Origin of the sequence: Rhizobium sp. AG855 (assembly GCF_003610655.1) — a bacterium.
In the GTDB taxonomy this organism is placed as follows: Bacteria; Pseudomonadota; Alphaproteobacteria; order Rhizobiales; family Rhizobiaceae; genus Allorhizobium; species Allorhizobium wuzhouense.
Genome location: NZ_RAQG01000009.1, coordinates 1 through 55676, shown reverse-complemented (window position 1 = coordinate 55676; position 55676 = coordinate 1). Strand labels below are relative to the sequence as shown.

Below are 55676 nucleotides of genomic sequence, written 5' to 3'. Positions count from 1 at the left end.
CCCTTTAGCGCCCGCAGCCTGCGAATGGCTGCGAACCGTGGTGCTGTCGATCATGTGCTGCCAGTCATCCGTCAGCCCCAGTTCAACGAGGGTCTCAAGCAGAGCGTCCCAAACGCCTTGTTCAGCCCAACGGCGGAAGCGTACATAGACCGAGTTCCTCTTTCCGTAGCGCTCATGCATATCCCGCCAGGGGCAACCGACCCGAAGAACATGCAGCATACCGTTCAGGTATCGTCGATTATCGTGCGAGGGCCGGGACTTCCTACCGCGTTCGGTGGGCAACAGCCCCTCAATGATCCGCCACTCCATATCCGTCAGGTCGCCACGAGCCAAAGCTGCCTCCTAAAAAGCAGTCTTGAATCATCGTTCCGCTGATTTGGGAATCCACTTTGTCAACAGGACCTAGTGACGATCTCTTCTGCATTATGTCTTTTCGCTGCCATTTCAATGTCCTTCTGAGGCTCTCAAGCCATACTTCATGAAGGATCACTTTTCAGGGGGCAGACCAGCGCCCGGTTAACTGCGAAACGACACCGTGGAATTTCCACGCTCCGTTCGGCCTTAGCGCTCCTGCGCGAACAGATATTACTCCGGCTCTTTGTCATGGGCAGCGACGATGTGGACTGGACCTCGTTGACAAAACAAACATCCTCATTCAACATGCGAATATTAATTCGTCTAACGAATTAATTGCTGACCGGCGGAGGAGGCCGTGGGGCAGAGTAAAGCCAGAGCTTGCGGGATTTGAAACTATCAGGGAGGAGAGAATGAACGCGGTAGCACCGTCCGTGGAAGCGCGGAGAGAGCCGAACTATCTGGAGGAACACCCCTTCGACTTGGTGACGTATCCCCTTCCAGGCGACATTACACTGGAAGAGGTGCTGATTCCGATGCGCGATGGCATTCGCCTCGCAGCAAACGTTTTTCGGCGGCCAGGAGCGGCGGCTGCGCCAGTGATCGTCACGTCGACGCCGTATGGCAAAGACAATTATGATCAATGGAACAATTTCAGGGATGCCCCTGTCGGCAATGTTCCGGGCGGCGGATTTTACCTTGGCAGCGTTCGCATTTCCGACCATACGGCGTTCGAAGCACCGGACCCAGGCTACTGGGTGCCGCATGGCTATGTGGTTGTACTCGTCGATCACCCCGGAATGGGACGATCTGAGTCCAATCCTACGCTTGATCCGCCGCTGGAGGAGCGCTGGCATGACATCATCTCGTGGCTCGTCAAGCAGCCATGGTGCAGCGGCAGCATTGGCATGTCCGGGGTCTCGGCATTGTGTGCCACCCAATGGATCGCGGCGAAAGACCCCGCGCCAAGCGCTCTCAAGGCAATCATTCCCTGGGAAGGGATCAACGAATCGGGCCCGGCGGGCGGATATGGCGGCATTCCCGAGATCGCGTTCCCCGGCTGGCTCAAGAGCCAATGGATTGGTCCTAACGTCAATCATGCGGCACACGGACCCGAGCGGCTGTTGTTCGATTGGAAATATGACACGACGAAGATCAGCATTCCGGCCTTGATCTGCGCGAGCTTTTCAGATCAGGAGCTGCATACCTGGGATACATTCGACGCATTCACCCGCATCGCATCCAAGGACAAGTGGCTCTATGGCCATCGTCGGCAGAAGTGGGGTGCGTTCTATGGAAAGAACGAGCTTGAATATCAGCGGGCGTTTCTCGATCGCTTCCTGAAAGGCGATGCCTCCGCATTCCAAAATCAACCTATTGTCCGGCTGGAGATCAACGACAGTCGCTTCGACTATGAGGTTGTCACCGCTGACAACTGGCCGCTCCCTGCCACGTCCTACGACACTTTGTATCTTGATGCGGAGAGAGCCGCTTTAAGCTCTGTTCACGGGGCATCGTCCGTCACGAAACCTATTACAGCGACAAATGCTGGCGATCCGCAAAACTCGCTTTCGTTCGATCTGAAGTTCGAAAGGCCGACGACACTTGTCGGGCACATGGCGCTGAAGCTGTTTATCGAGGCTCAGGACAGCGATGACGCCGACATTTTCGTCGGCATCGAGAAAATCGATGCCAATGGAAACAAGGTCTATTTCTTCAGTGCTTCCGGCGGCAATGCAAACGGCCCGGTCACGCGCGGCTGGCTCCGAGCCTCCAAGCGCAGGCTAAACAGTGCGCGCTCCACTGAATGGCGCCCCGTTCTCGACTTGTCCTCCTCTTCTCCACTGGTGCCAGGGCAAGTGACGGAAGTGAATGTCCCGTTGATGCCATCAGGCACGAAGTTCCAGGTCGGAGAGACGTTGCGTCTCGTTGTCCAGTCCTGGTCCATTCCTGGACAATGGGAAGGCGGGGAGACACGCCAGTGGGACACGCTCAAAAAGGGTAGTTGCCGTGTCCATACGGGACCGGAGTTTCCGTCAAGGTTGCTCGTGCCTGTCATCCCTTGACGATCTGCCGTTAACCCGACCTGCAGGGAACGTTGTGACCTGACTCGAATGTCAGGTGGTAACGCCTGTGGCTGAAACAGCATCAGGCTGTGCGGCTTCGAAAGTTTGCAGGGTCTCCGACCGTCATGCCTTGAGGATCGATGGTCAAGAATTTGAGAAGCTCCCCGCGGTCAGCGGGTGGGAGGAGTTTGAAGACATGCGAAATGACACTTTCGACGTCGCCATTGTGGGCTATGGCCCTGTCGGCAAGGGGTTGGCCCTGATGCTGTCCAGACGGGGATACTCGGTCTCCATCGTTGAACGATGGGACGAACCTTATCCCTTCCCGCGTGCAGTCTGTATGGATCACGAGATACGAAGGGTTATGAATTCCCTTGGTCTTGCCGACGAACTCGCAAAGGTGTCTGCGCCTTCACCGAGATACCAGTGGTTCGGTGCGCAAGGCCAGATGCTGCTCGACATCGATTGGACCGTTGAATCGGTTTCGGGAGGGCCGGAGGCCTATTTCTTCCATCAGCCCTCGCTTGAAGCGATGATGGATCGCGAGCTTCGCCGCATATCGGACGTCCAGATCAATTCCGGCTGGGAGATGATCGACTTCGATCAGGACGGCGCTGGCATCAAGCTTCGCATATGCCAGCGCGTCAATCCCGAGCAGACGAAAACGATTTCAGCAAAGTTTCTCATTGGCGCAGACGGAGCCAACAGCCAGGTTCGCGAACAGAGTGGGATCGAATGGCAGGACCTGGGTTTTCAAGCTGACTGGTTGGTCGTCGACGTGTTGCCGAACGAAGGTGTCGAACTGCGGATTCCCGAGGCAGGTCAGAGTTGCAAACCTTCCCGTCCGACCACCTTTGTTCCAGGCGGAATTGAAAACGGCCGTCGACATCGGCGTTGGGAGTTCATGCGGCTGCCGAGCGAGACAATGGAGGAACTGCAACAGCCGGAAAAGGTCTGGTCATTGTTGTCTCCCTGGATCGGTCCTCACGAGGCGCAGCTCATCAGGCACGCCCTCTATACATTTCGTTCGCGGGTCGCGGCGAACTGGAGGAATGGTCGGGTTCTTCTTGCTGGGGACGCTGCTCATTTGATGCCTCCATTTATGGGACAGGGCATGTGCTCAGGTTTGAGGGATGCCTGGAACCTGACTTGGAGGCTCGATCTCGTCCTGTCGGGCAAAGCCGATGCAGCCATCCTCGACAGTTACAGCGAGGAGCGGAAAGACCATGTGACGGAAGTGATCAACCTCTCTGTTCAACTTGGAAAGATCATCTGCGTCGCCGACGAGGCAGAAGCAGCGGCAAGAGATCAAATATTCCTCTCGGGGCTCGCACCGCCGCCCCCGAAATTCCCGGACCTCAAGACCGGCCTTCTGTACCAGCCACGGGGATATCTGTCGCCCTTTGCTGGACAGCTTGGTGTTCATGGCCAGGTCTCTGCAGAGTCCAGAAGCGGCCCTTATGACGCGGTCGTCGGCGACGGTTTCTCCATTCTGGGCTGGGAACACGATCCGCGTGAAACGTTGCCTCAAGAGATGGTTGATCAATTGGAAGGCCTCGGTGCGAATTTCGTGGCGGTTCATGCGCAGCGTCCTGCCAGCGCCTCTTCGAACACGATTCAGGACATCACCGGGAAGTACGAAGCATTCTTCAGGTCGAACGGCTTGAGCAGCCTTGTCGCGCGCCCCGACTACTACCTTTACGGGGTCGCACGGGATGCGAGCCGTCTACGGGACATTCTCCAGCAGTTGCTGAGAGATCTCGGCATACACAAGGCTTCGGACGTTGCTCCTGGGAGAGAAGCACCAAGCCCGGCGCGTCATCGTGCCATCTGAACCCATTCGGGCAATTCGGGAGGTCTGATTGCCCATAGCTGATATTCGGAGGAGGGAAAATGTTAAACGAGAGCGGGCGTGTCCCAGATACACGGTATGAATGGAAGGCAGTTACGCTGTTGTCCTTGGGATTTGGGCTGGTGGGACTGGATCGCTTTATGGTCATCCCGATGTTTCCGGCCCTGGTGAAGGACCTCGGCCTGAACTATCAGGACCTCGGCCACATCACCGGCGCGTTGGCGATCACCTGGGGTGTTTCAGCGATCCTGATGGGTCGTATCACCGACAAGATTGGGCCCAGGAAGGTTGTTGCCGGGGCTCTGGTGATCTTCTCGTTGCTGGCTGGCTTTCATGGCTTGGCGGCTGGTATCGGCAGTCTCATTCTCATTCGTGCGTTGATGGGCGTATTCGAGGGTGCCTATACTCCGGCCGCCATCGTGGCGACCCTTGAGGCCTCTGCGCCTCAACGGCATGGGCGCAATCTGGGGATACAGCAAGCCGCCTTGCCGCTGTTCGGGTTGGCTGTCGCGCCGATCTTGATTACGCAGCTGCTCCAGATCATCGAATGGCGAACAATCTTCTTTCTGCTCGCCATTCCAGGCCTGATCATCGCCTTCCTTCTTTTCCGCGTTTTGCGCGATCCGGTCGTATCCGAGATCAAGGTCCATACCTCGGTCGAGCCGGTGGGAAGCGGTCGATGGCAGGAAATCTTCAGGTACCGCAATATTCCCCTGAACATCGCGAATATGTTTTGCTGGCTTACCTGCCTGATCGTCACGAGCGCGATGTTCCCCAGCTATCTGATCGACTATATCCACCTCGACATGCTTCAGATGGGGTTCGTACTTTCGGCGATTGGCTTTGGCGCTGCTGCCGGAACGATCGTCATGCCAACGCTCTCCGACCGACTTGGACGCAAACCCGTGATGCTCGTCAGCGTCATCGGAGCCATCGTCTTTCTGATCGGGCTGATCAACGTCGGCGCAGATCCGACACTGCTGTTCGTGATGCTTTTCGGCACATGCTTCTTCAATTTCAGCATGATCTGCCTCACCGTCGGCCCGTTGAGCGCGGAGTCGGTTCCTCCCCAGTTGATGACGACCGCATCCGGTATGGTGGTTGGCATCGGCGAAATCTTCGGCGGTGGTATCGCCCCGATCGTTGCCGGTTACGTGGCCCAGCATTTCGGGATTCAGTACACCCTGTATCTCGCACTCGGCGGGCTTGCGCTTGGCTTCTTCGTCATTTTGGCGCTGAAGGAAACCGCTCCTCGGAAACTGGCTCCTGTCGTGACGCCCGCTGAGGCTCAGGAGGCCCGACAGGGCATGAGCCGAAACTCAATCTAGAGCAAGACCAGCAAAAAGTGCGAAGTGGGTTTGCGTCTGGAGTGATTTGAAAACAAAGGGATAGAGTATTGACGGCGACTTCGGTTTTGCCGGCAGTGCATTCGTGGACGCAATCTTGCCTCAGCCAGACTGAAAAGCCCAGTGTTCGTTGCCGGCGTCATTTTAAACGCTTGACAACAGGTCCAATTGCAACAAGCATAAATACGAATATAAATTCGTCTAACGAATTTATCGGCCTTTTGGAGGGGAGGCACGGAGAGCGGCTAGAGGGGAGCCACTTTTACGAACAGATGCTGCATCGGAATGGGGGAGCCGCATGAGGATGCGGATGGTCTGCCCAAGATGCCGCCTTAGCGGCTTTTCGCGAGCGAAATAGATTCCGACCGGCCGCAACGAAAACGTATCGATCCTAAATAGATCAGAAAATATCGAATATCGACGATGAAAATCGGGAGGTAAAACCATGATAAATTCAAGATGTGCTGCGTATATCGTGACGCTATCAGCGATGCTGGTGAACGATTTTCCAGCGATGGCGACTGAAAACGGGACTACAGCCTATCCGGTGGGCGTTAATACCATAGTGAATGGCCTCGTTCCGGCGCCTGGTGAAACGTGGATCCAAAATTATACGGTATACTACGGCGCTTCAGATTTTTCGGATGGTTCCGGAGACAGCTTGGTGCCGGGATTTGACTCGGATGCGTTCCTAAACGCCACGCGCATTTTTCACACCTGGGACGGCACCTTTGGTCCCTTCACGTTAAGTTCTGCGGTTGTCGTGCCGTTTGTCGACCTCGATATCAGGACGGATTTCAGTCACTCAAGCGAATTTGCCGTGGGTGATATTACACTGCAGCCTTTGTATTTGGGTTGGAGCAACGCCCAGAAAAACTTCTTTGCCTATGGCGGGGTTGATCTCTTCATTCCGACGAAGACAGATGTTTCAAACAACTTTTACAGCTTTGCTCCAAATCTGAATTTGACATGGTTCCCCAGCAGCAAGCTGGAGCTTTCAGCTTCGTTTGGCGCCGAGTTCCATACGAAGAACCATTCGACGGACTATCAATCAGGAACAGTTTTTTTCCTCGATTGGGGCGCAAACTACCGGGCATTCGACTCGCTGCCAAATTTGGGAATCGGGTTGCAAGGTTATGCCATCAAGCAGATTAGCGATGACACGGTCGCTGGTGCGACTGTCGGGGATGGCTTCCGTCAGCAGGGTTTTGCGATCGGGCCTCAGATTAGCTACGCCGTTGGCGGCGGCGGCGTGGCGCTGAAATGGCAACACGAATTCGATACTGAGTACAGGCCAAACGGCGATCGAGTATGGCTTCAGTTCAATATGCCACTTGGTAAATAAGTTTCCTTCGATTCTGGTGAAGTAATCAAGTTTTACACCAGCGGGTGTGAGACTATACAAAATTTAGAAATGGAGAAGGAAATGACCAATCATCTTGTAACCGAGCAAGACATCCGGATCTCGTATAGCCCCTTGCGGGACGATATCGTGTTTGAGCAGGGCGTCAGAGTGAAGATGCGCGATGGCGTGCATCTCAGCGTCAACGTGTTTCGACCGCGCGGCGAAGGCCGGTTCCCCGTTATCATGGCGGTATCGCCATACGGCAAGGACCAGTTTCTGCAAAACGAAGTGTTCCGACAAGTGCCGGGTGTGCATCTGGGGCAGATCAGTATTTCGGATCATACGGCCTTTGAAGCCCCTGATCCCAATTACTGGGTATCTCTCGGCTACGTTGTCGTTCAGGGCGATGTCAGAGGTCAAGGCCAATCCGAGGGCGATACCGGTCCATTCCACCTTCAAGATCGGCTGGATTATTACGACCTGATCGAATGGGCCGCAGTTCAGCCCTGGTCGAGCGGTCGTGTCGGTTTGAATGGCGTTTCTTATCTCTGCATTTCACAGTGGGGGGTGGCGGCAATGCAGCCGCCCCACCTGTCGGCCGTCGTGCTGTGGGAGGGTTGGAACGACTTTTACCGGAGGTTTTACAAGGGTGGCATCCCGGAAACTACCTTTATGTGGTGGCTCTGGGACGCCTGGATCAAAGCAAATCACAATCCTGCATCCGGTTACATCGAGCCGGATTATCTCGTGAATGCTGCCGCCCATCCGCTCCTTGACGAGTATTGGAAGTCGTTTGAGACGAATCTCGCAGACATCAAGGCGCCAGCTCTCGTTTGCGCAAGCTTTTCAGATCAGGGGCTGCATACGCGAGATACGTTTGAAGGGTTCAAAAAAATTGGCTCTTCAGAGAAATGGCTGGTCAATCATCGGCGGCCAAAATGGGACGCCTACTACGCCCCGGAAGGACTGGAGCTTCAACGGCGGTTTCTCGATTACTATCTTAAAGGCGAAGGTACGGGCCTCGCCGACCTGGCACCCGTAACCTTGGAGGTGAACAAGACTCGAACTGACTTCGAGGTGATAACGCGCAAAGCCTGGCCTCCGGAAGATACCGTGGCGACCACGCTTTACCTGGATCTGGAAGCGGCGGAGCTTGTCGCCGAACGTCCGAAGGCTGCCGCCAAGCGATCTTACGACTCGCAGGCTGGCGTCGGACTTCAGTTGGACTACAAGATCGACAAGCGTCTGATGATCGTCGGCGGTGCGAAGGTTCGCCTGTGGGTTTCTCCTGAGGCTACGGACGACCTGGACCTTTTTGTCGCCCTGCAGAAAATCGATGCAGATGGCGACCAGGTCTTCTTCTATGGATTTGGCGGGACGAACCCGAATGATGTCGTCGCCCGAGGCTGGCTGCGGGCGTCACACCGGGAGTTGGATCAGAACGCTTCGACAGAACTGCAGCCTGTGCATAAGCACGAGCGTCAGTTAAAACTGACGCCATCGGAGACGGTGCCAGTCGATATCGAAATCCTGCCGAGCGGAACGATTTTCGAACCGGGAGAGACCCTTCGTCTCATCATTCAGGGTAGGCCGATAGAACCCGATGCAGGTTTGTTGGGCTACAGAAACCTGATCAACAGCGGACAACATCATGTGCATGGCGGCGGGACGTTCGATTCATGTCTTGTCCTCCCTGTCCTGAAGTTATCCTAGTCCTTGGGGATGAAAGCTCGGAGTGCATGATGCGTCCGTCGCAGAAACCTGTGATCGGATTGCTGAGATGTTCTCAAAAGGTTGGGCGGCGTCGCTGAATTTGACGGTCGTTATGCGATCCGAGGCTTGCCGCCTGACTTGCTTTGCAAATCCCTGAATACTGCCTGCAACTTGAGCGGATCGGTCTCGCGTTTGGCAAGCTTGCAGCAAAAAAGATCGGACGATTGGTCCAATGCTCTCGTTGCGTCGGTTTGTCTCCATCCGTCAAATTGCGCGAGAGTGGTCGGGGCTGCCACCTGGAAATGAGTTGCTGTCGTTGGTGTGGTAATCTGGAGGTCCGATCGCCCAGTTTTGTCCCCGCTCTCCCTCAGATTTAAATTCGCTAGGCAAACATAAAGTTCTTAGCGAGGCGTGTTGTGATCTTGTCCTTGTCAATTCCTTATGCGAACCAAAAAGGAGATGAGGAGTCGATTGTCATGATAGATCGCAGTTCGCCGGAATTTGTGGAGGCTCTGGCCCGGGGTATTTCGGTTCTTGAGGCTTTTGACGCGGCTGATCCGGAAATGACACTCGCGGATCTCTCGCGAAAGCTGGACATGCCGATCGCTACCGTTCGCCGCAATGTTCTGACATTAGAGGCTCTCGGCTTCATTCGGCGGCACAACAAACATTTCCTGCTCGCTCCCCGCATTCTCTCCCTTGGCTCGTCTTATCTGAACGCGTTCGGCGTCGAGGAAGCTGTCATGCCGGAACTCCAGCGCTTGACGTCACTGTTTGGCGATGCAGCCAACATGGCGGTGTTGGACGGCATGAATGTGCTCTACGTCGCCCATATTTCCGAAAGCCGCGGCGTGCGCCGGACGGCGAGTCTGGGCGTGACTTACCCCGCCTTCGCCACCTCCATGGGCAGGGTGCTCCTCGCGTCGCTACCGGCGGATGATGTCGATGGCTATTTCCGGGAATTCAGCCCTGTCAAATTGACGGACTATACTGTGACCGAGGAGGCCGGGCTTCGAGATATTCTCGCCGAGGTCCGGGTAAAGGGCTATTCAATCACCGTCGACCAATTGGATTACGGTATTACGGCGATTGCTGTGCCGGTGAAGGATGCCACGGGGCGGACCGTCTGTGCCATCAACAGTTCCGGCTATACACCGCGCCTGACTTCGGACGAGCTTCTGGAGCAGCGATTGCCCGAATTGAGGCTTGCCGCAAACCGGATTTCCCAGCTTTTCAGCCGCATGCCTGCGCTTCTGCACTCGCTGACCCCTGCGATTGGAGCGCTAAAATAGCCGATGCAATCGATATTCAGAGCTGAGCGTTAAGTTTTGCCGAAGCGGGACTTGACATCTCAATGCCTGGCAATTCAATATACGAATATAAATTCGCTGAGCGAATAAATGAAATGGGAGGAAGCAACGCGGATCGCGCCAGTTTTGGTGCGGCGAAGCGCAAGGAGGAGGGCGGGACACCCGGCATCCCCATATGGCGCGCGATCCGCGATGCGGCCTCATCTATCTTGAGGATGCAGCATGAAGATCGGCAAGCAATCGGCCCCCTATCAATCGATATGCACATCGAACCCGGAAACAATCATCGTGCGCGGGCACGATCTGGTGGACGGTCTGATCGGCTCAGTTTCGTTCACGGAATATACATGGCTGCTGGTTGCCGGTTCTCTTCCCGATGCGAAGCAGCGGCGTATCCTTGATGCGACCTTGGTCGCCATCGCCGAGCACGGTCTCGTACCGTCGGTGCAGGCCGCGCGGATGACGCTTGCGGCATCGCCGGAGGCTATGCAGGGCGCGGTCGCTGCGGGGCTTTTGGGTTGCGGATCGGTCATTCTCGGCGCTTCCGAGGCCGCCGGCCGTTTCTTCCATGAGATCGTCGTGGAAAGTGAGGAGAAGTCCGTTTCTCTGACCGACGCTGCGGAATTCGTTGTCCGCGCCTACCGGGCAGAGCGGCGCGCCATTCCCGGTTACGGTCATCCTCTGCACAAGGGGCGCGACCCTCGTGCCGAACGGCTTCTGGCGCTTGCCGAGGAGACTGAGGTTTCCAGCACTTATTGTCAGATTGCCAAGGCCGTCGAGGCTGTTCTTCCCGACGTTGTCGGCAAGGCGCTGATGATGAACGTGTCGAGCGCTATTCCCTGCGTCCTTCTGGATGCTGGCTATCCGCTGCTGGCTCTCAAGGGCGTTCCCCTGCTGGCGCGAACGGCAGGTCTTATCGGGCATCTGCTTGAGGAACAGACCCGCCCGATCGGGTTCATCATGTCGCATGCCGCGGCGGCTGCTATCGAATATGACGGCCTGGCTCCGGACGGCTTCGTCGCCAACGAAAATTGAGGAGGGCCGAATGCTGAAAATCCTGAACGATGTTCGCATTGTCGAGCAAGGTACCTTCATCACCGGTCCCTGCTGCGGCATGATGCTGGCCGATCTCGGCGCCGACGTCATCAAGGTCGAAAGCGCGGGCAATGGCGATCCCTATCGCAGCTTCAAGAGCGGCTATTACAGCGCCCACTTCCAGGCCTATAACCGCAACAAGCGGGCCATCGGTTTGGACCTGAAATGCGATGAAGACCGCGAGGTCTTCTACGACCTGATCCGCAATGCAGACGTCTATATCCAGAACTTCCGGCCGGGCGTGGCGTCGCGCATCGGTGCAGATTACGATACGCTCAAACAGATCAATCCTGGCCTGATCTACTGCTCGATCAGCGGTTTTGGACCAGACGGGCCTTATTCGCACCGTCCGGTCTATGATTCTGTCGCCCAGGCGGTATCGGGCTTTCTCAGTGTCATCATTGACCCGCAGGACCCACGATTCATGGGGCCAGCGCTGGCCGATGCGATCACCGGCCTTTACGCCGCGCTCGGGATTGCCGCAGCACTGGTGGAAAAGGCGCGCACCGGTAAGGGGAGGCTCGTGGAAATCTCCATGCTGGAGGCCATGATGCATTTCGCCGTCGAGCCGTTCATGGGCTATTTTGCCCTTGGTGAGGTTCCCGTTTCCAGCGATCGGCCGCGTTTGGCCCAGGCCTTCATGGTGCCGTGCCGCGACGGCAAGCTCGTTGCTTTCCACCTGTCTTCGCTCGATAAATTTTGGGACGCTTTGGTGGAAGCGGCCGGTTGCAGCCATCTCGCCAGCGACCCGCGGTTCGACATTCGGACCAAGCGCATTGACAATTATGAGGAACTGCGTGGCGAACTCGCAGTCGTTTTTCGTAGTCGCGACCGGGCGGAGTGGCTGGAGCGCTTCGCCGGCTTCGACGTACCCCTCGCACCAGTCAACACCATCCCAGACGTCGTGGAAGACCCGCAGGCCAAGCATCTTGGCATGATCGTGCCGGTGACGGGACGTCGCGAGGGCGCCGAGTTCTCCGTGCGCCCTCCGCATCGCTTCGACGGCGAATGCCAGAATGAGGTCAAGGCGGCGCCACGTATCGACGAGGACGGCGAAACCATCCGCAGCGCGCTTCGCACGAAGCCAGGCGCGTGGCCGCCGGCTCAACAGGACGTGGAGGCCATCGGTCAGCAAAGGCTTGCGTACCCGGCCGAATAGAATTCAATTTCGCATTTCTCCGGCGGAGGGCCGGGCAGGGAGGAGAAAATATGGCAAAACTGGTGGCTACACTGGCGTCGACCCATCATCCGTTTTACCTGAGGGCGACGACAGCGCCGAAGGAAGAACAGATTCCGCAGGCTTCGGAATGGAAGCGCAAGGTCGAGGCTTATCGGGAGACGCTGACGGCGGCGAAGCCGGACATTCTGGTCATGGTCGGTTCCGACCATTTCCATCAGTTCTTTCTCGACAATTATCCAACCTTCCTCATCGGCAAGGCGCCGCGCTACGACGCGACCTTTTATAACGAGGAGCGGGAGTTTGGCATTCCAAAATATGTGTTGGAGGGGCATGAAGATTTCTCCCGCTTCATGCATGAGGGGCTCATGGAGGAGGGATTCGATTTCTCCGTCAGTCACGAACTGAAGATCGATCATTCAATCATCTGCCCGATCATTACCGTGCGGCCCGACGCCGACCTTCCGGTCGTGCCGATTTACACCAACATCTTCGTCCCGCCGCTCGCCTCGGTGAAACGGTTCTGGAACCTCGGCCGTGCCATCCGAAAGGTCATTGAGGCATGGCCCTCGGACAAGCGCGTGGCTGCCATCGGCACGGGCCATCTCTCGCTGGAGCTTGGCGGCCCGCGTCAATTCGGTCCCTCCGGCCCCGATCCGGAATTTGATCGCAAGGCCGTTGAGTGGCTTGCCAATGGCGATATCGAGGCGATCTTCGAGAACGTGACCCTCGAAACCATGGTGCAATCGGGCAATGCCACACAGGGCTTCCTCAATATGATCCTGATGATGGGCGTCGCCGGGCCGGTAAAGGCCGACTATGCCGACACGCTCGATCTCTACCACACGATGGAAGCCTATTTCACATGGTATCCGGACGGCGAGAAGCCGGCATTGGTGACAACGGCCAGGGTTGAGGAGACTGTCTGATGAGCAAATATTGGGTGAACAAGTTTCTTTACCAGATCGACCGCGATCCGGACCTTCTTGAGCGCTATAGGACAAACCCGCGCGCCATGGTGGAAACCTGGGAACAGTCCATTGGGCCGATGCTGACGTCGGTCGAGATCTCGACCGTCAACAGCTTTACGCCTGAAGAGCGCGAGGCCCTGATCAACCATGACTATGTTGCTCTCTTCGAGATGGGTGCGCATTTCTTCCTCAACCTGACTTTGTTCATTGCGGTCTTTGAAGAGGAATACACAGCCCGTTCCGGACCGTTGGCATTTCAGCTCGAATTCGGTCGGAAACTCTCTCACTGGCTCGGTCGAGAATATCCCTCGGTGGCGCTTTAGACATTGGGGGAAACCATGGCTGATATGGAACCGGAAGTTTTCAAGCGTCTCATGGCCGGCGTTCCGGCGCCGGTGACGATTGTAACGGCACTGACTGACGGCAAGGCGCACGGTGCGACCGTATCGTCCTTTGCGTCTCTTTCGCTTGATCCACCGTTGATATCGATCGCATTGATCGAAGGGTCCGGGCTGCTCGGTCAAATCAGGGCATCGGGCCGGTTCGGCGTGAACCTGCTCGGTTATCGGCAGACGGATCTCGCACTGATTTTTGCGAGCAAGTCCGTCGACCGGTTTGCCGGTGTCCCCTGGCATCTTGAAAGGGGGCTGCCCCGCTTCCCGGGTTGCGCGAGCTTCGCGGCCTGCGACGTCCATGAAGAGGTCAAGGGAGGGGACCACGCGCTCCTGTTTGGACGCGTGACGTATGCCCATTCGAGTGATGAACCACCGCTCGTCTACACGGCGCGGCAATTTGGAACCCATTCGAAACTGATCGAGGATCGATCCCACACAATTGGCGACGTCATCGTCGCATGCGCAAGTTGAAGTTAAAGGAGGAGGAAACCATGAATCATATTGCAGCTCAAAGCTATCGTGCGCCGGTGGACACGGTCGCAGCGTTGCTCGACCGTGTCCGGGGCTTGCAGCCACTCATCCGGGAACATGCGGCTCAGGGCGAGCAAGACCGCAGGGTCACTCAGCCGGTGATCGATGCTCTGGAGGAGGCCGGGGCGTTCCGTCTCGCGATGCCGCGGAGGTACGGCGGGTTCGAAGGCAAGATGAGGGATATGCTCGATATGTCGACCATTGTCGGGGAAGCCGATGGCGGCACGGCTTGGGTCGTCACATTGACCAATGTCTGTGCCTGGCTGGTGGGGCTTTATCCACAAAAGGCGCAGGACGACGTGTTCGGTGCGAATCCGCAGGCTCGTGTCAGCGGCGTGCTTGGTCCAACATCGACGGCACGGCGCGTGGAAGGTGGACTGCGCGTCAGCGGCAAATGGTTCTACAATTCCGGATCCTGGCACGCTGACTGGGGTGTGCTTGGAATACCCGTGGTCAACGATGCCGGTGAAACCATTGATCAGGGTCTTGCCCTTATCCCACGTTCGGAGCTGTCCTTTGAGGACACGTGGTTCGTTGCCGGCATGCGGTCTTCAGGCAGCAATTGTCTGGTTGCGGAAGACGTTTTTGTTCCGGATCATCGCATTCTTTCGGTTCCCAGTGCGATTGGGGGAGACTATCCGACAGAACACAAAGGCAATGAAAGTACCTACCGTGGGGCGTTTGTGCCGATTTTGTCGCTGGTCCTCGTCGGTCCGCAACTCGGTCTCGGGCGAGCCGCCCTTGAATACGTGACATCACGGGCGGCAAAGAAGCCGATTTCCTATACATTCCTCACCTCCCAAGCGGAATCCACCGGCTTCCAGCTTCAGCTCTGCGAAGCAGCGATGATGATCGACAGCGCTTGCCTGCACGCCTATCGGGCGGCTGCGGACATCGATGATGCCGCCGCTGCGGGGACCTATCCGGATCTGAAAACGAGAGCGCGTGTACGAGCCGATGTCGGCCTGGTCGCTGAGAAGATCACACGTGCGATCGACATCCTTCTATTCGCGCATGGTGCTGGTTCATTTGCGGATATCAGTCCGCTTCAGCGCATCTGGCGAGATTCGGCTGTCGCCGCTCGCCATGCCGTGGTCGCTCCGCAGGTTGCCTACGAAGTCTACGGCAAAGCACTTCTCGACGTGAAGCAACAGATAACACCGCTCATCTGAGAGGCGCAGCGCCGGAGTTCGTTCGTTACTCTGGCGCTGTTTTGAATTGGGGACAGCCTGGATTGGATATGGAGGGGAGGCATATGAGTGCGGCAGAAAGCGTTGTCCACAGGGAGGCAGCCCGACAAAGGGCTATGCTGGCCGGGGATGTCGATGCCTTGCGTGATCTGCTGGACGAAAGCCTCCATTATGGCCATTCATCGGGCGGCTCGGACTGCCGGGAAAGCTATCTCGCAAAAATCGCTGGGGGCGCAACCGTGTATGAGCGCCTTGTCCTCGAGGTGGAGAAGGTCGTCGATCTGGCGACGGGGGTCGCGATGGCGCTCGGCACGATGAAGGGCAGCGTTCGTCTTCCCGAAAGGACCGTGGAGGTTGACAGCCGCTTTATGACGGTCTGGCGCTTCCGGGATGGTCGCTGGCAGATGGTCGGACACCAGACCGTCAGTGGCCCGCGTTGAATTGCCGTGTGACGGGACTTTTGGCGTAACACTGGTCGGGACTCTGGCCGCCGCATCTCTGCCTTGCTTCTCAGGTGTTTCCAGGGCACCGTAAAGTTAACTTGTCAGCGATCGACCTGTGCGATCTTTCAGCATGACCCAAGTCACTTGTGATCGCCTTTATCGCCGTCATCGGTTTCCAGCCGAAGTAATTGCCCACGCCGTGTGGCTCTATCTTCGTTTTCCTCTCAGTCTGGGCATGGTCGAAGATCTGCTGGCGGCGCGTGGGATCATCGTTTCGCATTAGACCGTGCGTCTCTGGGTGGAGAAATTCGGCAGGCATTTCGCCAATGATATCCGGAGGCGATCCGCCGGTCGGCTTAGCGACAAATGGCACCTCGATGAGGTCCTCATCTCCATTGTTGGCAAGAAACACTGGCTTTGGCGCGCCGTCGATCAGCACGGTTTTGTTCTCGACGTACTGGTGCAGAACCGCCGCAATACCAAGGCCGCCAAACGCCTTATGCGAAAGCTCATGAAAGGACATGCGCATTCGCCGCGTGTCATGATCACCGACAAACTGCGATCATATGGTGCGGCAAAGCGTGACATCATGCCCGGCGTTGAACACCGGTCGCACAAAGGCTTGAACAACCGAGCGGAGAATTCCCATCAACCGACCCGGCGGCGAGAACGGATCATGAAGCGTTTCAAGACAGCCCGACATCTCCAGCGTTTCGTTTCAATTCATGATCCTGTCGCCAACCTTTTTCACATTCCACGAGATCTCATCAGACCATCATCGCGAACTGAGAACCGAAGCCATGCAGATGTGGAACGAAATCGCCCGCCTGCAAACCGTATAAGCGAAAGCCGCGGGACACCATTTTTGACTGGTGTCGGTCAACTTTACGGTGCCCTTTCCAATATCAAATTTTCTAGAAGCATCGTAATCCTCAACATAGTCGTTGAGGCTTCGCTATCCGTCTGAAATTAATGGTCGATGTCTGAAGATGCTCAGCCTCGCAGCGGCGCGGCTGCAGGTTCGATTCCCATCAAGGCGACGGACATTATCTGAACCCAATCGTTGGACACCAGAGCCGAAAAGCACCCCAAAATGACTAAAGGCGCAGTCTGTGAAGACCACGCCTAGCCAAATTCCGTTTAGACTCTCCAAGTGCCATGGTAAGGCCATGGGCTCGCAACACCATTGTGCCACCACTCAGCGAGTAGCTATGTTATAGGGAAAAGAGACTCGCATTGCAAGGGGGAGCAAGTGTCCAGCATCACCAAGCGGCATGTGCCGACATCACAGCTACTGGGTGAATACCTGACATTCGTCCCCACACCGCAGCAGGTGGATCACTTCAAGGCTGACATGCGCACCCTCAACCCCACGCTGTTACGCGATAGTATTCGCGAAGCGGTTCAGGTCCAAGCCCTACAGCAGATACCGACACCTGAGCAGAGGCTCGTGCTCCACAGGATATATACCCGCAAGGTGAAAGAATTTTCGTCGATCTACCCCTTCGTGTTTGCGGTGGAGAACGCTCTGCGTTCGGTGCTTGCCGACTACCTAGAAGAACGCTTTGGGCGGATGGACTGGTGGACGCTGATCCGCAATGCGCGGCAGAACGGGCAGACCTACACTGCCTTTCCCAACATTCTGGGTACGCCTGTCAATCCAGCTTTCGTGAAAGCTGTCTGGCGAGTTTTCGACAATATGGTCAGCCAGCAGCATATCAACAATGTTACGGGAAACAACAAAACCGACGAGTTCTACTATTGCCTTACCCTGGGTGATATATGGACAATTATGCAGGCGGACTGGCCCCTGATCCGCGACATGTTTGCCCCGGACTCTGTCCTAGGCTTCACCTTCACGAAAACCATGTTTAACGACACGATGCGGGTCATCAAGGAGACACGCAACGAGCTGTTTCACAGTAACCCGATCAAGGATCGCAAAAAGATTGTCGACTCCTGTGAGCGTATCCTGAACGGGCTACAGTTCCACCTCGGCGACTACGACCATGATCTTGGGGTCGCGCAATATGTGCGCGTGCCCGCGACCGTCGCAAGGGCGCAGCGCCATGTTATTCCGGCGCGATGAACCCATCATTCGCCCGCGGGATGATGTTTCGCATGGTTCTGCAGCGCATTGCGAACCATGATGCTCCAGGCATGCTCTCTGAATAGCACTGGATTATCAGTCGTTCGGGGATCCCTTCGAACCCAAAACGTCTGCCGCGCGTAGCTGCTCCGAAAGAGCAAAAGAGGTGCCATACGGAGAGGTATATTCTCTCTCAACATTAGCCAATTACACCGACAAGGGAGGGGTTGCGTCAACGATACGCGGTCCCCCAATTTCGCCGCTGCGCAACGAAATCGGCTCCCCCACGCCCCGTAGGCCGCCTTCGGCGGTCATTGACCCAAACCCTCCCTTATCGGTCCGGCACCTTTGTTTTCATTCAAAGGAGCTGACGATGACCACTTACGACCACATCAACGAACTGCGCGCTGAACTTGCAGCGTCCATCGACCAGGCCGAGCGCCAGCAGATCGTAGCCGAGCTAGCGTCAGCCGAAGCGAAGCTTGCCGAAGAGGATGCTGCTTTCGAAGCGCTGATCAGCGACGAGCCGCCCCATTAGGGCGGCTTATCACTCATGGTCTAGACCTCACCTTGCCAGCGCGACTGGCAGCTCCTTTATATTGGTCGTGTAACGCGGCGATCGGCGGTCAAACTTCGCTTGCCAGTGACGCTTGATTCCGGCCGAGGCAGGGATGAGCGATCCTCGCCCGAACTTGCCGTTGACCGCATCGAGTGCGGTCATAAGCCGTTCTGATTGATTGCGATCACGTGCCTCGAAGAGAGGGCGCGGCTGTGATTGCGCCGGCACCAGATCATTCATGATGATGCCGGCCTTCGCATAGCGATGGCCGTCCCTGAAAATTTTTTGCGCTCCGCTTTGCGCTGCCCGGATCAGGTCGAATGTGTCATTCGATGCTTCGGCAAAATGCACCGTCGTTTGCGCCGAATGCGGATTGTCCTTTTGGTTGAAGCGCGATGTGTGCATGAAGACCGCCATATGCGTCGCCTCAAGGCCATGCCGACGCAGCTTCTCCCCTGCCCTCATCGCATAGGCCGCCACTGCCTCGAGCATTCCGGCAAGATCCGTGACTGGCGCTCCAAAGGATCGGGTTACGGCGCAGCCCTTCCGTTGTGGCGGCACGTCTTCAAGCGGCAGGCATGAAATGCCCTGCAGCTCCAGAACCGTCCTCTCCCCCACCACGCTCAGAAGATTGCGGGCAAGCCGCGCATCAACACGCGCTAGGTCGCCGGCTGTTTCAATACCCAGGCCGAATAGTTTTCGCTCTGATGCCGATCCGACGCCCCAAACCTCCCCAACCTCGACGCGATCGAGCCAGCTTTGCCGAACGAATGCATCTGTCAGGTCGCAGACGCCGCCAAGCTCCGGATTCTTCTTTGCAACGTGGTTTGCGAACTTCGCCAGTGTCTTGCTCGGGCCAATGCCGACACAAGTCGGGATTCCCGTCCATTGCTGAACCGTGGACCGAAGATCGCGGCCGAAAGTAACGCGATCGGCGGGCCTGATGTCGGTCATATCCAGAAAGCTTTCATCGATCGAATAGACCTCAACATCCGGAGACCATTGCCGATAGATCGCATTCAGCCTGGCGCTCATGTCGCCATAAAGGGTGTAGTTGCTGGAATAGACCGCCACGCCGTTGTCGCGACAGAGGTCACGGATCTTGAAATAGGGTTCTCCCATGCCAATGCCGAGCGCCTTGGCCTCCGCCGTCCTTGCAACTGCACAACCGTCATTGTTGGACAGGACAATCACCGGGCGCTTGGCTATCGACGGGTCGAAGACGCGCTCGCAGGAGCAATAGAATGAGTTGCCGTCAATCAGCGCGAAGGAGGTCATCCCTTTCTCCTCGGTCGCAGCCAATGAACGTTGCAGAGCGCGACGCCCCAGATCTCGACTTCCGCAATCTCCGGAAGGTCGAACAGAGGCATGTCCGAATTCTCGAACATCAGCCGCGGGCGACCACCTGTCATGCGCAGCCGCTTCAACGACCGCTCGCCATGTACGGTCGCTACGACAATATCGCCGTCGACCGGGCGCAGGCTGCGGTCGACCAAGATCAAATCCCCGTGGAAGATTCCGGCGTCTCGCATCGAATTGCCGTCGACCTTCCACAAGAACGTCGCCGGCGGGTTCCGGATGAGGAGCTTTGTGAGGTCAATCGATTCTTCGATGTAGTCATCTGCGGGTGACGGAAAGCCGGCGCATAACCCGTGGAGCATGAGAGGCACATAGACTTCTGCCTCGATTTTCAGGCCGGCGAGCATTTCAAACTGGTCCTTTCGTGATACTGAATGAAAGGAACAAACAGGGAACGCATGGGCCGCTAAAAGTCAAGATGGAACATGACGCGAGCCTAATCTGCAGATTTGCACCTAACGCGAGTGTCTGCGTGGTGTTAGCTTTTTGAGGCGTTGTCACAATGGAGAGGAATGAGGATCGCCATGACTGACGAAGTGGAACACCTGTCAAATACGCTGATGTGGACCGTCGGCATGATCACTCAAGCCGGGCCAGATGACCTCAAACGTGTGGCAAAGGCCTATCGAGAAGCGCAGGATCTGGTTTCGCAGATTCCGAAGACCGAGGAAGGCGCACGGCCTCGCATCGTCGCTTGCTTCCATCGGTCGGACGAGTATCGCGCTGCAGACGATATCGCCTGCGTGGGATGGGTCCTAACGGCTATCCAGGAGCGCGTAAACGAAGGCGATCTACGAGACTGGAGAAAATTGCGAACGGTCGTGAAGCAGATGGTAAAGCTGCTGCCGGAGCCGACGCGCTCGCTTCACTGAATATTTGGTGTATCGAGAAGATGTTCAAAGCCCTCCCAGGTCGCCTTGTCGTCCACCCAATGACGCTGAAGCTCTTTCCATCTTCTGTCCGCCGAAACCTGCATCTTCGCGATGGTCTCAAGGAGTTGGCGCGAGAATAGCAGCTCGTCCTGTTGAGCGGTTTTGAATATGATACCGCCCTCTGGGTCATAGGAAACGTGAAGCAGCTGATTGTCCGCATTGAGGACGAACATGGACACTTCTGGTTCGCCATCCTCGTTTTTGGTTACGATCAGCGTATCGACTGGGTAGCCGCCGGTTGCCTTTTGCAGTGCCTGGTCAAAAGCATTGGTCATGGGATCACCTTTCCTGTCACTGTCGAATCTAACGGAACGGTTTTGGCGGGGAAGTCGGTCCCGGCTTCCGCTTCGCGGCGCTATGCTAAGCCTCCTGCGGCTTCCCTTCTTCCGTCAAAACCGTGTCGAGAATTCCCGCTTTCCCGCCCCAGAAGGAGGAGCGGCGCTATGCTGAAAGCTCCGATGTTCTTCATTGTCCTTCTCGGATCTCGGACTGGCGCCGATCGATCCGAGCGGTGCCTTCGCCAGAAGGGGGGAAGGACGCCGCATGAGCGCCAGCTGTTCGCCAAAGGCGGCCGGCGCGCGGCGGAAACCAAACCCAACCGGCTGAGTGTTATGGCGCGGCTTTCGCCGCGCCATTCGTTTACTGCCTTCCGATCGTCCGGGGCTCCATGGCGATCACCAGGTCACGCACCATCTTCAAGGTCGTATCGTCGAGCTTTTTCAGGTGGTCGACCGTTTCCTCCATCAGCTGGTCTCTCAGGGCTTCGCGTGACTCGGCTTTCGAGCGAGAGGGCTGTTCGTTGACGAGAGGACCGAAGAACTCTTCCGGGGTGATATTCAGGACTTCGAAAACGTGGAGTAGGCGTCCTACTGTCATCAAGGAGGAGGCGTTTTCGTAGCGGGCATAGGTATGGGACGCTACAAATGCTGGAGCTGAGCGACTCAGTCAAAAAGGCCCGGAGCGAGGTCATGACCTTGATGCAAGAAATTGAACGTTTCCTGCCGAACGAGCAGAAGAGGTCGTAAGATGGCTAAAGGGACTTCCAGCATATCTGATTTTCCCGTTGCACCGCGACGGTCCCGGGGGAATGTACCCAATCCAATGTCGCAGCCGGCTATAGACAACGAAGCAGAAAACGCGGTCGCCAGCCATCAACCGGACGAGGTCGCTGTCGAAGAAGCTCCCGCTCAGGTACCAGCCGTTCAGGTGCCCCCAAGATCAAGTTTGATTTTGCCCTCACCGGAGACTCGCCGGGAGAGAGCGACGAACAAGTCGTTGGAGCGTGAGGCGTCCAGAATACGACTGCAGGAGCTCAAGCAGAACAAGGCGCGCGAGAGCAAGCACTTCGTCAATTGCCCTCTTGATTACGACACCAAGAAACGCTTGGAGCGCGCAGCCTCTGAAAACGACTTAAAAATGACGGTGATCGTCAAGGCCGCAATCGACCAGTTCCTGAAGGATAATGGTTATTGATCCTCGACCTTCGATTTCTGGCCGGGGTGGCCGTGGGCACCACCCTTGGCTTCTTGATCAACCCTGAAGCAGCGGAGAAGGCAGGGATCGACATTCAGTCCATAAAGAGGACTATGCCTCTTATTGGTTCTTCTCCAGCCGAGCCGGTCAAACAAGCTGATTGGCCAACCAACGAACACGCGAAACGGGAGCTGTTCCGGTTTGCGATGTGGGACTTTGAGACATTTGGGCCGAAGTCTGAGATTTTGATCACAAGGTGCATCAGCATCGACCAGCTTTTATTGGCATGCGAAATGCGCGTGAAGCTGAGCTGGATCTCCGAAGAAAGAACGGTCGAAGGCGTTTTTCAATCCAGCGCCCACAGCTGGAACCTGATCGCTGCGAAAGCCGTGAACAGGAATGCTCCCACTGGATCTTGAGGTGATGGACAACGCGCCCTGAGTTGCGGGTTTTATATCGAGGAGATCAGCATCCTGGCATTCATTCCCCCCACTTTTGTTAGGGCTTTGTAACTGGCGCGCAGGATGACAGTGCCTTAATGGCACGTTATGGTGCGTGATATCTGCCACAGGCGGATTTGGGGACTGAGGGAATACCGACTGTGCGGAATCTATCCGACTATATCAAATCAAGGGAACTGGTTGAGACTACAGATCCAGATTTCCAGAGACCCTTGTACCGCAAGGAGGGATTCGACGGCATAGTCAGCTTCGGCGAGATCGACGCAAAACTTTCCGCATTCCTACTCGACGAACGCGCGAAAACTGGTCTGACCCAGAGTGATTTCGCGACCCTGGCTGGTCTCGCTCGAGTGGTCTACAGCCGCTACGAACTGAACATTTCGCGACTGACCGTCTCTCGAATGATTCACCTTTCCGAGCTCCTTGGGTTCCTGCCGATGCAGATAATTCATGCCGCAGCACCTCATCTCTACGGTAAAAATCCTGAAGAGGCCGATGATCGGGTTGAACTCTTCAGACTCATTCATGACCTCCCGCATGACACCATACGCAGTTTGATCGGTATAGTTGGCCAACTGACGCCTAAGGATGTTCTTGAAGCTCGGCAAAAAGCGGAAGCGGAGGCCGAAGCAAAAGCTGAGGCCGAACGCCAACGACTTACTAGAAAAGCGGCGAGAGTCAGCAGGAAAGGCCGTCCCCCTGGCCGGCCACCAGGTCGAAAATCATCCAAGGTCGATACCCCGACAGACGATTGAAGAACGGAAAGGGCCGTCAAGTGATGGCCATTTAGGAACGCGTCGTCCCTCACCCCGTTTTCCGATCGCTGTTCGCATTTGCACGCATCAGCGACATCAGCATCGGTCCCAGTCCGAACTCCCCTACCCTCGCCCGGCGCGTGAGATCGCGGAGATATCCACCTGCCGAATTGATATGCCCTGCCCTCTCCAAGATTGCAGCCATGGCAACCGCCGCGTTCTCCGGCCCCATCACCTCGCAAGCCTCCTGGTAAGCCGACGGGCTAACACCAAGCATTGATCGTACCACCACCGCGGCGCCCATCAGCTCGCGCCAATGGGAGATCGTGCCGCCGGGCCCGTAGTCCGAAATCTGCGGGCAGGCTTTCAGGACCATCGACAGCGGGAACGCCTTCATCTGTTCCGGCTTTGCAAACGGCTGAGCAACCGCTTTGGGTGCTACTTCCAGCACGACGGCTCCGCCCTGCTCTTTTCCAGAGCTAGGTTCAAGTTCATAGATGGATTCGGGTTTTGAATTCTGTATGTGGCAGCCATTTTGAACAGCATTGCCGTCCATATTTTGAGAATCTAACTGATTTTCCAGAAGGTTGAGGATTTCGGTGCGCAAAAGCTGCATCTCGTCGAGGATTGCCTCCACCTGGCGACGGTCAGGATTGCGGGGAAGTCGGCTGACAATGCCGACATACATGTCTTCGATGGCTTCCCAGTCGCCGTCAGCCCCCTCCTCCATCGCGGCGGAAATTAGCTTGCGTACATCACGCCGGCAGATAGTCAGCGCCTCTTTAGTTCGTCTGAACTGCAGGCGCTCAGCAGCGACTTCCTGTGCCAGTGCTGCAAGTTCCGCAGCGCGAGCCAAAAGTGGAGAAAGATCGAATCCAAAGGCCTGCTCGATATCGCCACCCTTGTCACGGTGAGCGTAGCGCTTGCCGTTCGGACTATCCTTGCGCTGGATGAGCCCGGCTTCGACCAAGGCAGCCAAATGCCGCCGCAAGGTCGTTCCGGTAATGCCGTGCGCTCTGACAGACAGCTGGGCATTGGATGGAAAGACCACCAATCCACTATCGCAGTTGAGCTCGCTCTCTGGATAAAACGTCAGCAATGCGTCCAGCACAGTCAGCGCCCTGTCCTGGAGGCCAAGGCGTTCACGGGCCTCACAGGCGTCGCGAAACACTTTCCATTTTTCGACCGGGCGGTTTGGTTTCGTCTCGGACGTCTGGAGCTGCCTCTTTACAAGAGCAAGCACAGCCGGCCGCCGCCCAAAGGGCGTCGTCACATTTCCCGTCTGCATATTCCTTCACCTTTCTTCAGGCAAAAGAAATCCGCTCACCAAAACGATGCCAAAGACTCTTGACTGGGATTCATGGAAATGCGATTCTCGATCTTGCTAGGAATTGAGAGAGGCTTCCATGACGGAAACGTTTTGGGGGCCTTTTTCTTTTGTCGCGGTCTCTCCTCTTGACCAATTAACGAGTGTCTCGATCACACCTTTTGGTGAGTTGGATCGGAATGATTGTTGTATTCGTTTAGAAGATCAGGCATTCGGTCCGCCAGCCAGCGCGCGAAAGCGCGTTCCTGCTTCGGGATTGAGACCGTAGTTCCAGCCGAATTACTCTTCATGCGGCCAAAAACTCGGTCACCCACGGCGAAGTCAACAATCTCTTCAGTTGGTTCCGCAGTCACTTTGTCGGCTGCAGCACTTGCAGCTCGTATCGCTTGGGCAATACGGCTGGAGCTGTCAGCGCCTCGAAACTCGACCGTGTTGATTATCTTGCGAACACGTGCTGCGCTGCTCGGATCTTTCAGCAACTCGGCAAATGCGGTCCATTTCGGTCGACCAACTCCTTTTGCTCTACCGATCGCAAGAATGATGTCTTCGGGGACCGCCTCCGTCACTCGAAACAGATGCGATATTGCCGCTTCTGAAGTTCCCAAGATTGGGCACATGGCGCGATGGGAAAGGCCAGCACTTTTGAGCTGTACTGCCCACATTGCCTGCTCGATCCAGGTCAGGTTTTCCCGAACACCATTCTCAAGCGATTGCTCTTCAATCAATTGCCGATCGGAAAGCTCTCGAACATACGCTCGAATCTTTATGGTCTCCGGTCGATCCGCTTCTGTCATTATGGCCTTGATCGCCGCCCATCGACGGTACCCGTAGGCAAGCTGATAATGATCCGGTTTCGTCGGATGCGGCCGAACGAGAACCGGAATTTTTTGGCCTTCGCTTGCGATAGAAACCTTAAGCGCCTCGAGCTCTTTGGCCGCATCTTCGTCGTTGCCAAAGCGATCTCTATAGGGGGAGCGGTCGATACGGTCAGGATCGAGTGAAATGACACTATCTTCGGTGAGCTGTGTCAGTGCTCGACCCACATTGGAAATGACAGGTGAAGAGTGCCGCCGCGCCAGCGAGTGCTTGTCAGACGCGTCCGACACCACAGTAGATTCTGTCCGGTTTTCGGCGGCCGCCATTCGCTGAAGGATGCTTTTCTTCATGTGCTACGCCCCCAAACTTTGTGAACGAGGTCGAGGATTTCGGAGTTAACTCGATCAGCGCTCTCAATTGCACGCTTCAACGCTTCACGACCGACCTCGCCCGACTCAAGCTCGTATAGGGTCTTCTTCGCTACCGCTGCACCGGCGATTGCCGTCGATTCGAGCGCCTCCGCAACGAGTACATCATCACCAAACAACCGGCGCATGACTCCAGACATGTACTTCTGGGGCCCGTCATTCGGGTTCACGCGAGTGAGCAGGAAACGGAAAAAGTCATGCTCAAATTTAGCTCCAAACTGCCCCAGAACTTCCGATAGATCGGAGATCATGATCAGGAACTGATTGCACGATGCAACGTCGAGCATCGCCGGATGAACGGTAATGATTAAGGACGTGGCTGCGTAAAGAGCGGCGAGCGTCGAGTATCCAAGGGACGGTGGGGTGTCGATGATCACGATATCGTATCGATCATCGACACGGGCCAGGGCGCTGCTTAACCGCTCGAAAAACAAACCCAAGTCATCTCTGGTTTTCGAGGTCAGATAGGATGGGGTATCAAACTCAAAATCCATTAGCTCCAGATTTCCAGGAACTAGATCGACACCCGGGAAATAGGTTGGCCGGATCACTTCAGCGAGCGGCCGCCTCTCATTGTCATATCGAATGGCTGCATAGGCTGTCTGGTTCTCGCCGAGATCGAACTCGGGCTGAATACCAAATAGCGCAGTCATCGATGCTTGCGGATCAAGATCCAGACACAGGACCCGATAACCCTGAAGCCCTAGAAAATGTGCAAGATGGATAGAAGTGGTTGTCTTGGAACTACCACCTTTAAAATTGGCCGTAGCAATTACCTGAAGCTTTTCCCCTTTGCGACGATGCGGGAGCAGTTCGCCAGCTTCGTCCGGACGAAGTTCGGCCAAGAATGCCCTCAGTTCCTTGACCTGTTCTATCGTGTAGGTTCGCCTATTGTTTTCTGCACGCTCGGGCAAAGGCCCCTTCCCTTCCAGCGTCAACTGGCGAAGAGTACTTTCCGGAACCTTGAGTAACCGCACCAGGTCCAGGGTTGAGAATGTCCGGCCAAATGTTTTCTGCGCAGAGGGTGGATAGACAGCCTCACGCATATCGTTCAGCTCCGCAGAGAGTTTCGAGGTGTAAACCCCGATCTTCGACGCAGTGTCTCTGACGCTCTGAGAAGCTGGCTGCAACATTCAATCCTCTTGACGGTTCTGACCACTTTACGAGATCATTTCCGTCAGAGATGCCAGACTGACTCCGATTCTTCAAGGCGTTTTTCGTTAACAAGAAGTTAACGCATCGAGGTGCCCGACTTTACAGTTGTAAAGTTTTTGGTCGATACGCATCAAGGATGCCCGACTTTACAATTGTAAAGTTTTGGGTCGATGCGCATGAGGCCCGACAGTTATGCCAGGGGCCCTACCCTGTAGAAGAGCTGAACTGTCGCAGATAGTCAGCGACTGCCTGAGCCTTTGCGGCGGCAGTGATTACTGCACGTGAATCCTGCTTGAGCACCTTGAGCCAGTTTTCAACGTAAGTCGCGGTGTTGTCTCGCGGATCATGCTCGATACCAAGATCGGCGCAGACGAACGCGGCTGAGATCTCGGCAACAAGCTCCTCCATGGCGTAGGCCTCACTGCCGAACCGCCCACTCAGGTCACGGCCCAAACGTGCCTTTGCACCACTCCAATGAGAAATTTCATGAAGAACAGTGCTGTAAAGGTGAATCTCGCTGAGGAACCGCCCCCGATCCGGAATCAGAATGTCATCGAGACCAGGGCGATAACAAGCCTGCTTGCCGCCGTAGGTGATCTTCGCGCCAGTGCGATCTATGAAGGATTCGACGTTTTCGAGGACTGGAACGGCATCCATTGGCACATCATCGGCCGGGCTCTTGAAGCGGTCAGGCAGGTTATCGATCTGCTCGACGTTGAAGACAGCGTAGCCCTTGAGATAGGGGACTGCGCGATCGTCCGCCTCCTGATCCTTCGGCGTGAAGGTGCCGTACTTGACGACGAGGGTTCCTTGTTCGCCCTTGCGGACCTGAGCGCCAAGCTCTTGAGCCTGCCGGTAAGTCATCCATGTGTTTTCGTCGTAGCCGGCGAGTTGCCCGGAGAGCCAAAGCATGACCACGTTGATGCCGCGATAGGCTTCGCCGGAGGCACGCAGCGGCGTAGCCGACCAGCGAACATTTCCGCGCCATGGCCGAATCCAAGGCTTGGTGCCGGCCTCGAGCTGCTGGATGATGGTGTCGGTGATCCGCTGGTAGGTGTCCTTTACGCTCTGCATTGCCGTCTCCTGTTCGTTGGTTGACGGCAAAGATCCGAAGATAGCGAAACGAGCCCATGCACCCGTAGGGCCGCAACGGAGTGTAGGACCGCGCAAGCGGTTGAATGGGTGAGGGGCTATCGTAGTTTGTCCGTCAAACCATCCAACGGACAGGAGAGGGCGCTGAGCGTAGGCACCCCGGCCGACGATACGGGCCCTCACTGCAGCGACAGGGCCGCAGATCAGCGCTCTCGGTCGTCTTGGTCGCGGTTTCGCTGGCGATCGGCAAGCTGCTGCGCTTCGATAGCCTTACCCGCTTCGTCGGATGCCTTGATCTGACGCTGGAGACGGCTGATCCGTTCTTGTGCGATCGGCTTGTCAGCCAGCGTGAACGACTGTGTCAGGATGAACTCATGGTTCACCTGGAGCAATCCATCCAGCATGCCGGGACCAGTGAATGGAGGATATTCTTTGATCGAGAGTAGAGCGGCATAGCGGCTATCTTCTTCCACCGCCGCTTGTGCCTGCATAGTCCGCTTTGAAAAGTGAAGCCGTGAAGTGCCGACGTAGTTCCGAATTCCCATGCGCGGAAGCCGCATCTTTCGCGGCACACCGCAGGTCAGGATCGTGTTGAAGAACTCGCAGGGCTCCGAATACGGATCGCCCTTAGCGTCTTCTCCATCGATGTCCTTTTTCGCGGTATCGTCCGATTTCTTGCGATACGTAATGCCAAGCGGCTTTGCGCCGTACTTGTGCAACTCTTTCACGATGTTCCCAACCAGCTCTTCGAGGTCGGTCACGTCTTCACGGGTCGCTTGGGACCTGGCCTCCTTGTTCGAGCGTTCAAAGATCCGCTTCAGCGAGTCGCCGAGGCCAAGCGCCCCTTTCATGCCCGAACGCACGATCGTCAGGTAGATTTCGTTCGTGAACATCCGCTTCTTGCGAAGTTGGTCCATATAGCGGTCGTTCAGGATCTCGCAGAAGGAGGAATCGAACGAACCGCCGATTTCGGTCTCGACCTCACGACGGATTACAGTCGACCAAAGAGAATAGCGGCTCGAACCTAGAGCTCGGATCATGGTGTTCTGCACAACAGAACGCATGTTCAATTCGGCCTGGTCCTCCGTCTGGAAGAACAGTCCGTCAAGCTTGATGACGCTGATCAGGGTTCCATTCTCGAGCCCGATGACCGTGTCAGACACATGCCGCATATAGGGGATGTGAACGGACATAGGCCGCTCGTTGCCGGCGACCTTCCCAAACCCAAGCTCTTCCTTGACGACTTTCAGCATCTACTATGGTCCGTATGAGTTGGTGCCCCAAAAGCGTTTGTTGGGGGTCCTTGGCGTCTTGCGGGACGTGACCTGCAGGACGTCGAGAATCTTGCTGTCCCAGGCACAAAGCGAGAAAAGGACAAGATAGGCGGCTGGCGCGATCAGCAGTGCCGCCAGATGGTTCGTCACCAGCCACCCAATGATTGTCACGCCGATGATCAGGACGACCGCCATGTAGGGGACGCCCCATAGCGTCGGAGAACGGGTCAAGCCGATCACCAACGGCGTCAAAGCTGGCTTCTCGTCCTGAAAATCGCTCATCAGCCGCCGCCTACCGACGAAATCATCTGGTCAACGATGGCAGGGGCGCCGAACACGAGACCGATGCCAATGACGACGGCTCCGGCCGTGAACCACGAGAGCCTGCCGGCAAAGGCAAGGAAGCCGAGGCCAATCACGGCGATGATTGCCATCAGACGTCCGAAGGGTCCGGTGATGAAGTCAACGATCATCTGCACGGCTGTCTGAAGGGGGGCGAATGCACCGCCGCCGCCACCGCTAGCCTGTGCAAGCGCTTGATCAGCGCCTGCAACTTGCAGGGCTGCCACCAAGCCAATGACGGCCACTGCCTTCAATGCCCCGGAATGCCGGGAAACGACGTTGTTCATAGTTCTCTCCTTAAAAATGCATCACGCCGCCGACGAACTTGCCGGTCTTCTCCACAGCGATGACTCCGGCATCGCTGGTGTTCTTTGCCGCCATGTCTCGGACGATCCCGTTCGCCTTCCGTTTGCCGGTTGGCATCGGTAGGCCAAGCTGGAAATTCACGACCTTTGCGACATAGCCGACGGTTTCTTGGAATGGCGGAACGCCGCCATATTCGTAGATGCGACCCTCCCCGCTGTTGTAAGCGGCTGCGACCAGAAGCGGGTTCTGAAACTCATCGAGCAGGAAGCGCAGGTACTTCATCCCGCCCTCGATGTTTTGAGCGGGATCGCAAATGTCCTGAACACCGAAGCGAGCCGCCGTTTCGGGGATAAGCTGCATCGGTCCGCGTGCGCCTTTCGGTGAATTGCGGATCTCATCGAAGCGGCTTTCGGCCCAGGCAATCGCAACCGCGAAGCCCTCATCGACGCTGTATCGGCGCGCAGTGGATACAACCAGCGCTTTAATCTCATCAGGTGACAGGGGCGACGGCCCGCACTCTTCAACGGGAGTCCGTGCCCCTAGATTTTTGGGGGTATCACTAGATGTAGTATCTAGAGTGGGAGTCTGGACAGGCTCAATGCGGCCGCTGGCGCGCTCCGAGACATCAAAATACGCGCTGATAGACGCATCAATTTGATGCCATTTGGCTCCCGCGTCGTTCGACGCCGTTGCGCCCAAATCCTCGGCTCCGCCCTTCGTGACAACACCGTTTGCACCAAGGACGAATTCCTTCTCTGATGTCTCGACACCGCTCCAGCGATCTTCGAAGTTCGTGACAAGAGATTCCTCGTTGATTGTCACAGAACCGTTGTAATCGCTGGGAATACGCCCTGTTGCGGCTAGGTCTTGTGACGCAGCAGTATTGGCCGCGAGCAGCATGGATAATGCTGCGCTAGTCAGGGTTCGCGGGCCTAGATACCCTGCATAGACAGTGTTTTTATCCATCGCACCCGCCCGTCAAACGGTGTTGTGATCGCCACGAAAACCGACTAGAGTCAATACACACATGATACCGAATTGATGCACTCTTACAAGTTTTCTGATCGGTGTTAAACCCTATTTTGCAGGGTCAACAATCGGACTCAGGATGGTTAGGGCTAGAATATGAAACAGGCCATCATTCCCGCGCTTCTAAGTTGCGCATTGGCAACACAAGCGCTTGCCGCTCCTGCGGTGAACAAGGACTACATCAGGTCACTGGCGGCGCCGGGCAAGACGGTTCTTGTCGTCGAGTATTACGACGGGACCGGCAAAGTCGCTGATCGCAAAGGTTACGCCACTGCCAATGGCTTCAAGGCTATCTCGGCGACTGAGTTTCGCGTCGATGAATCGACAACGTTGCATCTATATGGCGTTCAGCCCTGCAACGGCGATTTGGTCAATCGCGCGGAGGACTATTCCGGGACTTGCGAGGAGTTTGGTACGCAGCAGCTGCAAACGATGCTGCAGAGCCCCAAGGTTCTGTTCTGCAGGGCCTTCATCAGCGAGCAGACTGCCCCCGTTCAAGATGTCACTTGCTACGGCTACTATAACTATCCTGGAGCAATGGACACGGTTGATAATCTTGAGGAGCAGCTTCTGTCGTTGGGAGCGGTTCGCCTGACTAAGAAAGCCGATGGTTCATTCGAACGTCCTGATCTCACGGAGGCTCAGGAAATCGGCCAGAAGGGTTCCTACGGCATGTGGGCAGATCCTCGGGTGAAGGCGCAATGAAGCTTGCTGCTGCACTCGTCGCGACTCTACTGCCCTTTGCAGCCAATGCCGCACCTGAAGGGTACTTCGATCTTGCTCCCGGCATTACGCTGGAAACGGGGGACACCTGGATCTCGAACGGAGAACGGTTTCGTCTCTATGGCATCCAGTCCTGCTTGCGTGGCACTGCCTACACGGATGGTCAGGGCAATAGACAAGATTGCGGCGAGGCATCGCTTGCGATGTTGGCTGCCTACATCAAGGACACCAAACCGATCTGTGCCCCCGTGGCGAAGCTTAACGGCATCTCATATGTCGTTTGTTACGCCACGGTTGGCAGTCAAAGGCTCGACCTCGCGCAGATCATGGTGACAAGCGGCTATGCATTCGCCGCCTTGAAGACCGATGGTCTCCCTTATCATGCCCCCTACGCCATAGCCGAGCAGCTTGCTCAGCAAAAAAAGGCCGGCCTTTGGCAATTCTCCGACGTTCAGCATCCTTCCATCCTGCTTAGTCGTGAGGCGAACCAGCGATCGAGGAGCGCCCAGCCATGAGAAACCGCCTTATCCTTGCTATCGCCGCAAGCTCTTTGGCCTTGCCGGCGTTTGCCGCCGATCCGATCTATCAAAACTGGCACGCCCTACGCGGTCAGGCTGCGCCTCCCGTTGCTGCTGCTGTTCGGTTGCCGACGTTCAAAGGCCCGGTAACCGTTCTCGACGGCCGCACGCTATGGTTCGGCACGCTTGGCAATGGCTATAAAGTAAGGTTGGCTGGCATCGACACCTGTGAGCTTCCTCAATGGGCTTTGAACCCAAAGTGGACCAACCGGGACAAGCAACAGGCTCCAACCCCCGTTCCATGCGGTCCCTTCGCCAAGGCCTGGCTGAAAAGGACTGTCGGAAACAGACCCACGAGTTGCGTCGGTCTGGCCTACGCGAACGATGGGATACCCGTCGCACAATGCACGACTAACGGTGTGGATCTCGCCGCCGAAATGCTGCGCGTCGGTTGGGCCCGTCTCGATTCCCCCTACATCAACGCCCAATATTACGCTTATCAGACCAACGCGATGGCCGCCCGGTATGGGATGTGGGGAACCTACGTGTTGGACATGAACGAATGGCGCCGCAAAGCTGTCGACCGGACGCTAGATCGGCATCCGATCGCCGACTTCAATCTATTGGCCGAGCGGAAAAGCGAGATCTCTCCTCCTTTTGCTGATGCGCGAAACAAGCCGAAGAGGACAGACCGATAGTTGCCAGACCTCGCACATATTGCGACCTCTCTCGCAACGGATCCCTTGGCTGGCTTGCTGCTTGCCATCTCCCTCTCGATCGCCCTCATAATCCTGGCGCAGAGACTCTGGTGGATCCACGCGCTACTAGCGGCCTTCCTTCTCATCCTGTCGCTGGCTTTCCACGACATACGCCACTTGTCCTTCGACAGCTACTTGGTCGGGCTTTTCGCCTTCGCCGCGGTTTCTCGGGACATTCCCAATCAGCCACTGCTCTATCGCATCGGCATTTCCTGGTTTGCGTGCTTCGCGCTGATCTCGGCCCTCATCTACGCTGCAGGCGAACGCATCCAACACAGGACTCCGCTCGAAAGACCTTTTTCCGAGCCGGCAATTTCAGCAGCATTGATCAAGAGGGACACCTGATATGAAACCAGTGTTTTTTGCCGCAGCCGGTCTCGCGGCTCTTGCCATCTCTCCAGCATCTGCCAAAGCCGAGGATGCCTCATGGGGTTGCCAGATCCTCTTGTGCGCAGCCTCACAAAGCCCGTCTTGGCATGGCGTCCCCTACTGCGTTCCCCCGATGAAAAGGCTCATATCAGCTATGGCGAAGCCCGGCTTCTCCTGGCCGATCTGCCATGAAGCAAAAGCCGGAAAGCCGGGCTATGAACCTTACGAGGAATGCCCTGCCGGCATGACCGCCGTTTCCTCCCGCACCGATGGGGATCGGTCGTTCTTGGGCGGAGACGACAAGGATCAGTGCACGAAAACCGTCAACCAGTGCAGCAACCGTGCCGCCTTCCGTACCCAATTTGGTGACAGCCAAGAAAACGAGCGCAAAGGTGTCACGATCCGGCAGATCAACCAGAACAACGACAATGATGTCTTCAACCGAGACAATGGCTGCATGGTGCAGATCACTCAGCCCCGCCCTCGCCGCGCGGATCCCTATTATTTCGACATTCCAAACGATAAGGGCGTCAAGCAGCGCGCTTGGTTCAACCTGAACGACTGAGTGGATGACATGAACAGCAACATTCTCATCGTAGCAGCCGCAGGTCTCGGCATTCTCGCCGGTGCTGGAGGTACTTATCTCATCATGCCGGAGCCAGAGCCGGTTGTTCGGGCCCCTACTGATGCGGAGATCGCGGCCCTTATCGCAGCCAATCCCTCCCTAATTCCCGAACCTCCGGCCCCTGTGCTCGAGATACCGACAGAAGAGGAAGCCCTAGCCGCATACCGCAAGGCATATGCCCGCAACCCTCTGAGGACCGGCCGCGGTGATGCCGATGTAACTCTTGCCTTGGGAGAGTGTGACGAGAACGCCAGCGGTCCAGGCGTATCATGCGTTGCGGCCATCAAGAGGAACCCAAACGCAGCTCCTCTCGATCGTGTCATTGGATTTGCCAAGTCTGCATCCGGCGAGTGGGTTGCCACCAACTACTGATTTCAGGGCCAGATGCCTGTTGCTCATCAATGCCCCGGCAGTCAGATGGAGCCTGAAAGAAGAAGCTCCATTTCCTCAGAGTTTAGGCTCCCCTTGGAGGCAATTAGATATCCCGCTACGTAAAGTAGCTTCTGATATCTCTCATCCTGATCTGACGGCGCGTGCCTGATGATTTCCATACGTGCCTTCGCTTCTTGATCCATGTCAGCGCCGCCCTCGCCGTTGATGGCCACCAGGTACACGGCCCGGTGACGTTCGACCTTCACGGACAATGGCTCGTTGGGTTGCAGCTCAAGCTTTTCTGTCATCTTTCCTTCTCCACAAGCGCAAGCGATCACTCCTTGACCTCCCGAAATCGAAGGGAGGGCAGGAGCCCCGCTCCTGCTCCCGAGCTCGTGCGGAACAGCTGGAGAGAGGGGGACAAGCGCTAAACCGGAGGGGGATCACCCACCCGAAGGGCCGAGACGGATTTCATGGAAATGCGGCCGGTGCTGCAGGCCACACAGGCCGAAGCATGGGGAGACCGGTTTAGTGCTTGTGGGGGAGAGAGGGCAGAGCGCCTTTCTCCCCTCTTAGTGCGTTGAATCAATGTAGACGTTCTTGGTAGCAAAGCCGGAAAGTCGCTCGCCATCCGAGTTATAGAGGCTGCCTTTTCTGCGAATGCCGCCTTACGTGAGGGTCATTGTTGCAACTGCGACCATGCCGAGACCTACAATGATCTCCAGTCCACGAGACAGCTTGAGCCTCTGTTCATTGCGGCTGAACAGCCGGTCGAAGACCTTCCTGAAGGAAACAGCCAGCAGCGCGACGCTAGATAGTGTCAGGGCAACGCCGCCCAACATGAGGACTGCAAACAGCAGTCCTGCAGTGGGCACCCCGCGCGCAGTTGCATAGGTCATGACAAAGAGTGTCAGCGGACAAGGGATAAGACCGGCCACGAAGCCAAAGCCCGCGCCCTCGCGCTGCGCATGGTTATGGCTGCTGGCGCGCAGACCCCTCCAGATCATCCAGAGACCGATCAGACCGATGGCGCCACGGCTCAGGTGCTCCAGAACTGGCGACGATCCGGGTCCAGAACCGCCGAACATGTAATCGATCAGCGGCAGTGACAGAAGGACGATCATGACCGACACGGTAATATGCGTGGTCGCCAGGACAACGGCGGTTAGCAGCGCGCTCCACGGCCCTCCCTTTGAGCCGACAACATAGGTCGCCATCAGCATCTTGCTATGGCCCGGCATGAGTGCATGGACAGCGCCCAGCAGGAGTCCCATTGGCAGAAAAGCAAGGAACGCGGCTGAGCCGCCGCCGTTTGCGAAGGTGCTTATGTGCTCGCCGAATGCGAGATAGGTCTCTTTCTGATACTCCATGATCCAGGTCAGCATGGTCAGGCTACCTTAAGCGTCACCCCGGCCAGCACTAGATAACGGCCGACCTTGGCGATGGTAACGAGCGTGAGGAAAGTCAAGAACGGCACCCGCAAGACGCCCGCGATGACTGTGATCGGATCGCCGATGATCGGAACCCAGCTTGCCAGCAGCGACCATTTTCCATAGCGGCGGTACCATCCTTCAGCCTTGTCGAGCTTTTCCGCCGAAATGGGGAACCATCGACGATCGCGGTAGTGCTCGATCCCCCGCCCGAGCATCCAATTCAACACGGAGCCGAGCACATTACCGAAGCTGGCGACACCGATCAGGGTGGCAAGCGGATAGCCACCGGCGACGATCATCAGCGCCAGCACCGCCTCTGACTGTGCCGGCAGAATGGTGGCAGCCAGGAACGCAGCGCTGAACAGGCCGAGATAGGCTGCGAGGTCAGTGCTCACGCGGCCATTCCGGATGCAGGCGATCGATCATGAAGGCGTGGCTGTGTCGATGCCCATGGCGGTGGTGTCCCTCCATCAGATGCGGATCGTTCTCTGCCAGATCATCATGGCTGTGCTCGACCTCCACCTCGTCAGAGGCCCGCCATACCCAGGTCGCAACCATAAAGCCAAGACCAGCCACGAGCGCAAGCACGATCGCAGCGGACGACAGGCCGATCGTCGCGCTGAGCCATCCGGCGAGCGGATAGCTCAGCAACCAGGCGGCATGCGATAAGGCGAAATGGGCGGCGAACAAGGCCGGGCGATCCTCCGCATGGGCAGACCGGCGCAACAATCTGCCTGAAGGTGTCTGCACGATCGAGTAGCCCAGCCCCATCACCAGCCAGATCGCCAGAAGCACAGAGTAATTGCCAACGAAGGTAGTCAGAACCAATCCGGCAATCAGGATCGCCGCTCCGGACAACATCACTGGCCTGTCGGCAATGCGATCCAGAAGCTTGGGCAAGGACAGGGCAGCGAGCATGGAGCCGCATCCGAAGGCGGCAAGCGCCAGGGCCGTATCGGTCTGGGCCAGCCCCAGCTCCGCTTGGACGAAGACGACGGTGTTGACGATGACCATTGCGCCTGCTGCCGAAACTGTCAGGCAAAGGGCAAGCAGACCGCGCAGTCGTGGTGTTGAGAGATAGAGGCGAAGGCCGCGGGTCGTCCGCTCATATATGCTTCTGCGTTCCTTGGCTGGATGGTTCGGCAGGGTCACGGGTACGACCAGTGCCGCAGAAACCAGGAAGCCCAAGACGGTCCCGGCAAACAACGAATGGAAAGAAACGACCGTCAGCAGGGCTGCCGCCAGCATGGGGCTGACAAGGCTCTCCAGATCATAGGCGAGCCTCGAAAGTGACAGGGCGCGGGTATAATCCTTCTCATCCGGCAAAACGTCAGGGATGGTCGCCTGGAATGCTGGGGTGAACGCAGCGGATGCCGACTGAAGCACGAAGATCAGCACATAGACCTGCCAGATCTCGGTAACGAAGGGCAGACACAGCGCCACAGCCGCCCGCACCAGATCGAGGCTGACCAGCATGGCGCGGCGCGGCAGGATTTCCGCGAATGCTCCTGCAATCGGCGCGACCGCGACATAGGCGATCATCTTGATGGCAAGTGCCGTACCAAGCACTGCTCCCGCCCGCTCCCCGGCTAGGTCATAGGCCAGCAATCCGAGCGCCACGGTCGCGAGACCTGTCCCAACCAACGCGATCACCTGCGCCAGGAACAGATGCCGATAGGTTCGGTTGGCTAGAACGTCCAACATGGCGGCTACCTCACAGGTATTTAGTGATCGCCTTGAACTCGTCGATCGACTTGCGTTGCTGGAGATCAAGCGCGCCAACGGTCTCGTCAAGGCAGTGGTCGAGATGATCCTGGATCAACGTCCTCTTGGCATTCTCGACCGCCTTTTCGACGGCATGAAGCTGTTGGGCAATGTCGAGGCATGGCTTGCCTGCCTCAATCATGGCGATCACGCTTTTCAGGTGGCCTTCGGCACGCTTGAGGCGCTTGACGATGTCAGGATGGGAATCGTGTCGATGCTCTGTCATGATGAAACTTCCTATCCCCCTGGAGAGGATGTTTCAATGTGGATTCTTGTTTTCGTAATAAATGGCGTTTATCTCCTTGAGTATGCTGCTTCGAAAGGGACGAAGATTCGGAACTGGGTTCACGGCTGTGCTAGCCAGCATCGCCATGCTTGTGTTCGCCTTCGTGCCAGCGGGAACCCACGCGCTCAGCCTGCATTCCCCTGCCTTTGCCGTTACCGATGACGGGCATTCCCACGATCACGGCGATCATTCGCATGATGACGATCTGGAATTTGCGATCGACGGATCGAGCGCTCCCGATCACCACCATGCCGACCACACCCACGAAAAGGCGGGATTGGTCACCGTCGCAGGTGACGTTCTGCGCAACACCTTCCAGACGAACTATGCCCTCATTGAGGACAAGTTCGATGGCGGCCCCCCCTACGGCATAGACCGACCTCCGCGTTCCGTGAACCACGTCTGATCCACGCCGCGTTCTGCGGCAGGTTCACCTCGTTTACGGATATCATTCATGAATACACCTCTTCCCGGAGGCGTGTGGCACGGGCATTTCACCCGGCACATTGCCACCACACTGGCGCTTGCCGCCCTGTCGCTGCTGTTGCTTGTCAGCACGGCCGCAGCCCATGCCGTCGCCGAAGGCGACAAAGGCTATATCCAGGAGATCACAGGCGTTCACCTGATCCCCTTCGTCTATCTAGGTGCAAAACACATGGTCACCGGTTATGACCATCTGCTGTTCCTCTTCGGCGTGATCTTCTTCCTCTACCGACTGAAGCACATCGCCATCTATGTCAGCCTGTTTGCCGTCGGCCATTCGACAACGATGCTGCTCGGCGTCTATTTCGGCTGGAATGTCAGCGCCTATCTGATCGACGCCATCATCGGGCTTTCGGTCGTCTACAAGGCGCTGGACAATCTCGGAGCCTTTCAGCGATGGCTGGGTTTCCAGCCGAACACCAAGATCGCCACGCTGATCTTCGGCTTTTTCCACGGCCTCGGTCTCGCGACCAAGATCCTGGAATATGAGATTGCGGCCGATGGCCTCATTCCCAATCTGCTCGCCTTCAATATCGGCGTCGAGATCGGCCAGCTTATCGCGCTCGCCATCATCCTGATTGCCATGAGCTACTGGCGCAAGACCTCAGGTTTCTTGCGCCATGCCTACACCGCCAATGTTCTGATGATGACCGCCGGCTGGCTGCTGTTTGGCATGCAGATGACCGGCTATTTCGTTTCCTGACCCAACAAGGATTAAATCAATGTTCAATTCCCAAGCTCCCAATCCCGACGACCTGCCGTCCTCGAAGCAGCTCGTCAAATCGACCGTGCTCTCAGTCGTCGCGGCCGCTGCCCTTCTTGTCACCGTCGTGATGCCGTCCGAATACGGGATCGATCCGACCGGTGTCGGTTCTGTCATGGGCCTCACCGAAATGGGTGAGATCAAAACGCAACTCGCCGAAGAGGCGGAACTCGATCGGCAGAACAGTGTCACCACCCCGACACCCGTGCAGACCACCCCGCAGCAGGGGTCGAGCATCTTCGACCGGATCATCCGCGAGTTTGGCGTTTCGGCGGCCTATGCCCAGGATGCCATGCGGACAGACGAGATGTCGGTGACACTCCAGCCCGGAGAGGCAACCGAGATCAAGCTGACCATGGTGAAGGGCGCAAAGGCCTCATATGAGTGGACGACTGAAGGCGGCGGCGTGAACTACGACATGCATGCCGATGGAAACAGTGGCGAAACCACGAGCTACAAGAAGGGGCGCGCCGAGCCCACGGATTCTGGCGAGATGGAAGCGGCCTTCGACGGGAAACACGGATGGTTCTGGCGCAACCGGACCGGTGGTGCCGTGACGATCACCCTGAAGACCAATGGCGCCTACTCCGACATCAAGCGCGTGATGTAACTGCAAAGGCCGGCGGATCTCTCCGCCGGCCTTTCACGTTCTTGGTGTTCGAAACGACTGTTTTAGCGCATGCCAGCGAGTGTCCACGCCATGCCAAGCATGGCAGAGCCCAGCAGCACCGTCATCACCGACATCTTCAGCCGGAAGACCGCAAAGATCGCCAATAGTGTCAGCGTGAGCGAGGCCCAGTCGAGTGAAGACAGGACAGGCAGTTCGATGGATAGCGGCCCGGCGCGAACGACACTCACCTCAGAGAACAAAACGTGCAGCCCGAACCAGATGGCCAGGTTCAGGATCACGCCCACCACGGCCGCCGTGATCGCCGCCATGCCGCCGGATATGGCGGCATTTCCCCGCAGCCTTTCGATGAACGGCGCGCCGAGGAAGATCCAGAGGAAACAGGGTACGAATGTCACCCAGGTGGCGAGGACGGCGCCAATGGTCGCGGCCTGAAGAGGTCCAAGACCGCCGGCATCGCGGTAGGCCCCCATGAAACCGACGAATTGCAGCACCATGATCAGCGGACCCGGCGTCGTTTCGGCCATGCCGAGCCCGTCGAGCATTTCGCCGGGCCGCAGCCATTGATAGTTTTGCACCGCCTCCTGCGCCACGTAGGCCAGTACCGCATAAGCGCCACCGAAGGTGACTACGGCCATCTTGCTGAAGAAGACACCGATCTGGGTGAAGACGTTGTCCGGGCCGAGGGTGACGTAGAGCAGCGCGACAGGCGCAAGCCACAGAACGAGAAGGATCACGGATATCCGAAGGGACCATTGCAGATTTGGTCTCGCATGCGCTGGCATGCCTTCACCAAGGGCAGAGTCTGCATCCGACAGAATTTTGCCACCCGCGGACTTGTGGCCGCCGGAAGCCGCAAACAGCGGCGAACCGGCTCTTGCTCCAACATAACCGACAAAGCCCGCCACCAGAATGATCAGGGGAAAGGGGACGCGAAAGGCAAAAATGGCGATGAAGGCAGCGGCAGCGATCGCCATCATCGCCGGTCCTTTCAACGCCCTGCTACCGATGCGAATGACGGCCTGGAGAACGATCGCGAGTACCGCGGCCTTCAGCCCGAAGAACAGGCCAGCGACAGCGGTGACATCGCCGTAGAGAACATAGATGTAGCTGAGTGCCAGGATCGACAGGAAGCCGGGCAGGATGAAAAGGATGCCGGCCACAAGACCGCCGGCGGTGCGGTGTAGCAGCCAGCCCAGATAGACGGCGAGCTGCTGTGCCTCGGGTCCCGGAAGCAGCATGCAGTAGTTGAGCGCGTGCAGGAAACGGCCTTCGCCGACCCACTTCTTCTCGTCCACGACGATCCGATGCATCACCGCGATCTGTCCGGCTGGACCACCGAAACTGAGGGCCGCCACCCGCAGCCAGACCTTGAAAGCCTCCGTAAACGAAATGCCATGCTCTGCCGACCCGCGTTGCGGCTCTGTCGATACCACCGTGTCGGACATCTCAGTCACCCTTCTTTCCAGCGGGCCAGTCATGGGTTTCGCCAGTCGCATCACGGCACCAGCGGTAAAACGCGTCGTAGAGCGTCATTCCGGCCTCAAGCTGTTGAAGGTCGTCGTTGAACATGCGCGACAGCCCGAGTGACGCGGCGAGCAGGCCTGCCACCTCGGGGGCGAGATCCGGCCGAGCCGTATCGGCTCCACGCACGATCGTCGCCAGGCGCAGGAGAGGTGGCGTCGAAAGACCGAACTCCTCGATCATCACATCGAACGTGCACAGCTCGTCCCGGTGGCTCCAGAAGACATCGTCGACATCGAAGGGTGTTGCGCCGAAGCGATCGGCCACGGCGACCACTTCGCCTGGCGCGACGAACAGAAAGACCGCACCCGGATCGATGAAACGCCGGATCAGCCATGGACAGGCAATGCGGTCGATCTTCGGTCGCGATCGTGTCACCCAAACGGTTCGCCCTTGCGCGTCGCGTTCGGGCAACTGACTGGTGGGGACCAGAGGGAGGCCTGCAGATACCCATGACTCGATGCCGTTCTCGAGGACTTCGGCGGAGGTGCCCTGCGTGCGCAGATAGGCCGCCACACCATGGCTAAGCTTCTTGCCTTTCTGGCAGATGGTGACAACCGTCTGCCCGGTGAACTGTCCTGCCCATGCAGCGACCTGGTCGTAGGGGCGGCGCAACGAGCCGGGGATCAGCCTCGGATCTGCATGGAAATCGTCTTCGGTGCGCACGTCGACTAGCATTGGGGCACTGGGCGTGCCGATCAGACGGTTCAGTTTATCGGGAGAAATTTCGAGAAATGACGGCATGATGCGTCCTCCGTTAGCCGGGTTGATGGACGCGATTCTCTAGCATGACGCCTCGTGGGGTGATCGCGACCCCATGAGGCATCATTTACAGCAGATGTCTCGGCTGTCAAATCTCAGACATCCATATCCAAATTACCGAGCAATGATTTCCATGCCCACGAGTAGACTCTGGCAAGCAAGGGATCAGCGTTTATCTGGTTACTCGGGCAGCGCGCACCAAACACTTGCCCGAACGACCGGTTTAGGTTCTGATAGTGTGGAGTGAATAGGCGAAACCTTCATCCGCAAATTAGGAACCCGCGCTCTCTCTAAGAGCACGATAGACGCTCGCTCGACCGATTTTGAGCGCCTTTGCGATCTCTGTTGGCCCAACGCCTTCCGCTCGAAGCCGGCGGATTTCACTGACATCGACATGCGGCTTCCTGCCTTTGTAAACGCCTCTGTTTTTCGCCGCGGCGATGCCTTCCATTTGTCGTTCTCTGCGGAGGTTTGTCTCAAACTCAGCGAACACACCGAGCATATCGAGAAAAGCTTTGCCGGCCGCTGAGCTGGTGTCGATCGGCTGTTCCGTCGCCTTCAGCGTCACCCCTTTTTGCTTGAGCAGCCGTACGATGTCCTGCAGATCCCCAACTGACCTCGCCAGCCGATCGACCCGCGTCACGATCAGGCTGTCGCCGTCCCGCATGAATTCCAGAAGCGTGTTAAGCTCCTTCCGATCCTGCTTGGTCGATCCGGATTTCTTTTCCGCCCGGATGACCGTGCACCCGGCCGCCTTCAGAGCCGCCTCTTGAATCGCCAGATCCTGATCGATGGTGCTGACCCGCGCATACCCGTAAATTGCCATGAAACGTCTCATTAGGTTCTAGACGTTCTTTGGGTATCGTCTCATAACTGCAAAATCAACCCAAATGATACACTGATTTGCGTCTCACGGAGGTTGTCTCAGCAGGTATAGCCTACTGGAACCCGATCGCTTACGATCGAATGGGGCTAGGGTGACCACCGCTTGTGATTATCGTTTGGCGGCCATAGCAGGAAAGTCACCGCGTCCCCAGGTAGCATTGCGTCAGCCAGTCATTCGCTGGCTCAGAATTCCCCTTCTCAGTTTTTTGACTTTGCTTGCAATGAAAGGGTCAAACGAACTTCTGTGAGTGGTGACACCATAAGCTGCGAGAAGACGTACTACGGGCTTGGGGTATGGCAAAACCCGAAGGTCACCTTTGAACTCGACACCCCAGTGCTCGGTGAAGGTAAACCTTACCAGCGCCAACTCTGCCGACTTCGGAAACGGCGAAGGGCTCACGAAAGCCTTCATCGTACGTCGGAATTTTTTAAACAGCTCGATCCTGTTCTTGCCTTCGTACGCGACAAACAATTTTAACTCGCCCACCTGTGTTACTCTTGCGGATTGAGGATGGTCCAAACGGTTGTCAGCTACAAGTTTGTCTGATGTATCCATAACTATGGACGGTTCAACGAGTCCATAGCGACCAAAAGTACCGCCAATGACTCGCCTTGGGCTGAAGGTGTCACAAGCTACATTCTCCAATTCGAATTTCGGCGAACTGAAAGGAAGCACCTGCTCCAAAAAAAAACGCGGGGGTATCGCTTGGCGAGGTAATCTAAGAATCGGACCGCTGTCAGTGGGGGTTATTTCCAAATTTACGTCACCTAAAGCAGCAGCATCTTTAACCTCTATATACTGATCGAGCGCGTCTTTAAACGAGCACAGCTCTACAATGGCTTCATCTAAAATATGCACCTTAATGTCCTTCCTTTATTTTTGGGTAGATAAAATTATCCGGTCTTTGTTGGTTGGATTTTGGATGAAGGCTAGGCGTCAGATGGCATATTCAGTAATCGATGGAATCGAAGAGTAGGTTAAGCTCGGCACTTCGGGGAGTGCTGAGACAATTTCCGCAGCTGGCCTGGGCTCCTGGAAAGCAGCATGTTCATTCAGGTGACAGAACAACGTCACCCGCAGACAACCCCGCAACAATTTCCACTCCAGTTGGGAATGTTGCGCCAAGCAAAACCGACTGAAAATCACTCTGACCATCCCGCCGCACCCTGACTTGAGGTCCAGCCTCACTTCTGATTATCGCAGAAGGTGGAACGACAAGTGCGGCCTCGTTTGAATAGGTCTCAATTGTCATTCGGGCCGACATACCGATCCGGATTGCTCTGCGCAGTTCTTTGTCTTCGACCACGAACGACGCTCTGATGTCAAAGGAAGGCGGACGACCGCTGTTACCTGGCCCTGCCGCTTCCGCGCTGACATTGACAACCTGCCCCTCGACCGCATGATCGGGGAAGGCGTCACTGGTGACGTCGACTCTTTGCCCTAGCTTCACCCGATTGACGTCGATTTCGTCAACGGAGCCAGTGACGAGAAATGTACTGGTGTCGGCGATCGAAAATAGCGCCGCTCCTCGAGTGACGCTTGCCCCGGGCTCTGTTGCGAGCGGAGGGTCTCCACTCTCGTTGACTGGCGGCCTTGTCAGTACGCCCGCCACGGCTGTGGCAACCTTTGCACCAGCCATCTGCTGCTTCAGATCACTGAGCCGACTTTGCGCATTCTCAAGCTCCAACATGACGAGTTGGCGATTGTCGTCGTTGCCGCGCATCAGAGTTGCGCTCAGGTCATCCTTTGCCCCGGCGACGGTGTTTCGCTGTGCATTGCGCTGCTGAATCAGCCCTTCGTATTCACTTCGTGACACGATACCCTGGTCCAGAAGGGACTTCAGTTCATTGACTTGCCGATCAAGCATGGACAAGGAAACTTCGGCCGCCTCAAGCGATCGGCGCGCGCGCAGCACGTCCGGGCTGCTCTCCCAATTGGCAAGTGCGTCGGCAGCAATGGCGGCCTTAATATAGGAAGACTGAGCATCGCGGTAGCGACTTGCGATCTCGCTAGTGTCCATGACGACCAGCACATCACCAACATCGACGTGATCTCCGAGCTGAACCCGCTTTTCTCGGATTACTCCATCGAATGGGGCTACGATTGCGATTGCCTTGCCGGCCGCAATAGTCCCGGTGATGTCGAGGTGTTGCGCTACGGACTGTGGCTGGACTAGAATCTCTCGCTCTGTCGCAGCTGCTTCTTCCAGAGCGCTTGCAGGGGGGCCGTTGTCCACCATCCAGAAGAATGCACCGGCAGCTAGCACAAGCGCTGCATTTCCAGCAGCAATTGCTGACCAAAGCATCGCTTGCCGTGGTTCAACTGATCGGACCGGCTTAGAAGCATGGTCGTGATTGGTGTCCGGTGTTGGCGTTTCGGACGTTGGGTCGCTTGTCAGTTTCGTCATGTGTCAATTTTTTAAGTCAATGCGCCAGGTGTCCAGCGTTGTGCCCAGCTGAAGGTCAAGCCGTGTTAGGGCATTGAGATAGCCGATCCTGGCGGCAAGAAGCTGGTTTTCCGCATTTCTTAGATTGTCTTCCAACGATCGAACTTGGAAGGTGGTGGAGCGGCCGGCGTTCAGTTTCACCTTTTCGATGTCGATGGCACGTGCGGCCAGATCACGCGATTTCTCAGCGATCGCAAGTTGCTGCCATAGCAGCCTTACTTCGGCAGCGCTGCTGCGGATCTGCGTTTCGACGCCCGCACGGATTTCTTCCAATTGCAGCTCCGATCCACGATACGTTGTGTCTGCCTGAACGAGCTGCTGTTGCCGCGACAGGTCGTTAATCGGAAAGGTGAAGCGCAGGCCACCGCTTATGTCTGAAATCGGCTGAGTAGAAGTGCCACTCGCAAATTCTCCACCGAGCCGGCCCCTCGCGAATAGTGAGATATCCCAGAGCTGTTCGTTCTTCGCAACGGTGATACCCAGGCGATTTTGCTCAATCACATACAGCTGTCCCTGGTAGTCTTGCCTTTTCGAGAGAGCCAAGGGGATCAGTCGGTCAAGATTCGTGTCGATCCGTTTAAGTGCCAGGCCCTCATTCGCAACAATCTTTGTACCCAGATCCAGGCCAAGCTGGTTCAGCAGCGCAAGCCTCGCCGCTTCGATCTGTTGCCTTGCCTGTAGCACCCTCAGGCGTTGTGTCTCAACATCGGCTTCCGTCTGTAAGGAGTCCATAGCAGCCATTCGGCCCGAGGCGATCAGAGCTCTGTTGATGTTCAGTAATTCCTCGCCGCGCGAAACGGAGTCCTCCGCGAGTGTCAGCTCTTCCTGCGCCAGCAAGAGTTCGCGATGGGCGAAGATGATGCTGCCAATTGTCTCTGCGACCGTTGCCTTCAGTCGGAGTTGATCGATCCTTTCTCCGAGCCGAGCTTGTTGCACTGGCGCCATGTTCACTTCCACCCCTGCGCCACGCAGTAATGGCTGTTCCAAGGAAACTTCGGCTGCGGAGGTCAGTGTGCGACCGCCATCTTCAATTGATGCAGAGTTGCTCCATCCGAAGTCGAAGATCGCGCCAGTCTTCGTCTGTAGCGACACACCAGGGGAGACATCGATCGTGGTACTCGTAACATCTCCAATACGCTGACGTGCGATCTCACCCGACACCGAAAACTGCGGGCTGAACCGGTCTTCGGCAACACGTAGATCGAATTTTTGGGCGACCCGATCGATATAGGCGCTTTTAATGCTTCGGTTGTTGCGAAGCCCGAGAAACACCGCATCGGCAAGCGTCGTCTGTGCGCCTTCAAGCCTGGTACGCTGCGTCAATTGATGTTGTGTGACGGTTTGCGGGATGAAATCCGGGCGAGGGGAGGGGATCGGGATGTTCGTTTCGGCAGCCGCACGATAGGTCGTCGCCGATACACATGCGAGCGCGAAGAGGGGGATCTGAAGTAACCTCATTACTCGCTCCTCAACGCGGCGACAGGGTCGAGGCGCGAGGCAAGAAGCGCCGGGTAGATCCCGAAGAACAGACCAACGACAAGCGCCATACCGGCACCGAGTGAGACGGCGAGTGGTGCGGGTTCGAACTGCCAGTCCGAACCGCTGGCGAATAGCCAGCCAGCGAGGTAGCCGAGTGCAGTTCCTATTGCACTGCCAATCGCGGCCAGGATGAGCGTCTCACAGAGGAACATAAGGCGGATATCCTTGCGCCTTGCGCCGAGTGCCAATCTTAATCCGATTTCCTGTCGGCGCTCCATCACGCTCATCAGCATCACGTTCATGATGCCGACGCCACCGACCACCAGTGACACGGCGCCGATCCCGAGGATCAACGTGGCGTAGATCCTCATCTGATGCTGAATATTGGCAATCAATTGCCGGGCAGTCGCGACATGCATGAACCCATTCGTGACCAAGGGCTCGAAATATTTCGCAACGGCCTCGGCTGTTCGCTCGTCATTTGCACCTGGAGCTAGCCGCCCTGCGACCTGGGAGATCGCCACTTGCGAAGTAGCTCGTCGCGCTGCCGCAAACGGGATAATGACGGAGCGGTTGAGTTCGAGGTTGAGCACAATGTTGGGCGGTGCATCCTCAAGGACACCGATTACGGTCAGGTTCTGGCCGTTGAAAGTGATCCGTTCGCCAACTGCAATGCGCTCCCTGCCGGGCCCCTGAAGGCTGGTGGCAGTTTCTGCGCCGAGAACAGCGAAAGGAGAAAAGCCATCGAGATCCGAGGTGAAGCGCCCATAGTCGAGCCTTGCCTTTGCAAGCGCATAAATGCCGTCTGTCGCAGCCAGTATGCTTGCCTGAATGTCTGATCGTCTCGCTTGTATGTTTCCACCGGTCTGCACAATGGCAGATACGTCGGATATCCCAATGCCCTGCCGAGGTAGGGCAAGCACGTCATCTAGCCCCACCTCCGCGCTGGTGTTCCCCGAGGGTTGCGGTTGCATCAGCACCAGATCAGTTCCGAGGGCCTCGAATTGTCGCAATGCCTCTCGGCTGGCATTGTGACCCACATGCAACATGGCAACGACGGCGGCGGTGCCGATGGCGATCCCTATGAGCGCCAAAATGCCACGGCCTTTGACCAGCCGGATGTCCTCAATCGTTTCACGGATGATCTCCGCCCTTATAACGGACGCGCGCGCCATCATCCGCGAACAACGCTTACTGCAGACGCGGAACCCTCGACGATTTGGCCATCTCGGACTTCGATACGACGCGGGCAGCGTGCGGCGATCTGCGGGTCATGCGTCACTATGATGATGGTCAGGCCGAGTGTGTCGTTCAATCTGAGGAACAGGGACATGATGGCCTCAGCGGAGCGGCTGTCGAGATTGCCCGTCGGCTCATCGGCCAGCAGTAGGGACGGCTTGCCCACCAGCGCGCGGGCTATCGCGACACGCTGACGTTGGCCTCCGGAGAGTTCATCCGGGCGGTGCATCATCCGATCGGTAAGCCCCACTTGCTCCAACGCGGTCGCTGCCATCGCACGACGCTCCCGCTTGTGAATCCCACGGTAAATAAGCGGTAGGCATACATTGTCGAGCGCGGTGTAGCGGGGTAGCAGGTGAAATGACTGAAAGACGAAACCGATAAAGCGGTTGCGTAATTCTGCCACCTGGTCAGCGATCAGAGCGTCGGTGACAAGACCACCGAAGCGGATAGTGCCGGCCGTCGGGCGATCTAGTAACCCGATGAGGTTCATCAGGGTCGTCTTGCCGGAGCCAGATGGGCCCGTAAGCGCGCAGAATTCACTTTGATTTATGTGCAAGTTGACGCGGTCAAGAGCAAGATGGTGGCCCACTTTGCCCTCGCTATATTCCTTTCTGAGGTTCTGGATTGTCAGCACAGTTGAATTCCCACCACACGAACACGTCTTTCGCCTGAAGCGCTGGAAACGTCGAGTGCATTAACTTACGGGTGGCAATTCGTAGTAGATTTAAGTGCGAATAGCGAGCATTTTTTGAGAAGACAACTTTAGAGACATTTAAAATTATGCGACCTACAGCACCCCGCTCGTGTGTTTCTCTATTCTTAGGGCGGGCCGCGCTTTAATTAAAGGTAAAAAATGAGAATCAAAGTCAAATACAGGCCCTTGGTTTTTCTAATAATATTTAAAAACGTTTAGAATGTTTTCGCAAAATTGATTTTTCCATCAATATTATCTTGTCGTTTCTAACTTAAATGTCAAATCACTTTATGAACTGATCGTTATCATTAATTGGTCGTGAATATAGAATTATTTTGTCAATATAAAGTTGTCTTAATTAGGGATAGAGGCGGGTGTTTGAAGCAGTAGAAGCGAATGATAGAAAAGCCGTCCATCCTAAATTTTCGCACGTTACTAAAGCTATCTCGGTTGCAAAGTTTGCGGATTTTTCTGAAATCGTGCATGTTATCCGTAACACATACAGCCTTGCGAATGTTGTTTATCATGCCGCTTTCATCCCGGGCGCACCGGCAGGACATCATCTATTCCATACCTTTGAGCAAGGTGGTCAGCACCATCATGTTTGGAATGATTTCTTTTGGATCTATGCTATCGCAGCTGCACTAAGAAACGCTGTTATGCCTGCCGATTGGGCCGATTACCCCTTGACCGATGAGATCCGAGCAATCTTTGCTGATGCTAAAACCTTTGACGTAGGTCGCCAAGGCGTATCGATGCCGCTCAGGCACCCTAGCGGTTCTTATGGGGTCCTCACATTAACTTCTAATGCATCAGCTCGAGAGTGGGCGACTGAGCAGGGCCGCGCCTTGCCGGAAATGTTGTTCATCGGAGACATGCTTCATAAGCGATACGTCGAGATTGTTTCGTTGGAAGAAAAGCCTGACTTTTCTACGCCACTAAATTCCCGGGAGCGAGAGGCGTTGGCTTTGCTGGCTTCTGGCCATGAAGTCAAGCAGATTGCCGCCCTGTTTAAATGTTCACAAACGACGGTTCGCAACGAGTTGCGGTCCGCAAGTCTGAAGCTCCACTGAATAGCCCCGAGTTTCGTAGACACCCTCGGGTTAGATTTTCTGCTGTTTCTCGAACTCGACGGGGGACAGCATTCCGTTTCTGACATGCTTGCGTTTCGGGTTGTAGAACATTTCGATGTAATCGAACACGTCCTGGCGGGCTTCGTCGCGTGATCGATAGACCATGCGGCGTATGCGTTCGCGCTTCAGAAGGTTGAAGAAGCTTTCGACGACCGCGTTGTCGTGGCAGTTGCCACGCCGGCTCATTGAGTGGACCAGATTGTGGTGCTTCAGGAACGAAGCCCAGTCCATGCTGGTGAACTGCGAGCCCTGATCCGAATGGATCAGAACCTGATCCTTGGGCTTGCGTCGCCAGACCGCCATGAGCAAGGCCTGCAGCACGACGTCCGTGGTTTGCCGGCTCTGCATTGCCCAGCCGATCACCCGGCGGGAATAGAGATCGATGACGACCGCGAGATAGGCGAAGCCCTCGCAGGTCCGGATATAGGTGATATCAGTGACCCAGGCTTTGTCCGCAGCCTCGACGTCGAATTGCCGATCGAGCGTATTGTCGACCACGACGGAGGGGCGACCGCCATATTTGCCGGGACGGCGTTTGTAACCGATCTCAGCCTTGATACCGGCAAGCCTTGTCAGACGCGCGACGCGGTTCGGGCAACACATCTCTCCCTGGTCGAGCAGATCGTCATGAAGCTTGCGATAGCCATAGACCTTGCCGCTCTCCCGCCAAGCCTGAAAAAGGAGATCAGTCTGTCGTTTGTCTTCGCTGGCCCGCTTGCTCAACGGGTTCTTCAGCCAAGCGTAGAACCCGCTCGGGTGAACATGGAGAAGCCGACACATCGTCCGCACAGAGAAGCTCAGGCGATGCAGGGCTATGAACGCGTACTTCACTTTGCATCCCTGGCGAAGTACGCGGCCGCTTTTTTTAGGATGTCGCGCTCCTCGGTGACGCGGGCCAGTTCTTTCTTTAGCCGTCTGATCTCCTCGGCCTCGTCGCTAGCCTTGGCGTACAATGTGCCGAACTTCTTCTTCCACTCGTAGAGTGAATGCTGGCTGACACCGAGCCGCTGCGAAACCTCCGCTACCGGGTAGCCCCGCTCAGTGATCTGACGCACCGCGTCGCGCTTGAAATCTTCCGTGAAATTGCCTTTGCCCATGTAGGCCTCCTGCCTCAAATTTAGGGGAGAAGGCGTCTACTAATCTAGGGGCTATTCACCACTGCAAGAATTTTTATCAGGCTGTATCAAAGGCAATCACTTTAGGATTAATCACCTCTGGCGACATCAATCTGCATTTTCGGCTTAAAACCCGGTGAAGTGACGTCACATTGGTTAACTGAAGCCCGTGCTGCGCATCGCGTCAGGCAGTTTGACGGAAGGTGCGATTTTCGCAGTTGTTTCCGAAAATAAACACTTCTTAATCTGTTATCGAAGGACGAATCATCCGGTCTCCAATTTCCAGAGGCTTGATTTTCCTTGGCAACAGTTATCTTAAGGATGTTATCATGCAGATCTCAGACCGATACACGATGCGCATCCCTGCCCAGCAGTCTGCCGCGAAAGACACCACTGCGTCGCCGGCGTTGATGCAAGACCAGAGCCCTAAATCCAGAACCGCGCTCATTGGCCCCGTGGCAAGTTCTTCTCACCAAAGCCTCGGCGCCACGCTCTCCGCCAGTGCCTTGAACACGGCGGGTGGCTCGCTGAGCCGCACCCCGACTACGGCAGGTATGGCAAGCCCGGCTCTAGCTGCCGCTCTGTCGAGCGGTGTTGTTAATCCCGCTGATTGGCTGTCGCCTTCAGATATCAGTCTGTATGAGCAGACGATCGGTGGCACCATTAAGGATGGCGTCATCTACGATAAGGACGGCAACATCAACTCCGACCAGGGGAACGCCGATCTCGTCAATGCTCTCTTCGACATGCGCAATTTCGGGACGTTCGCGATGGGGCAACCGAAGCTGATAGCGGGTGACATTACCTCTGACGATCTCAAAGCATTCATCGACTACCACCGCGGCAATAGCGCGGTGAATACGCAGATTCTCGACAAAGCGCTCGAAGTCCTGACTGCCCGCGTCTGAGCCTCAAGATCTACTGCACCGGCTGGATCCTGGATTCGGGATCATAGAAGCCAGTACTGCTAAATGTGGGATCGCAGGCGAGCAAGGACTTACTCTCTTCAACGAGGTCCGGGCCATCGCGAAAAGTAGCCCGGACTTCTAGCGTTGGCTTATTGTCGCAATCAGATGCCGACAGCCGAAGTTTATATACGCTCTTCTGGCCTGGCAGCACATACCAACCACTCCGCTCTGCTCTGAAGACGGCATCGCGGTTCCCAACAATGCCGACTGCGGTGAGCGCCTCCAAATAAGCATGATCGCTTCCGTCGTTTGCAACTTCGATCGCGAGCGTGCCGGGGCCATCCGATGTGATCACGATAGAACGAGACACGCGCTTCTTTAGCGACGGGACGAAGATCGGTAAGCTGTGATTGTAGGTCACGCTAACCATGTTCTCTTTGATCTGAGTGGTCTCAAGTAAGAGACGATAAGACTTCTCAGTGGTAGTACGCTTAACGTGTCGCGGTTTAATGGTGAGGGCAGCACCTGAATGAGGTAACAGCCTTATTTCATTGGCATCGAGACTGAAATCGTCAGTTTCCGAATAATAGCTCATACCATCATTATCGAGATCCCAGCGCTTAATTCTGGCTGTCCAGACAAGCGGCTCTGCTCCATTATTGAACAACTGCAATGTAGCGGGCTTTGCCGCTTCATCGAATACGAAGCGCGTCGGCGAATAAAGGGGATGATCCGCGAGAGCAGGAGTTGCACATAATCCGCCAAATAGCAAAATTTTGCCCCACAATGAAATCATCAAGTGCTGTCCTTCATTCTCGATGCTGTGACATTCGGCAACCCAATTGCCGAATGTCACAATCCTAGGGATTAATTGTCGTAATTGACGGTCAGCCGGATTTGACCGTTCGGAGACAAGCCACCGACAAAAGTTTTAGTCTGGGGACTAACTGCCCGGAAGGTGAAATTCCATGAGGACGTCGCAGGTTTACCGGCCCAATAAGTCTCGCCGGATTCAGAAGTACTGGTTGTCTGGCCGCAAAGACCCGCGACGCAGATCGTAGCCCGAAGAGTGTAGGGTGTCGGGTTGTTCGGATTGTAGCTCGGGGTACGGTAGCCCCAAGAAAAACTAACGTTTGTGATCTTGGCGGTGGCAGGCGTACCTGACAATGCTGCGATCGGCGCCGCGTTGAAGTCCCAGTTAGACTGAGAGATCGACGGCTGGTTGCCGGTAGTGCTAAAAGAATTGGCGAATGCTGTGGTCGAAAAAGCGGCCCCGAGGACGAGCGCGGCTGCGGCCAGATTTCCAAATTTTTTCATTTAAAACTCCCTTCAGGATTAGCGTTGCGGTTGTATCATCCCGTTCCAAGAAGGCAGTTCAACTGCGAATTTCGCAGAAAAATTCGCGAATAGATGGGCGAAATTCGTGGTATCAAATCACTCCGATTTTGTCGGGGGTCATGTATTTTGAGCCATTTTGACATTACAGGGTTGCTCTTCAATACATGAGTCACGCAGCCTTGCCTGTTTTTCGTATGTCACTTTTGCAGGGTCGGTTCAGGTTGGGTGCACTTCGGGCTAGGTCCACTTCTGATCGCTCTGATGTTGAGAAATTGTCAGGTAGTATATCAGTTGAGAAGGCGGGTGGCTTTGCCACTGCGGCGCTGTATGTGGTTGTAATATTCTGAGGCTTGCTGGACGGACCTATGCCGGGACTGCTCCATAGCTTCTGGGAGCGGAATGCCACGATTTGCTGCCTCTGTAAGGTAGCCTGAGCGGAGCCCGTGAGCGGAATACTCCGCCGGATCGAGCCCTGCAAGTTCAACCCGATGCTTGACGATGTCGCTGATCGCCTTCGAGTCCAGCGGCCGACGTGACACATTTCCCCACCGATCGATGGCCCGGAACACACTGCCTTCGTCGATCTTGGCTGCGTTGAGCCAGGTATTCAGGCTCTCGACCGGTCGGCCGGTGAGATAAACCACTTCGTCGTTTTCTGCGCCACTGGTCTTGGTGCGGCCCAGATGGATGGAGAGAGAGGGCAGGGAACGGCCGCTCTCGACCTCGATAGCCTCCTCCGGCTGCAACTGTTCTTTTCGGAGGCCTGCGATCTCGCTGCGACGCCGCCCCCCAGAAGCAAACGCTACCATAAGAATGGCCCGATCTCTCAAGTCACGCAGACTGCCGGTGGCACAGGTCGCGAGGAGCTTGGCGAGTATGTCTCCGGTGACGGCCTTCGCGCTCTTTCGCCTCCTCGGTCGCGGCGTTGCTCGGATAGCAAGTCTGATGGCAGACCGGAGGGCAGGCGAGCCGAAAAAACCATGAAGCCCGCGCCATTTCGTCAGCGTCGACCAGGTCGCAAGACGCCGGCGCACGGTATCAGGCGCATGAGGGCCGATCGATCGCAGCAAACCCTGGATCCGCAGCTTGCCCTCGACTTCTGCCGGCATTCCGTGTTCCGGATCCGTCAGACGCTTCTCCGCGTCCCAAAGGTGGTGAGCAACAAATTTCAGCAGCATCGCTTCAGGGGCAGGCCAGGGGAGGGAGCGGCCGGTCGCTGCCAAAGACCAGGCCTGTAGGTAGGCAAGATCGGAGGTAAGCGCGCGCAGCGTGTTTGTGCCCATGCCCTCGTTGACGAGATGACGGAGTGTCTCGACATCCTGATCCGTAAGCAGCTCGGCGAGTTCGTCACGCCGCTCCATCGGCAAGACGGACGCGATGGTATCGAGTTCTTCCACGCGGCGCGCGAGTGTGTCGCTGCTGGAAGGGGCGTTTGGAGCTTTCCTCGTCATCTTGTGCTTCCAGATTTTATGGAGTGTTTGCAAAGGTTCCGTAAAACCCGTATATTCCGGAACAAAGGAGATCTGCCATGACGTCGATTGTGACAGCAGCTGCGGTTTCGAAGAACTTTGGCGCCTACCAGGATGCGGCCGTGCGAGAGCCGGTCATCATCACCAAAAACGGCCGGCCGCGCACAGTGCTCATGGCCTATGAAGACTACCTCCGGCTGGCCAAGCGCGATCGGAGGGTCGATCTCACGGCTGCGATTAGTGACGACGAGCTTGCCGCGATCGAGGCTTCGACGATTGAGACTGGCCTTGATCATCTCAATGCCGAACTGCTGATGGACAAGAATGCTGCCGATTGAACCCAAGGTCGGCTGGGTTTTCCGCTATTCCTATCTTTGGCATTGGCAGCATCTGGACGGACGGGAAGAGGGCGACAAGGACCGCCCGGCGCTCGTGCTGGCGATTGTTGCGACGCTTGAGGATGGAACACCTGCAGTACGTGTCTTGCCGATCACGCATTCCCCGCCGTCCGATCCCCGAGATGCGATCGAAATCCCGCCTGCCACTAAGCGCCGCCTGGGTCTCGATGACGAGCGATCCTGGATCGTGCTGACCGAAAGCAATCGTTTCGTCTGGCCGGGGCCTGATGTTCGCCCTGTTGACAGCGAGAGCGGATATCATGGGCCACTGCCTCCGGCACTCTTCGAAGAGGTAAAGCGCCGGTTTGTCGATCTTGCGAGAAGCCAGCGTCACAAGGCGACCATCCGCAGCGACTGAGCTGCTCTTCATTCTGT

Annotated in this window: 61 protein-coding genes and 2 pseudogenes (1 of these 63 running past the window's edge); 33 read left to right on the top strand and 30 right to left on the bottom strand. The window is 56.5% G+C overall.

Going from position 1 to position 55676, the window contains the following annotated elements; all coding sequences use genetic code 11:
- A pseudogene (locus DFO46_RS23485) lies at nt 1-333 on the bottom strand (IS5 family transposase) (it extends 448 nt beyond the left edge of the window).
- Nucleotides 334-767: 434 nt separating this feature from the next.
- Here DFO46_RS23485 and DFO46_RS23480 point away from each other — a divergent pair.
- The 16 genes and pseudogenes from DFO46_RS23480 to DFO46_RS24030 all read left to right on the top strand — a co-directional run bounded on the left by DFO46_RS23480 (nt 768) and on the right by DFO46_RS24030 (nt 18415).
- Nucleotides 768-2420, top strand: coding sequence for a CocE/NonD family hydrolase (locus DFO46_RS23480; RefSeq protein ID WP_120279321.1), 1653 nt, complete (start codon nt 768-770; stop codon nt 2418-2420).
- Nucleotides 2421-2487: 67 nt separating this feature from the next.
- Nucleotides 2488-4254, top strand: a complete 1767-nt coding sequence (locus DFO46_RS23475) for a bifunctional 3-(3-hydroxy-phenyl)propionate/3-hydroxycinnamic acid hydroxylase (protein ID WP_210210667.1) — start codon at nt 2488-2490, stop codon at nt 4252-4254.
- A 59-nt stretch (nt 4255-4313) separates the two neighbouring features.
- Nucleotides 4314-5600 carry an MFS transporter gene (locus DFO46_RS23470; RefSeq protein WP_120279320.1) on the top strand — a complete coding sequence of 429 codons (1287 nt, stop codon included), beginning with the start codon at nt 4314-4316 and terminating at the stop codon, nt 5598-5600.
- Nucleotides 5601-6063: 463 nt separating this feature from the next.
- Nucleotides 6064-6963, top strand: coding sequence for a transporter (locus DFO46_RS23465; protein ID WP_120279319.1), 900 nt, complete (start codon nt 6064-6066; stop codon nt 6961-6963).
- Between the two features lie 81 nt (nt 6964-7044).
- Complete coding sequence (locus DFO46_RS23460) at nt 7045-8676, top strand: CocE/NonD family hydrolase (RefSeq protein ID WP_183042023.1); 1632 nt, start codon at nt 7045-7047, stop codon at nt 8674-8676.
- Between the two features lie 416 nt (nt 8677-9092).
- Complete coding sequence (locus DFO46_RS23455; protein WP_147412799.1) at nt 9093-9968, top strand: IclR family transcriptional regulator C-terminal domain-containing protein; 876 nt, start codon at nt 9093-9095, stop codon at nt 9966-9968.
- 240 nt (nt 9969-10208) lie between these two features.
- Entirely contained in the window at nt 10209-11021 is an 813-nt protein-coding gene (locus DFO46_RS23450) for a citryl-CoA lyase (RefSeq protein ID WP_120279316.1), read from the top strand.
- A gap of 10 nt (nt 11022-11031) precedes the next feature.
- A complete protein-coding gene (locus DFO46_RS23445) occupies nt 11032-12240 on the top strand; it encodes a CaiB/BaiF CoA-transferase family protein (RefSeq protein WP_120279315.1) in 1209 nt (402 codons plus the stop codon).
- 50 nt (nt 12241-12290) lie between these two features.
- The gene (locus DFO46_RS23440) at nt 12291-13187 is read left to right on the top strand and encodes an extradiol ring-cleavage dioxygenase (RefSeq protein ID WP_120279314.1); all 897 of its coding nucleotides are present in this window, start codon (nt 12291-12293) and stop codon (nt 13185-13187) included.
- Nucleotides 13187-13552, top strand: coding sequence for a hypothetical protein (locus DFO46_RS23435; protein ID WP_120279313.1), 366 nt, complete (start codon nt 13187-13189; stop codon nt 13550-13552). The genes DFO46_RS23440 and DFO46_RS23435 overlap by 1 nt, the downstream gene beginning before the upstream one ends.
- Nucleotides 13553-13567: 15 nt before the next feature.
- Nucleotides 13568-14095, top strand: coding sequence for a flavin reductase family protein (locus tag DFO46_RS23430; RefSeq protein ID WP_210210666.1), 528 nt, complete (start codon nt 13568-13570; stop codon nt 14093-14095).
- A gap of 20 nt (nt 14096-14115) precedes the next feature.
- The gene (locus DFO46_RS23425; RefSeq protein WP_120279311.1) at nt 14116-15327 is read left to right on the top strand and encodes an acyl-CoA dehydrogenase family protein; all 1212 of its coding nucleotides are present in this window, start codon (nt 14116-14118) and stop codon (nt 15325-15327) included.
- Between the two features lie 83 nt (nt 15328-15410).
- On the top strand, nt 15411-15785 hold the full coding sequence (locus DFO46_RS23420) for a nuclear transport factor 2 family protein (RefSeq protein ID WP_183042022.1): 375 nt from the start codon (nt 15411-15413) through the stop codon (nt 15783-15785).
- A gap of 133 nt (nt 15786-15918) precedes the next feature.
- A pseudogene (locus DFO46_RS23415) lies at nt 15919-16630 on the top strand (IS6 family transposase).
- A gap of 410 nt (nt 16631-17040) precedes the next feature.
- The gene (locus DFO46_RS23410) at nt 17041-17877 is read left to right on the top strand and encodes a hypothetical protein (RefSeq protein ID WP_120279309.1); all 837 of its coding nucleotides are present in this window, start codon (nt 17041-17043) and stop codon (nt 17875-17877) included.
- A 373-nt stretch (nt 17878-18250) separates the two neighbouring features.
- Nucleotides 18251-18415 carry a hypothetical protein gene (locus tag DFO46_RS24030; RefSeq protein WP_183042021.1) on the top strand — a complete coding sequence of 55 codons (165 nt, stop codon included), beginning with the start codon at nt 18251-18253 and terminating at the stop codon, nt 18413-18415.
- 27 nt (nt 18416-18442) lie between these two features.
- On the opposite strand, the gene DFO46_RS23405 is transcribed toward DFO46_RS24030, so the two are convergent.
- Both DFO46_RS23405 and umuD read right to left on the bottom strand, forming a co-directional pair.
- Nucleotides 18443-19714, bottom strand: coding sequence for a Y-family DNA polymerase (locus DFO46_RS23405; RefSeq protein WP_120279308.1), 1272 nt, complete (start codon nt 19712-19714; stop codon nt 18443-18445).
- Nucleotides 19711-20142 carry a translesion error-prone DNA polymerase V autoproteolytic subunit gene (gene umuD, locus DFO46_RS23400; RefSeq protein ID WP_245422714.1) on the bottom strand — a complete coding sequence of 144 codons (432 nt, stop codon included), beginning with the start codon at nt 20140-20142 and terminating at the stop codon, nt 19711-19713. Before umuD ends, DFO46_RS23405 begins: the two co-directional genes overlap by 4 nt.
- 177 nt (nt 20143-20319) lie before the next feature.
- Between umuD and DFO46_RS23395 the strand changes: the two genes are divergently transcribed.
- Nucleotides 20320-20667 carry a hypothetical protein gene (locus DFO46_RS23395; protein ID WP_120279344.1) on the top strand — a complete coding sequence of 116 codons (348 nt, stop codon included), beginning with the start codon at nt 20320-20322 and terminating at the stop codon, nt 20665-20667.
- Here the strand turns inward: DFO46_RS23395 and DFO46_RS23390 are convergent.
- Complete coding sequence (locus DFO46_RS23390) at nt 20661-21002, bottom strand: hypothetical protein (RefSeq protein ID WP_120279307.1); 342 nt, start codon at nt 21000-21002, stop codon at nt 20661-20663. The genes DFO46_RS23395 and DFO46_RS23390 overlap by 7 nt on opposite strands.
- A 364-nt stretch (nt 21003-21366) precedes the next feature.
- Complete coding sequence (locus DFO46_RS23385) at nt 21367-21603, bottom strand: hypothetical protein (protein WP_120279306.1); 237 nt, start codon at nt 21601-21603, stop codon at nt 21367-21369.
- Nucleotides 21604-21828: 225 nt separating this feature from the next.
- Here DFO46_RS23385 and DFO46_RS24210 point away from each other — a divergent pair, with 225 nt between their 5' ends.
- The 3 genes from DFO46_RS24210 to DFO46_RS23365 all read left to right on the top strand — a co-directional run bounded on the left by DFO46_RS24210 (nt 21829) and on the right by DFO46_RS23365 (nt 23416).
- On the top strand, nt 21829-22200 hold the full coding sequence (locus DFO46_RS24210) for a hypothetical protein (protein WP_245422713.1): 372 nt from the start codon (nt 21829-21831) through the stop codon (nt 22198-22200).
- The gene (locus tag DFO46_RS23370; RefSeq protein ID WP_120279305.1) at nt 22197-22619 is read left to right on the top strand and encodes a hypothetical protein; all 423 of its coding nucleotides are present in this window, start codon (nt 22197-22199) and stop codon (nt 22617-22619) included. The genes DFO46_RS24210 and DFO46_RS23370 overlap by 4 nt, the downstream gene beginning before the upstream one ends.
- 254 nt (nt 22620-22873) lie before the next feature.
- Nucleotides 22874-23416: a helix-turn-helix transcriptional regulator gene (locus DFO46_RS23365; protein ID WP_245422712.1), complete on the top strand. Its 543-nt coding sequence runs from the start codon at nt 22874-22876 to the stop codon at nt 23414-23416.
- Between the two features lie 49 nt (nt 23417-23465).
- Here the strand turns inward: DFO46_RS23365 and repC are convergent, their stop codons facing one another.
- From repC to DFO46_RS23325, 8 genes are all read right to left on the bottom strand, one after another.
- Nucleotides 23466-24704: a plasmid replication protein RepC gene (gene repC / locus DFO46_RS23360; RefSeq protein ID WP_120279304.1), complete on the bottom strand. Its 1239-nt coding sequence runs from the start codon at nt 24702-24704 to the stop codon at nt 23466-23468.
- A 191-nt stretch (nt 24705-24895) separates the two neighbouring features.
- The gene (gene repB, locus DFO46_RS23355) at nt 24896-25909 is read right to left on the bottom strand and encodes a plasmid partitioning protein RepB (protein ID WP_120279303.1); all 1014 of its coding nucleotides are present in this window, start codon (nt 25907-25909) and stop codon (nt 24896-24898) included.
- On the bottom strand, nt 25906-27120 hold the full coding sequence (repA, locus tag DFO46_RS23350; RefSeq protein ID WP_102022175.1) for a plasmid partitioning protein RepA: 1215 nt from the start codon (nt 27118-27120) through the stop codon (nt 25906-25908). Before repA ends, repB begins: the two co-directional genes overlap by 4 nt.
- A 226-nt stretch (nt 27121-27346) precedes the next feature.
- The gene (locus tag DFO46_RS23345; protein WP_120279302.1) at nt 27347-28216 is read right to left on the bottom strand and encodes a zincin-like metallopeptidase domain-containing protein; all 870 of its coding nucleotides are present in this window, start codon (nt 28214-28216) and stop codon (nt 27347-27349) included.
- A gap of 221 nt (nt 28217-28437) precedes the next feature.
- Nucleotides 28438-29487: a hypothetical protein gene (locus DFO46_RS23340; protein ID WP_281039975.1), complete on the bottom strand. Its 1050-nt coding sequence runs from the start codon at nt 29485-29487 to the stop codon at nt 28438-28440.
- Between the two features lie 3 nt (nt 29488-29490).
- Entirely contained in the window at nt 29491-29790 is a 300-nt protein-coding gene (locus DFO46_RS23335) for a VirB3 family type IV secretion system protein (RefSeq protein ID WP_081950740.1), read from the bottom strand.
- Nucleotides 29790-30137, bottom strand: a complete 348-nt coding sequence (locus tag DFO46_RS23330) for a TrbC/VirB2 family protein (protein ID WP_120279301.1) — start codon at nt 30135-30137, stop codon at nt 29790-29792. The genes DFO46_RS23335 and DFO46_RS23330 overlap by 1 nt, the downstream gene beginning before the upstream one ends.
- Before the next feature lie 10 nt (nt 30138-30147).
- Nucleotides 30148-31056 carry a lytic transglycosylase domain-containing protein gene (locus tag DFO46_RS23325; protein WP_120279300.1) on the bottom strand — a complete coding sequence of 303 codons (909 nt, stop codon included), beginning with the start codon at nt 31054-31056 and terminating at the stop codon, nt 30148-30150.
- A 225-nt stretch (nt 31057-31281) separates the two neighbouring features.
- Here DFO46_RS23325 and DFO46_RS23320 point away from each other — a divergent pair, with 225 nt between their 5' ends.
- From DFO46_RS23320 to DFO46_RS23300, 6 genes are read left to right on the top strand one after another with little or no spacing between them, the layout of a single operon-like run.
- The gene (locus DFO46_RS23320) at nt 31282-31890 is read left to right on the top strand and encodes a hypothetical protein (protein WP_115672744.1); all 609 of its coding nucleotides are present in this window, start codon (nt 31282-31284) and stop codon (nt 31888-31890) included.
- Nucleotides 31887-32423 (top strand): thermonuclease family protein, encoded by a 537-nt coding sequence (locus tag DFO46_RS23315; RefSeq protein WP_052642577.1) that lies wholly within the window; start codon nt 31887-31889, stop codon nt 32421-32423. Before DFO46_RS23320 ends, DFO46_RS23315 begins: the two co-directional genes overlap by 4 nt.
- Nucleotides 32420-33124: a thermonuclease family protein gene (locus DFO46_RS23310; protein WP_120279299.1), complete on the top strand. Its 705-nt coding sequence runs from the start codon at nt 32420-32422 to the stop codon at nt 33122-33124. The genes DFO46_RS23315 and DFO46_RS23310 overlap by 4 nt, the downstream gene beginning before the upstream one ends.
- A gap of 54 nt (nt 33125-33178) precedes the next feature.
- Nucleotides 33179-33529, top strand: coding sequence for a hypothetical protein (locus tag DFO46_RS24025; protein ID WP_245422711.1), 351 nt, complete (start codon nt 33179-33181; stop codon nt 33527-33529).
- A 1-nt stretch (nt 33530) separates the two neighbouring features.
- Nucleotides 33531-34118 (top strand): hypothetical protein, encoded by a 588-nt coding sequence (locus DFO46_RS24020; protein WP_183042018.1) that lies wholly within the window; start codon nt 33531-33533, stop codon nt 34116-34118.
- Nucleotides 34119-34127: 9 nt separating this feature from the next.
- A complete protein-coding gene (locus DFO46_RS23300) occupies nt 34128-34550 on the top strand; it encodes a hypothetical protein (protein WP_120279342.1) in 423 nt (140 codons plus the stop codon).
- Between the two features lie 41 nt (nt 34551-34591).
- Here the strand turns inward: DFO46_RS23300 and DFO46_RS23295 are convergent, their stop codons facing one another.
- The 5 genes from DFO46_RS23295 to DFO46_RS23275 form a co-directional block, all read right to left on the bottom strand.
- Nucleotides 34592-34858: a hypothetical protein gene (locus DFO46_RS23295; RefSeq protein ID WP_120279298.1), complete on the bottom strand. Its 267-nt coding sequence runs from the start codon at nt 34856-34858 to the stop codon at nt 34592-34594.
- A gap of 360 nt (nt 34859-35218) precedes the next feature.
- Nucleotides 35219-35935 carry a sulfite exporter TauE/SafE family protein gene (locus DFO46_RS23290; RefSeq protein ID WP_120279297.1) on the bottom strand — a complete coding sequence of 239 codons (717 nt, stop codon included), beginning with the start codon at nt 35933-35935 and terminating at the stop codon, nt 35219-35221.
- A 2-nt stretch (nt 35936-35937) separates the two neighbouring features.
- Complete coding sequence (locus DFO46_RS23285) at nt 35938-36378, bottom strand: YqaA family protein (protein WP_245422710.1); 441 nt, start codon at nt 36376-36378, stop codon at nt 35938-35940.
- Nucleotides 36368-37687 (bottom strand): MFS transporter, encoded by a 1320-nt coding sequence (locus DFO46_RS23280; protein WP_120279296.1) that lies wholly within the window; start codon nt 37685-37687, stop codon nt 36368-36370. Before DFO46_RS23280 ends, DFO46_RS23285 begins: the two co-directional genes overlap by 11 nt.
- Before the next feature lie 10 nt (nt 37688-37697).
- On the bottom strand, nt 37698-37973 hold the full coding sequence (locus DFO46_RS23275) for a metal-sensing transcriptional repressor (protein ID WP_120279295.1): 276 nt from the start codon (nt 37971-37973) through the stop codon (nt 37698-37700).
- A 127-nt stretch (nt 37974-38100) separates the two neighbouring features.
- Between DFO46_RS23275 and DFO46_RS23270 the strand changes: the two genes are divergently transcribed.
- From DFO46_RS23270 to DFO46_RS23260, 3 genes are read left to right on the top strand one after another with little or no spacing between them, the layout of a single operon-like run.
- Nucleotides 38101-38439: a hypothetical protein gene (locus DFO46_RS23270; protein ID WP_245422709.1), complete on the top strand. Its 339-nt coding sequence runs from the start codon at nt 38101-38103 to the stop codon at nt 38437-38439.
- Between the two features lie 48 nt (nt 38440-38487).
- A complete protein-coding gene (locus tag DFO46_RS23265) occupies nt 38488-39219 on the top strand; it encodes a HupE/UreJ family protein (protein WP_120279293.1) in 732 nt (243 codons plus the stop codon).
- A gap of 19 nt (nt 39220-39238) precedes the next feature.
- On the top strand, nt 39239-39889 hold the full coding sequence (locus DFO46_RS23260; RefSeq protein ID WP_120279292.1) for a transmembrane anchor protein: 651 nt from the start codon (nt 39239-39241) through the stop codon (nt 39887-39889).
- Between the two features lie 62 nt (nt 39890-39951).
- Here the strand turns inward: DFO46_RS23260 and chrA are convergent, their stop codons facing one another.
- The 8 genes from chrA to DFO46_RS23220 all read right to left on the bottom strand — a co-directional run bounded on the left by chrA (nt 39952) and on the right by DFO46_RS23220 (nt 48880).
- Nucleotides 39952-41355, bottom strand: coding sequence for a chromate efflux transporter (chrA, locus tag DFO46_RS23255; protein WP_120279291.1), 1404 nt, complete (start codon nt 41353-41355; stop codon nt 39952-39954).
- A 1-nt stretch (nt 41356) separates the two neighbouring features.
- Nucleotides 41357-42175 (bottom strand): sulfurtransferase/chromate resistance protein, encoded by an 819-nt coding sequence (locus DFO46_RS23250; protein ID WP_120279290.1) that lies wholly within the window; start codon nt 42173-42175, stop codon nt 41357-41359.
- 289 nt (nt 42176-42464) lie between these two features.
- Nucleotides 42465-43019, bottom strand: a complete 555-nt coding sequence (locus DFO46_RS23245) for a recombinase family protein (protein WP_120279289.1) — start codon at nt 43017-43019, stop codon at nt 42465-42467.
- A gap of 222 nt (nt 43020-43241) precedes the next feature.
- Complete coding sequence (locus tag DFO46_RS23240) at nt 43242-43937, bottom strand: hypothetical protein (RefSeq protein ID WP_120279288.1); 696 nt, start codon at nt 43935-43937, stop codon at nt 43242-43244.
- Between the two features lie 190 nt (nt 43938-44127).
- The gene (locus DFO46_RS23235) at nt 44128-45486 is read right to left on the bottom strand and encodes an HlyD family efflux transporter periplasmic adaptor subunit (RefSeq protein WP_120279287.1); all 1359 of its coding nucleotides are present in this window, start codon (nt 45484-45486) and stop codon (nt 44128-44130) included.
- 3 nt (nt 45487-45489) lie between these two features.
- Nucleotides 45490-46983: a TolC family protein gene (locus DFO46_RS23230; RefSeq protein ID WP_120279286.1), complete on the bottom strand. Its 1494-nt coding sequence runs from the start codon at nt 46981-46983 to the stop codon at nt 45490-45492.
- Nucleotides 46983-48182, bottom strand: coding sequence for an ABC transporter permease (locus DFO46_RS23225; protein ID WP_120279285.1), 1200 nt, complete (start codon nt 48180-48182; stop codon nt 46983-46985). Before DFO46_RS23225 ends, DFO46_RS23230 begins: the two co-directional genes overlap by 1 nt.
- Entirely contained in the window at nt 48179-48880 is a 702-nt protein-coding gene (locus DFO46_RS23220; protein ID WP_120279284.1) for an ABC transporter ATP-binding protein, read from the bottom strand. Before DFO46_RS23220 ends, DFO46_RS23225 begins: the two co-directional genes overlap by 4 nt.
- 434 nt (nt 48881-49314) lie before the next feature.
- Here DFO46_RS23220 and DFO46_RS23215 point away from each other — a divergent pair, with 434 nt between their 5' ends.
- Entirely contained in the window at nt 49315-50013 is a 699-nt protein-coding gene (locus DFO46_RS23215) for an autoinducer binding domain-containing protein (RefSeq protein WP_120279283.1), read from the top strand.
- 30 nt (nt 50014-50043) lie between these two features.
- On the opposite strand, the gene DFO46_RS23210 is transcribed toward DFO46_RS23215, so the two are convergent.
- Nucleotides 50044-51170 (bottom strand): IS3 family transposase gene (locus DFO46_RS23210; RefSeq protein WP_120279282.1). Its coding sequence is split into 2 segments (ribosomal slippage): nt 50044-50942 and nt 50942-51170, totalling 1128 coding nucleotides; the frame shifts between segments, so codons are not numbered across the junction.
- 347 nt (nt 51171-51517) lie between these two features.
- On the opposite strand from DFO46_RS23210, the gene DFO46_RS23205 reads away from it, so the two are divergent.
- On the top strand, nt 51518-52096 hold the full coding sequence (locus DFO46_RS23205; RefSeq protein WP_120279281.1) for a hypothetical protein: 579 nt from the start codon (nt 51518-51520) through the stop codon (nt 52094-52096).
- A gap of 10 nt (nt 52097-52106) precedes the next feature.
- Here the strand turns inward: DFO46_RS23205 and DFO46_RS23200 are convergent, their stop codons facing one another.
- The 3 genes from DFO46_RS23200 to DFO46_RS23195 form a co-directional block, all read right to left on the bottom strand.
- Complete coding sequence (locus DFO46_RS23200; RefSeq protein ID WP_147412798.1) at nt 52107-52895, bottom strand: fimbria/pilus periplasmic chaperone; 789 nt, start codon at nt 52893-52895, stop codon at nt 52107-52109.
- A gap of 68 nt (nt 52896-52963) precedes the next feature.
- A complete protein-coding gene (locus tag DFO46_RS23805) occupies nt 52964-53413 on the bottom strand; it encodes a hypothetical protein (RefSeq protein ID WP_147412797.1) in 450 nt (149 codons plus the stop codon).
- 308 nt (nt 53414-53721) lie between these two features.
- Nucleotides 53722-54885 (bottom strand): tyrosine-type recombinase/integrase, encoded by a 1164-nt coding sequence (locus tag DFO46_RS23195; RefSeq protein ID WP_120279279.1) that lies wholly within the window; start codon nt 54883-54885, stop codon nt 53722-53724.
- Nucleotides 54886-54962: 77 nt separating this feature from the next.
- On the opposite strand from DFO46_RS23195, the gene DFO46_RS23190 reads away from it, so the two are divergent.
- Nucleotides 54963-55241 carry a type II toxin-antitoxin system Phd/YefM family antitoxin gene (locus DFO46_RS23190; protein ID WP_120279278.1) on the top strand — a complete coding sequence of 93 codons (279 nt, stop codon included), beginning with the start codon at nt 54963-54965 and terminating at the stop codon, nt 55239-55241.
- The gene (locus DFO46_RS23185; protein WP_120279277.1) at nt 55228-55659 is read left to right on the top strand and encodes a plasmid maintenance toxin (PemK-like); all 432 of its coding nucleotides are present in this window, start codon (nt 55228-55230) and stop codon (nt 55657-55659) included. Before DFO46_RS23190 ends, DFO46_RS23185 begins: the two co-directional genes overlap by 14 nt.
- The last annotated feature ends 17 nt before the right edge of the window (nt 55660-55676 follow it).

Bases quoted from the DNA above. Each gene is read 5' to 3' on its own strand.
- repB (WP_120279303.1), bottom strand. From the start codon at position 25,909: ATGAAGAAAAGCATCCTTCAGCGAATGGCGGCCGCCGAAAACCGGACA.
- DFO46_RS23480 (WP_120279321.1), top strand. From the start codon at position 768: ATGAACGCGGTAGCACCGTCCGTGGAAGCGCGGAGAGAGCCGAACTAT.
- DFO46_RS23320 (WP_115672744.1), top strand. From the start codon at position 31,282: ATGAAACAGGCCATCATTCCCGCGCTTCTAAGTTGCGCATTGGCAACA.
- DFO46_RS23315 (WP_052642577.1), top strand. From the start codon at position 31,887: ATGAAGCTTGCTGCTGCACTCGTCGCGACTCTACTGCCCTTTGCAGCC.
- DFO46_RS23230 (WP_120279286.1), bottom strand. From the start codon at position 46,983: ATGAGGTTACTTCAGATCCCCCTCTTCGCGCTCGCATGTGTATCGGCG.
- DFO46_RS23430 (WP_210210666.1), top strand. From the start codon at position 13,568: ATGGCTGATATGGAACCGGAAGTTTTCAAGCGTCTCATGGCCGGCGTT.
- DFO46_RS23460 (WP_183042023.1), top strand. From the start codon at position 7,045: ATGACCAATCATCTTGTAACCGAGCAAGACATCCGGATCTCGTATAGC.
- DFO46_RS23440 (WP_120279314.1), top strand. From the start codon at position 12,291: ATGGCAAAACTGGTGGCTACACTGGCGTCGACCCATCATCCGTTTTAC.
- chrA (WP_120279291.1), bottom strand. From the start codon at position 41,355: ATGTCCGACACGGTGGTATCGACAGAGCCGCAACGCGGGTCGGCAGAG.
- DFO46_RS23385 (WP_120279306.1), bottom strand. From the start codon at position 21,603: ATGACAGTAGGACGCCTACTCCACGTTTTCGAAGTCCTGAATATCACC.
- DFO46_RS23805 (WP_147412797.1), bottom strand. From the start codon at position 53,413: ATGAAAAAATTTGGAAATCTGGCCGCAGCCGCGCTCGTCCTCGGGGCC.
- DFO46_RS24020 (WP_183042018.1), top strand. From the start codon at position 33,531: ATGAAACCAGTGTTTTTTGCCGCAGCCGGTCTCGCGGCTCTTGCCATC.
- DFO46_RS23335 (WP_081950740.1), bottom strand. From the start codon at position 29,790: ATGAGCGATTTTCAGGACGAGAAGCCAGCTTTGACGCCGTTGGTGATC.
- DFO46_RS23395 (WP_120279344.1), top strand. From the start codon at position 20,320: ATGACTGACGAAGTGGAACACCTGTCAAATACGCTGATGTGGACCGTC.
- DFO46_RS23310 (WP_120279299.1), top strand. From the start codon at position 32,420: ATGAGAAACCGCCTTATCCTTGCTATCGCCGCAAGCTCTTTGGCCTTG.
- repC (WP_120279304.1), bottom strand. From the start codon at position 24,704: ATGCAGACGGGAAATGTGACGACGCCCTTTGGGCGGCGGCCGGCTGTG.
- DFO46_RS23470 (WP_120279320.1), top strand. From the start codon at position 4,314: ATGTTAAACGAGAGCGGGCGTGTCCCAGATACACGGTATGAATGGAAG.
- DFO46_RS23205 (WP_120279281.1), top strand. From the start codon at position 51,518: ATGCAGATCTCAGACCGATACACGATGCGCATCCCTGCCCAGCAGTCT.
- DFO46_RS23235 (WP_120279287.1), bottom strand. From the start codon at position 45,486: ATGACGAAACTGACAAGCGACCCAACGTCCGAAACGCCAACACCGGAC.
- DFO46_RS23330 (WP_120279301.1), bottom strand. From the start codon at position 30,137: ATGAACAACGTCGTTTCCCGGCATTCCGGGGCATTGAAGGCAGTGGCC.
- DFO46_RS23405 (WP_120279308.1), bottom strand. From the start codon at position 19,714: ATGACCTCCTTCGCGCTGATTGACGGCAACTCATTCTATTGCTCCTGC.
- DFO46_RS23295 (WP_120279298.1), bottom strand. From the start codon at position 34,858: ATGACAGAAAAGCTTGAGCTGCAACCCAACGAGCCATTGTCCGTGAAG.
- DFO46_RS23340 (WP_281039975.1), bottom strand. From the start codon at position 29,487: ATGCTGAAAGTCGTCAAGGAAGAGCTTGGGTTTGGGAAGGTCGCCGGC.
- DFO46_RS24210 (WP_245422713.1), top strand. From the start codon at position 21,829: ATGTCGCAGCCGGCTATAGACAACGAAGCAGAAAACGCGGTCGCCAGC.
- DFO46_RS23465 (WP_120279319.1), top strand. From the start codon at position 6,064: ATGATAAATTCAAGATGTGCTGCGTATATCGTGACGCTATCAGCGATG.
- DFO46_RS23420 (WP_183042022.1), top strand. From the start codon at position 15,411: ATGAGTGCGGCAGAAAGCGTTGTCCACAGGGAGGCAGCCCGACAAAGG.
- DFO46_RS23225 (WP_120279285.1), bottom strand. From the start codon at position 48,182: ATGATGGCGCGCGCGTCCGTTATAAGGGCGGAGATCATCCGTGAAACG.
- DFO46_RS23390 (WP_120279307.1), bottom strand. From the start codon at position 21,002: ATGACCAATGCTTTTGACCAGGCACTGCAAAAGGCAACCGGCGGCTAC.
- DFO46_RS23445 (WP_120279315.1), top strand. From the start codon at position 11,032: ATGCTGAAAATCCTGAACGATGTTCGCATTGTCGAGCAAGGTACCTTC.
- DFO46_RS23425 (WP_120279311.1), top strand. From the start codon at position 14,116: ATGAATCATATTGCAGCTCAAAGCTATCGTGCGCCGGTGGACACGGTC.
- umuD (WP_245422714.1), bottom strand. From the start codon at position 20,142: ATGCTCGCCGGCCTGAAAATCGAGGCAGAAGTCTATGTGCCTCTCATG.
- DFO46_RS23245 (WP_120279289.1), bottom strand. From the start codon at position 43,019: ATGGCAATTTACGGGTATGCGCGGGTCAGCACCATCGATCAGGATCTG.
- DFO46_RS23195 (WP_120279279.1), bottom strand. From the start codon at position 54,885: ATGACGAGGAAAGCTCCAAACGCCCCTTCCAGCAGCGACACACTCGCG.
- DFO46_RS23450 (WP_120279316.1), top strand. From the start codon at position 10,209: ATGAAGATCGGCAAGCAATCGGCCCCCTATCAATCGATATGCACATCG.
- DFO46_RS23185 (WP_120279277.1), top strand. From the start codon at position 55,228: ATGCTGCCGATTGAACCCAAGGTCGGCTGGGTTTTCCGCTATTCCTAT.
- DFO46_RS23275 (WP_120279295.1), bottom strand. From the start codon at position 37,973: ATGACAGAGCATCGACACGATTCCCATCCTGACATCGTCAAGCGCCTC.
- DFO46_RS23250 (WP_120279290.1), bottom strand. From the start codon at position 42,175: ATGCCGTCATTTCTCGAAATTTCTCCCGATAAACTGAACCGTCTGATC.
- DFO46_RS24030 (WP_183042021.1), top strand. From the start codon at position 18,251: ATGACCACTTACGACCACATCAACGAACTGCGCGCTGAACTTGCAGCG.
- DFO46_RS23260 (WP_120279292.1), top strand. From the start codon at position 39,239: ATGTTCAATTCCCAAGCTCCCAATCCCGACGACCTGCCGTCCTCGAAG.
- DFO46_RS23435 (WP_120279313.1), top strand. From the start codon at position 13,187: ATGAGCAAATATTGGGTGAACAAGTTTCTTTACCAGATCGACCGCGAT.
- DFO46_RS23280 (WP_120279296.1), bottom strand. From the start codon at position 37,687: ATGTTGGACGTTCTAGCCAACCGAACCTATCGGCATCTGTTCCTGGCG.
- repA (WP_102022175.1), bottom strand. From the start codon at position 27,120: ATGTTGCAGCCAGCTTCTCAGAGCGTCAGAGACACTGCGTCGAAGATC.
- DFO46_RS23345 (WP_120279302.1), bottom strand. From the start codon at position 28,216: ATGCAGAGCGTAAAGGACACCTACCAGCGGATCACCGACACCATCATC.
- DFO46_RS23300 (WP_120279342.1), top strand. From the start codon at position 34,128: ATGAACAGCAACATTCTCATCGTAGCAGCCGCAGGTCTCGGCATTCTC.
- DFO46_RS23265 (WP_120279293.1), top strand. From the start codon at position 38,488: ATGAATACACCTCTTCCCGGAGGCGTGTGGCACGGGCATTTCACCCGG.
- DFO46_RS23325 (WP_120279300.1), bottom strand. From the start codon at position 31,056: ATGCTGCTCGCGGCCAATACTGCTGCGTCACAAGACCTAGCCGCAACA.
- DFO46_RS23290 (WP_120279297.1), bottom strand. From the start codon at position 35,935: ATGCTGACCTGGATCATGGAGTATCAGAAAGAGACCTATCTCGCATTC.
- DFO46_RS23190 (WP_120279278.1), top strand. From the start codon at position 54,963: ATGACGTCGATTGTGACAGCAGCTGCGGTTTCGAAGAACTTTGGCGCC.